This window comes from Dactylosporangium sp. NPDC050688 (assembly GCF_040654515.1).
Classification (GTDB): Bacteria; Actinomycetota; Actinomycetes; order Mycobacteriales; family Micromonosporaceae; genus Dactylosporangium.
This window is the reverse complement of the sequence record NZ_JBFAIC010000018.1, coordinates 111330-157530: the sequence shown is the minus strand read 5'-3', so window position 1 is coordinate 157530 and position 46201 is coordinate 111330. Positions and strand designations below refer to the sequence as shown.

39 protein-coding genes and 2 pseudogenes (1 of these 41 running past the window's edge) are annotated in these 46201 nt (G+C 72.8%); 25 read left to right on the top strand and 16 right to left on the bottom strand.

The window, feature by feature from the left end:
• From AB0H83_RS19910 to AB0H83_RS19885, 6 genes and pseudogenes are all read left to right on the top strand, one after another.
• Window positions 1–221, top strand: a pseudogene (locus AB0H83_RS19910) (3-hydroxyacyl-CoA dehydrogenase); the annotation flags it as partial.
• Window positions 222–424: 203 nt separating this feature from the next.
• Window positions 425–895 carry a MarR family winged helix-turn-helix transcriptional regulator gene (locus AB0H83_RS19905; protein WP_360095606.1) on the top strand — a complete coding sequence of 157 codons (471 nt, stop codon included), beginning with the start codon at window positions 425–427 and terminating at the stop codon, window positions 893–895.
• Between the two features lie 59 nt (window positions 896–954).
• Window positions 955–2379: an MFS transporter gene (locus AB0H83_RS19900; protein WP_360095603.1), complete on the top strand. Its 1425-nt coding sequence runs from the start codon at window positions 955–957 to the stop codon at window positions 2377–2379.
• A gap of 42 nt (window positions 2380–2421) precedes the next feature.
• The gene (locus AB0H83_RS19895) at window positions 2422–3303 is read left to right on the top strand and encodes an ATP-binding cassette domain-containing protein (protein ID WP_360095600.1); all 882 of its coding nucleotides are present in this window, start codon (window positions 2422–2424) and stop codon (window positions 3301–3303) included.
• Between the two features lie 85 nt (window positions 3304–3388).
• Window positions 3389–4087 carry an ABC transporter permease gene (locus AB0H83_RS19890; protein ID WP_360095597.1) on the top strand — a complete coding sequence of 233 codons (699 nt, stop codon included), beginning with the start codon at window positions 3389–3391 and terminating at the stop codon, window positions 4085–4087.
• Between the two features lie 127 nt (window positions 4088–4214).
• A complete protein-coding gene (locus AB0H83_RS19885) occupies window positions 4215–6503 on the top strand; it encodes an ATP-binding domain-containing protein (protein WP_360095594.1) in 2289 nt (762 codons plus the stop codon).
• Window positions 6504–6675: 172 nt separating this feature from the next.
• On the opposite strand, the gene AB0H83_RS19880 is transcribed toward AB0H83_RS19885, so the two are convergent.
• The 4 genes and pseudogenes from AB0H83_RS19880 to AB0H83_RS19865 all read right to left on the bottom strand — a co-directional run bounded on the left by AB0H83_RS19880 (window position 6676) and on the right by AB0H83_RS19865 (window position 9136).
• Window positions 6676–7344, bottom strand: a complete 669-nt coding sequence (locus AB0H83_RS19880) for a class I SAM-dependent methyltransferase (protein ID WP_360095591.1) — start codon at window positions 7342–7344, stop codon at window positions 6676–6678.
• A gap of 31 nt (window positions 7345–7375) precedes the next feature.
• Entirely contained in the window at window positions 7376–7729 is a 354-nt protein-coding gene (locus tag AB0H83_RS19875; RefSeq protein ID WP_360095588.1) for an ABC transporter permease, read from the bottom strand.
• 100 nt (window positions 7730–7829) lie between these two features.
• Window positions 7830–8195: pseudogene (locus AB0H83_RS19870) on the bottom strand (ABC transporter permease); the annotation flags it as partial.
• The gene (locus tag AB0H83_RS19865) at window positions 8192–9136 is read right to left on the bottom strand and encodes an ATP-binding cassette domain-containing protein (protein WP_360095627.1); all 945 of its coding nucleotides are present in this window, start codon (window positions 9134–9136) and stop codon (window positions 8192–8194) included. The pseudogene AB0H83_RS19870 and the gene AB0H83_RS19865, both read right to left, overlap by 4 nt.
• Before the next feature lie 86 nt (window positions 9137–9222).
• Between AB0H83_RS19865 and AB0H83_RS19860 the strand changes: the two genes are divergently transcribed.
• Window positions 9223–9948 carry a TetR/AcrR family transcriptional regulator gene (locus AB0H83_RS19860; RefSeq protein WP_360095585.1) on the top strand — a complete coding sequence of 242 codons (726 nt, stop codon included), beginning with the start codon at window positions 9223–9225 and terminating at the stop codon, window positions 9946–9948.
• A 301-nt stretch (window positions 9949–10249) separates the two neighbouring features.
• On the opposite strand, the gene AB0H83_RS19855 is transcribed toward AB0H83_RS19860, so the two are convergent.
• Window positions 10250–11065, bottom strand: a complete 816-nt coding sequence (locus tag AB0H83_RS19855) for a transglutaminase-like domain-containing protein (RefSeq protein ID WP_360095582.1) — start codon at window positions 11063–11065, stop codon at window positions 10250–10252.
• Between the two features lie 116 nt (window positions 11066–11181).
• On the opposite strand from AB0H83_RS19855, the gene AB0H83_RS19850 reads away from it, so the two are divergent.
• From AB0H83_RS19850 to AB0H83_RS19830, 5 genes are all read left to right on the top strand, one after another.
• On the top strand, window positions 11182–11613 hold the full coding sequence (locus AB0H83_RS19850) for a hypothetical protein (protein WP_360095579.1): 432 nt from the start codon (window positions 11182–11184) through the stop codon (window positions 11611–11613).
• 107 nt (window positions 11614–11720) lie between these two features.
• Window positions 11721–11981: a hypothetical protein gene (locus AB0H83_RS19845; RefSeq protein ID WP_360095576.1), complete on the top strand. Its 261-nt coding sequence runs from the start codon at window positions 11721–11723 to the stop codon at window positions 11979–11981.
• A gap of 5 nt (window positions 11982–11986) precedes the next feature.
• Window positions 11987–12379: a hypothetical protein gene (locus tag AB0H83_RS19840; RefSeq protein ID WP_033357454.1), complete on the top strand. Its 393-nt coding sequence runs from the start codon at window positions 11987–11989 to the stop codon at window positions 12377–12379.
• Between the two features lie 93 nt (window positions 12380–12472).
• The gene (locus AB0H83_RS19835) at window positions 12473–13324 is read left to right on the top strand and encodes a hypothetical protein (RefSeq protein ID WP_360095573.1); all 852 of its coding nucleotides are present in this window, start codon (window positions 12473–12475) and stop codon (window positions 13322–13324) included.
• A gap of 644 nt (window positions 13325–13968) precedes the next feature.
• Window positions 13969–14724, top strand: coding sequence for a lysophospholipid acyltransferase family protein (locus AB0H83_RS19830; protein WP_360095624.1), 756 nt, complete (start codon window positions 13969–13971; stop codon window positions 14722–14724).
• Window positions 14725–15230: 506 nt separating this feature from the next.
• Here AB0H83_RS19830 and AB0H83_RS19825 read toward each other — a convergent pair.
• Both AB0H83_RS19825 and AB0H83_RS19820 read right to left on the bottom strand, forming a co-directional pair.
• Window positions 15231–15782: a LuxR family transcriptional regulator gene (locus AB0H83_RS19825; RefSeq protein ID WP_360095570.1), complete on the bottom strand. Its 552-nt coding sequence runs from the start codon at window positions 15780–15782 to the stop codon at window positions 15231–15233.
• Between the two features lie 130 nt (window positions 15783–15912).
• Entirely contained in the window at window positions 15913–18441 is a 2529-nt protein-coding gene (locus tag AB0H83_RS19820) for a LuxR C-terminal-related transcriptional regulator (RefSeq protein ID WP_360095567.1), read from the bottom strand.
• 241 nt (window positions 18442–18682) lie between these two features.
• Here AB0H83_RS19820 and AB0H83_RS19815 point away from each other — a divergent pair, with 241 nt between their 5' ends.
• The 4 genes from AB0H83_RS19815 to AB0H83_RS19800 are packed head-to-tail and all read left to right on the top strand — an operon-like array spanning window position 18683 to window position 23707.
• Window positions 18683–20194, top strand: a complete 1512-nt coding sequence (locus AB0H83_RS19815; RefSeq protein ID WP_360095565.1) for a dynamin family protein — start codon at window positions 18683–18685, stop codon at window positions 20192–20194.
• A gap of 25 nt (window positions 20195–20219) precedes the next feature.
• Window positions 20220–21056 carry a nucleotide exchange factor GrpE gene (grpE, locus tag AB0H83_RS19810; protein WP_360095563.1) on the top strand — a complete coding sequence of 279 codons (837 nt, stop codon included), beginning with the start codon at window positions 20220–20222 and terminating at the stop codon, window positions 21054–21056.
• On the top strand, window positions 21053–22969 hold the full coding sequence (locus AB0H83_RS19805) for a dynamin family protein (protein ID WP_360095560.1): 1917 nt from the start codon (window positions 21053–21055) through the stop codon (window positions 22967–22969). Before grpE ends, AB0H83_RS19805 begins: the two co-directional genes overlap by 4 nt.
• Window positions 22970–22981: 12 nt before the next feature.
• Complete coding sequence (locus AB0H83_RS19800) at window positions 22982–23707, top strand: hypothetical protein (RefSeq protein ID WP_360095557.1); 726 nt, start codon at window positions 22982–22984, stop codon at window positions 23705–23707.
• Window positions 23708–23768: 61 nt separating this feature from the next.
• Here the strand turns inward: AB0H83_RS19800 and AB0H83_RS19795 are convergent, their stop codons facing one another.
• A complete protein-coding gene (locus tag AB0H83_RS19795; RefSeq protein ID WP_360095554.1) occupies window positions 23769–25346 on the bottom strand; it encodes an Hsp70 family protein in 1578 nt (525 codons plus the stop codon).
• Between the two features lie 137 nt (window positions 25347–25483).
• Between AB0H83_RS19795 and AB0H83_RS19790 the strand changes: the two genes are divergently transcribed.
• From AB0H83_RS19790 to AB0H83_RS19770, 5 genes are all read left to right on the top strand, one after another.
• Window positions 25484–26242 (top strand): glycerophosphodiester phosphodiesterase, encoded by a 759-nt coding sequence (locus AB0H83_RS19790; RefSeq protein ID WP_360095551.1) that lies wholly within the window; start codon window positions 25484–25486, stop codon window positions 26240–26242.
• 60 nt (window positions 26243–26302) lie between these two features.
• Window positions 26303–27691, top strand: a complete 1389-nt coding sequence (locus tag AB0H83_RS19785; RefSeq protein ID WP_360095548.1) for an MFS transporter — start codon at window positions 26303–26305, stop codon at window positions 27689–27691.
• Between the two features lie 39 nt (window positions 27692–27730).
• A complete protein-coding gene (locus AB0H83_RS19780) occupies window positions 27731–30712 on the top strand; it encodes a BTAD domain-containing putative transcriptional regulator (protein WP_360095545.1) in 2982 nt (993 codons plus the stop codon).
• Between the two features lie 95 nt (window positions 30713–30807).
• Complete coding sequence (locus AB0H83_RS19775) at window positions 30808–31464, top strand: thymidine kinase (RefSeq protein ID WP_360095621.1); 657 nt, start codon at window positions 30808–30810, stop codon at window positions 31462–31464.
• Window positions 31465–31579: 115 nt separating this feature from the next.
• Complete coding sequence (locus tag AB0H83_RS19770; protein WP_360095542.1) at window positions 31580–33235, top strand: acyl-CoA dehydrogenase family protein; 1656 nt, start codon at window positions 31580–31582, stop codon at window positions 33233–33235.
• A 297-nt stretch (window positions 33236–33532) separates the two neighbouring features.
• On the opposite strand, the gene AB0H83_RS19765 is transcribed toward AB0H83_RS19770, so the two are convergent.
• Both AB0H83_RS19765 and AB0H83_RS19760 read right to left on the bottom strand, forming a co-directional pair.
• Window positions 33533–34489, bottom strand: a complete 957-nt coding sequence (locus AB0H83_RS19765; RefSeq protein WP_360095539.1) for a tyrosine-type recombinase/integrase — start codon at window positions 34487–34489, stop codon at window positions 33533–33535.
• A gap of 12 nt (window positions 34490–34501) precedes the next feature.
• Window positions 34502–35146 (bottom strand): 50S ribosomal protein L11 methyltransferase, encoded by a 645-nt coding sequence (locus tag AB0H83_RS19760; protein ID WP_360095536.1) that lies wholly within the window; start codon window positions 35144–35146, stop codon window positions 34502–34504.
• 243 nt (window positions 35147–35389) lie between these two features.
• On the opposite strand from AB0H83_RS19760, the gene AB0H83_RS19755 reads away from it, so the two are divergent.
• Window positions 35390–36601: a winged helix DNA-binding domain-containing protein gene (locus AB0H83_RS19755; RefSeq protein WP_360095533.1), complete on the top strand. Its 1212-nt coding sequence runs from the start codon at window positions 35390–35392 to the stop codon at window positions 36599–36601.
• 9 nt (window positions 36602–36610) lie between these two features.
• Complete coding sequence (locus AB0H83_RS19750; protein ID WP_360095530.1) at window positions 36611–37600, top strand: endonuclease/exonuclease/phosphatase family protein; 990 nt, start codon at window positions 36611–36613, stop codon at window positions 37598–37600.
• Between the two features lie 27 nt (window positions 37601–37627).
• Here the strand turns inward: AB0H83_RS19750 and AB0H83_RS19745 are convergent, their stop codons facing one another.
• On the bottom strand, window positions 37628–37891 hold the full coding sequence (locus AB0H83_RS19745; RefSeq protein ID WP_360095527.1) for a hypothetical protein: 264 nt from the start codon (window positions 37889–37891) through the stop codon (window positions 37628–37630).
• On the opposite strand from AB0H83_RS19745, the gene AB0H83_RS19740 reads away from it, so the two are divergent.
• Window positions 37883–39832, top strand: a complete 1950-nt coding sequence (locus AB0H83_RS19740; RefSeq protein WP_360095524.1) for an ATP-binding cassette domain-containing protein — start codon at window positions 37883–37885, stop codon at window positions 39830–39832. The genes AB0H83_RS19745 and AB0H83_RS19740 overlap by 9 nt on opposite strands.
• 664 nt (window positions 39833–40496) lie before the next feature.
• On the opposite strand, the gene AB0H83_RS19735 is transcribed toward AB0H83_RS19740, so the two are convergent.
• From AB0H83_RS19735 to AB0H83_RS19720, 4 genes are all read right to left on the bottom strand, one after another.
• Window positions 40497–41708: an erythromycin esterase family protein gene (locus tag AB0H83_RS19735; RefSeq protein WP_360095521.1), complete on the bottom strand. Its 1212-nt coding sequence runs from the start codon at window positions 41706–41708 to the stop codon at window positions 40497–40499.
• Window positions 41709–41792: 84 nt separating this feature from the next.
• Window positions 41793–42164: a nuclear transport factor 2 family protein gene (locus AB0H83_RS19730; protein ID WP_360095518.1), complete on the bottom strand. Its 372-nt coding sequence runs from the start codon at window positions 42162–42164 to the stop codon at window positions 41793–41795.
• A gap of 91 nt (window positions 42165–42255) precedes the next feature.
• A complete protein-coding gene (locus AB0H83_RS19725; protein ID WP_360095618.1) occupies window positions 42256–43029 on the bottom strand; it encodes a dihydrodipicolinate synthase family protein in 774 nt (257 codons plus the stop codon).
• Window positions 43030–43257: 228 nt separating this feature from the next.
• Window positions 43258–43473: a hypothetical protein gene (locus AB0H83_RS19720; protein WP_360095515.1), complete on the bottom strand. Its 216-nt coding sequence runs from the start codon at window positions 43471–43473 to the stop codon at window positions 43258–43260.
• Window positions 43474–43824: 351 nt separating this feature from the next.
• Here AB0H83_RS19720 and AB0H83_RS19715 point away from each other — a divergent pair, with 351 nt between their 5' ends.
• Complete coding sequence (locus tag AB0H83_RS19715; protein WP_360095512.1) at window positions 43825–45291, top strand: IucA/IucC family protein; 1467 nt, start codon at window positions 43825–43827, stop codon at window positions 45289–45291.
• 469 nt (window positions 45292–45760) lie between these two features.
• Here AB0H83_RS19715 and AB0H83_RS19710 read toward each other — a convergent pair whose 3' ends face one another.
• On the bottom strand, window positions 45761–46201 hold the final stretch of the coding sequence (locus AB0H83_RS19710; protein WP_360095509.1) for a hypothetical protein. Its footprint extends 756 nt past the window's final position; 441 of the gene's 1197 nt are visible here — the last part of the coding sequence; its start codon lies off the right edge, out of view; it ends in the stop codon at window positions 45761–45763.

Here is a 46201-nt window from a genome sequence, read left to right as displayed (position 1 = left end):
AGGGCGTGCTGACCAGCGTCGCGGACGCCAACATCGGCTCCATCCTCGGCATCGGCTTCCCCGGCTGGACCGGCGGCGTGCTGCAGTACATCAACCAGTACGACGGCGGCCTGCCGGGCTTCATCGCCCGCAGCCGCGAGCTCGCCGCCCGCTACGGGTCCCGGTTCGAGCCGCCGGCACTGCTGCTGCGCAAGGCGGAGCGGGGCGAGCAGTTCGTCTGAGCCCGGGCGTCAGGAGCAGTTCTCCTGGTTCAGCGTAGTCGCGGGACAGCTCTACGTTTGCACGGTCCTGACGCTGCTCGGCCGGCGCGGCCGGTGGGCGTACCGGGCCAGGCACGCACTGGCCTGACCGTAGGCTTCCGGAGGGCCACAGACGGTTTGTTGGCAGATCATCCGCTGGCAGGTGCATTGCTACGCTCGAAGGCATGACCGCACCGACGCGGGTCGAGCCCGACCTTTCGTTCCTGCTCGACCACACCAGCCATGTCCTGCGCACGCGGATGGCCGCGGCGCTGGCCGAGATCGGCCTGACCCCGCGGATGCACTGCGTGCTCGTGCACGCGCTCGGCGCGGAGCGCACGCAGATCCAGCTGGCCGAGATCGGCGGCATGGACAAGACGACGATGGTGGTGACCGTCGACGCACTGGAGAAGGCCGGGTACGCGCAGCGCCGCCCGTCCAGCACCGACCGGCGGGCCCGGATCATCGCGGTGACGCCGGAGGGCGCGCAGGTTGCCGAGCGCAGCCAGCACATCGCCGACGGCGTGCACGCCGCGGCCCTGGCGTCGTTGCCGGAGGACGAGCGTGCGGTGCTGGTCCGGGCGCTGAACCGGCTCGCGGCCGGGCACCTGGCGACACCCGCGGAGGCGCCGGGGGTGCGGCGCGCCCGCCAGTGACGCATCACGTACGTCCGTTGGAGATGGTTCCGTAGCAGACGATCTGTTACGGTCGTGCTATGGGAACCAACCGTGGGGCGGCCCTCGCCGTCCTTGCCGCCGGCATGCTCATGACCGTCCTGGACGGCAGCATCGTGACCGTCGCCATGCCCGTCATGCAGGCCGACCTCGGCCTCAGCCCGGCCGGCCTGACCTGGGTCGTCAACGCGTACCTCATCGCGTTCGGTAGTCTGCTGCTGCTCGCCGGGCGCATCGGCGACCTGCTCGGCCGCCGCCGGATACTGCTGGCCGGCACCGCCGTGTTCGTGCTCGCCTCCGCTCTCGCCGGCCTCGCGACCGGCCCGGCGATGCTCATCGCGGCCCGCTTCCTGCAAGGCGCCGGCAGCGCCATGTCCAGCGCGGTCAGCCTCGGCATCATCGTCACCCTGTTCCCCGCCCCGGCCGAGCGAGCGAAGGCGTTCGGGGTGTTCGCCTTCACCGGCGCCGCCGGCGCCTCCATCGGCCAGGTCCTCGGCGGGGTGCTCACCGACCTGCTCAGCTGGCACTGGATCTTCCTGATCAACGTACCGATCGGGGTCGCCGCGCTCGCCCTGACCGTGCCGTTCGTGCCCGCCGACCGCGGCCTCGGCCTGCGCGCCGGCGCCGACGTCCTCGGCGCGGTCCTCGTCACCACCGGCCTGATGACCGGCATCGCCGCCGTCGTCCAGCCCGCCGGCCGGGTGCTGTTCTCGGTCGCCGCGGTGCTGCTGCTGGCCGGGTTCGTCGCCCGGCAGGCCACCGCCCGCACCCCGCTGATGCCGCTGCGGGTGCTGCGCTCCCGCCAGGTCGCCGGCGCCAACGTGCTGCAGATCCTGATGATCGGCGCGATGTTCTCCTTCCAGATCCTGGTCGCCCTGTACATGCAGCGCGTCCTGCACTACACCGCCCTGCAGACCGGCCTGGCCATGCTGCCCGCCGCCCTGGCGATCGCCGTGGTGTCGCTGCTCGTCTCGGCCCGGGTGATCGCCCGCGCCGGCGAGCGGGCCACCCTGATCATCGGCCTGGCGCTGCTGGTGCTCGCCATGGCCTGGCTCACCCGGCTGCCCGCCGACGCCCGTTTCGCCCCGGACCTGCTGCCGGTCATGCTGCTCATCGCCGGTGGCGGGCTCGCCCTGCCCGCGATCACCGGCCTGGGCATGTCCGGCGCCCGCGCCGACGACGCGGGGCTCGCCTCGGGGCTGTTCAACACCACCCAGCAGCTCGGTATGGCCCTCGGCGTGGCGGCCCTGTCCACGGTCGCGGCTTCCCGCACGGCGGGACGGCTCGCGGACGGCGCGACGGAGGCGGTGGCGCTGACGGACGGGTACCGGCTGGCGTTCACGGTGAGCGCGGCGCTACTGGCGGCGTCGATTCTGGTGGCGGCGCTGGTACTGCGCGCCCCGGTCCGCCCTGCGCGTACCGACGGCAGCCAGGTCGCGGAGCCGGAGCCGGCGGCGCGTGCGTGATCCGAATGGCGGTTCGGACCACAACTCTATACGCTGTATAGCGTGATTGACGCTCGGAACCTCCGTAAGCGGTACGGTCGCAGCGCCGCGCTCGACGGCCTCGACCTCACCGTCGCCGCCGGCACCGTGCACGGGCTGCTCGGCCCCAACGGCGCCGGCAAGACCACCCTCGTGCGCATCCTCGCCACCCTCGTCCACCTCGACGCCGGCACCGCCACGGTCGCCGGCCACGACGTCCACCGCCACCCCGAGCGGGTTCGCGCCGCGATCGGCCTCGTCGGGCAGCACGCCGCCGTCGACGAACTGCTCAGCGCCCGGCAGAACCTCGTCATGTTCGGCCGGCTCAGCCACCTCGGCCACCGCGCCGCCGGGCACCGCGCCGACGCGCTGCTCGAACAGTTCGGCCTCGCCGGCGTGGGGGAGAAGCCCGCCGGCCGGTTCTCCAGCGGGATGCGCCGCCGCCTCGACCTCGCCGCCGGGATGATCCTCACCCCGCGGGTGCTGTTCCTCGACGAACCGACCACCGGCCTCGACCCCCACGGCCGCGCCGAGGTGTGGACCGCCGTGCGCCGGCTCGCCGCCGCCGGCACCACGGTGCTGCTCACCACCCAGTACCTCGACGAAGCCGACCAGCTCGCCGACCATATCAGCGTCCTGCACCACGGCCGGGTCATCGCCGAAGGCACCCCGGCGCAGCTCAAAGGCCCCGACCGGCTCGACGTGCACACCACCGGCGACCCCACCGCCGCCGCGGAACGCCTCGCCGCCCTCGGCCCCGTCAGCGTCGACGGGCAGCGTCTCAGCGTCACCGTCCACGACCGGGTCGCCGCCCTCACCCTCGCCGCCGGCCTGCCCGGCATCGCCGACATCACCGTGCGCCGCCCCACTCTCGACGAGGCGTTCCTGCACCTGGTGCACCAATGAGCGGTCCGGAGCGCAGCGGAGGGCTGCGAATCATGGGCTCAGGGTGGAGCTCAGGCCGGTGCCGGAGCGCAGCGGAGGTGGCGGCATGAGGTGGGCGCTGCACGACGGGTGGGTCATGACCCGCCGCGAGCTGGCACACCTGCGCCGCGCCCCCGGCCAGCTCGCCCTCACCCTGCTGTTCCCGGTCCTGCTGGTGCTCATGTTCGCCTACGTCCTCGGCGGCGGGATGCGACTCGCCGGCGGCGGCGACTACCGCGAGTACCTGCTGCCCGGCATGTACGCCATGACGATGCTGTTCGGTGTCGAGTCGACGTTCGCCGCGATCGCCGCCGACACCGGCCGCGCCGTCGCCGACCTGCTCACCTCCGCGCTCGGCCTGCTCGTCATGCTCGGCTGCGGGCTCGCCGTCGGCTGGCGCTTCCACGACGGCCCCGCCGCCGCGCTGACCGCCGTCGGGCTGCTGCTGTGGCTGCGCTTCGCCGTACTGTGGGTCGGCATCTACCTCGGACTGCTCAGCGGCGACCCGCAACTGCTCGTCGCCGTGCAGATCCTCGTCTGGCCCGTCGCGTTCCTGTCCAGCGCCCTCGCCGCACCGCACGACATGCCCGCCTGGCTCGGCGCGCTGGCACACTGGAACCCGCTGTCCGCGACCGCGGACGCGACCCGCGCCCTCTTCGGCAACCCCGGCGGCGGCGCGACCTGGCCAGCCCTGCTGTGGCCGGCGGTCCTCACGGCCGTGTTCGTGCCGTTGTCCGTCAGGCAGTACCGACGGCTGTCCCGGTAGACGGTAGAGTAGAGCGTTCGGGCATCAAAAAAGGCGCCCTCGGGCGCCTGACTGATGGAAATGTTAGCCGACTGGAGACGGGTTGTCAAACGCATCCGAGCTCGCAACTGAGCAAGCGCATCTCACGATGCTGTACGGGCACCTCGACAGACTGCGGGAGGACGCCTCCGCCCAACTGCAACGGGCGCAGCGCTTCACCGGGGGCACCCCCGCCGACCGTTCCCACCGCGACTCCGAGACCACCCTCTACACCGACCGGGTCGGCCAGTACAGCGCCGTGGAGAACGGGCTGTGCTTCGGCCGGCTCGACTTCCACCACGATCACGAGGTCCGCTACATCGGCCGGATCGGCATCTTCGACGAGGACAACGACTACGAGCCGCTGCTCATCGACTGGCGGGCACCGGCCTCACGCCCGTTCTACCTGGCCACCGCCGCCGCACCCGAAGGGGTCCGGCGGCGCCGCCACATCCGCACCGACCGGCGCACCGTCACCGGCATCGACGACGAGGTCCTCGACCTCGACGAGGCCCACCACACCGGCCGTGGCGCCCACGACGGCGTCGCCGGCGAGGCCGCCCTGCTGTCCGCGCTGAACGCGTCCCGCACCGGCCGGATGAAGGACATCGTCGAGACGATCCAGGCCGAACAGGACCACGTCATCCGCGCCGACCTCAACGGCGTCCTCGTCGTGCAGGGTGGCCCCGGCACCGGCAAGACCGCCGTCGCCCTGCACCGTGCCGCGTACCTGCTGTACACCCACCGGCAGATGCTGTCCTCCCGGGTCGTGCTCATCGTCGGGCCCAACCCGACGTTCCTGCGCTACATCAGCCAGGTCCTGCCGTCCCTCGCCGAGACCGGCGTCCTGCTCGGCACCATGGGCGACCTGTTCCCCGGCGTCGTCGCCCACACCGACGAACCCGCCGAGATCGCCGAGATCAAAGGCCGCGCCGCCATGGTCGACGTCCTCGCCGCCGCCGTCCAGGACCGCCAGCGCGTCCCCGACGAACCCGTCGCCATCCACCTCGACATCCTCGACGGCGCCGCCGTCATGCTCGACCCGGAGGTCATCGCCGACGCCCGCGACCGCGCCCGCCGCTCCGGCAAGCTGCACAACCTCGCCCGCCCCGTCTTCGACACCGAGATCATCCACGCGCTGTCGCTGCTGGTCGCCGACACCATCGGCATCGACCCGTACGCCGACGACCCCCTCGGCGGCGACGACGCCCCCGGCGACCCGCAGATCCTCGAAGAGGCCGACCTCGCCGAGATCCGCCGCGAGCTGCGCGGCGAGGCCGAGGTCCTCGGCGCCCTGGACTGGCTGTGGCCCATCCTCACCCCGCAGCAGCTCGTCGCCGGCCTGTACGCGTCCCCGGCACGACTGACCGCCGCCGGCGCACCCCTGGCGTTGCAGCGCTCCGCCCGGTCCGGCTGGACCCCCGCCGACGTGCCGCTGCTCGACGAGGCCGCCGAACTGCTCGGCGAGGACGACACCATCCGCGAGATCATCGCCGAACGGCAACGCAAACGGCAGATCGCCTACGCCGAAGGCGCCCTGGAGATCGCGTTCGGCTCCCGCTCCATCGACGTCGAGGACGAGGACGACCCCGAGCTGCTGTCCGTCACCGACCTGCTCGAGGCCGACCGGCTCGCCGAACGCCACGACGAGAGCTCCGCCCTCACCCCGGCCGAACGCGCCGCCGCCGACCGCAAGTGGGCGTTCGGCCACGTCATCGTCGACGAGGCACAGGAGCTGTCACCCATGGCGTGGCGGCTGCTCATGCGCCGCTGCCCGTCCCGCTCCATGACCGTCGTCGGTGACGTCGCCCAGACCGGCGACCTCGGCGGCGCCGCCTCCTGGGCGTCCGCCCTCGACCCGTACGTCCCCGGCCGCTGGCGGCTGCGCGAGCTCACCGTCAACTACCGCACCCCGACCGAGATCATGGCCGTCGCCGCCGGCGTCCTCGCCGGCATCGATCCCGACCTGGAGCCGCCCCGCTCCGTCCGCGCCACCGGCGTCGACCCCTGGATCCGCGGCGTCATCCCGGCCCGCCTGCCCGACGCCCTGGCCGAGGCCGCCCTCGCCGAGGCCGCCGAGGCAGGCGACGGCCGGCTCGGCGTCATCCTCCCCGCCGGGTCCTTCGCGGATCTGGTACCGGCGGTGCTCAAGGTCCTCCCGGACGCCGCCGTCGGCGACGAACCGGAACTGTCCGCGAAGGTCGTCGTCCTCACCGTCAAACAGGCCAAGGGCCTCGAATTCGACGGCGTCATCGTCGTGGACCCCGACCGCATCGTGGAGGAGTCACCCCGCGGCGCGAACGACCTGTACGTCGCCCTGACCAGAGCCACCCAGCGGCTCGGTGTGCTGCACCCGGGCACGCTGCCGGAGACGCTGCTGGCGGTCGTCGGCATGTGACGGTGACGGGCCCGCTCGGGTCTCCCGGATGCTTTCGGTGTCCGGGAGACCTGGCTCCCTGCCCGGGCGCCAGGTTTTGTACCGCGCGCCGTGTGAATCCGTGGGTTTCTCGGTGGGAGCGTGATGGGTCGGACTCCAGCACGCTCACCGAACCGGCGCCGACCCGGGGAAGCTAGCCCCGTGCCGACCTGTCCGTGAGCGTAGCAACCCCTCGGATGAACCCTCCGGCGGCGGGGTCCACCTGCGCGGTCCACCCCAGTTTCCCCAGCTCAGCCGCGAGCCCATCCGCGTCGTGGAACAGTTTGACGATCTCGTGCTCGCTGCCGTCCTTCAACGTGCGCAGCACCGTCGCCCGGTCCCCGGGCACCACCCGCTCCGTGTCCCGCTCGGCTGCGTCGGTGTCCACGAACACCACCCGCCCACCCGGCCGGACCGCCTGCGCCACCATCGCCCAGAACGCCGCGAACCGCTGCGGCGGCACATGCGACAGCCAGAACGCGAAGAACACCGTGTCGTACCGCCGCCGCGGCTGCCACGCGAACAGGTCCACCTGCTCGAACGTCGCGGTCACCCCCGCCGCCTCGACCCGCCGCCGGGCGATGTCCAGCATCTCCGGCGCCCCGTCGACAGCGGTCAGGTGCGTCGCCCGCTGCGCCAGCCGCACCGTCCACTGACCGGTCCCGCACGCCAGCTCCAGCACGTCCCCGCTCACCGGCAGCTGCTCGACCAGCCCGGTCAGGGTCCGGAACCCCCGCTCGGCGTACACCTCGTCGTACTCCGGTGCCCGCGCCCTGTAGTACGCCAACTGCCCGTCCAGCAGCGCTTCCAACCCGTCCGACATGCCCGGCAGTCTATGCAGATGCCTGGAGCGTTCAGCGTCCTCTGCGTATGTAGGCGCGGAACGACAGCGGCACGAAGATCACCAGGAGCGCGGCCGACCAGAGCAGGACGGCGGTCACCGGGTGCGCGAGTGGCCAGGCCACGTCGCCGGACGGGGCGCCCGGGTTGCCGAACAGCTCCCGTGCGGCGGCGGTGAGCGCGCTCACAGGGTTCCAGTCGGCCAGGAAGCGCAGCCAGCCCGGCATGCCGTCGGTCGGGACGAACGCGTTCGACAGCATCGTGAACGGCAGGCCCAGCGGCACCATCGCGTCGGCGACCTGGTCGTTCTTCACCGCCAGGCCCACATGGACGCCCACCCAGCTCAGCGCGTACCGCAGCACGACCATCAGCAGGAACGCCTGGGCGGTGGGGATCAGGCCGCGGTGCGGGCTGCCAGCCCACCAGCAGGCCCGTGCCCACCATGATGGCCAGCATCAGCAGGCCGGTCAGCAGGTCGGCGCCGGTCTGCCCGAACGGCACCGCCAGGCGCGCCATCGGCATGGAGCGGAACCGGTCCATCACGCCGCGGGAGGCGTCGCCGGCCGTCCGCGTCATCACCCCCAACCACGCGGAGAACGTCACCATCGCGAACAGGCCGGGCATGAGGTACTCGCGGTAGTCGCCGCCGTCCGGCACCTGGATCGCGCTGCCGAAGACGTACCCGAACAGCACGACCATGATGACCGGGAAGATCAGCGCGGCGACGATCTGTCCAGGTTCTTGCCGCAGCCGTCCCAGCTCGCGGCCAATCAGGGTCAACCCGTCGGTGAACGTCCAGCGCAGGCGGCTCAGCGGTGAGGTGTGGGTGGTCATCGGACGGGCTCCTTGCGGTCGGTGAGGCGCAGGAACACCTCGTCGAGGGTGGGGCGGCGCAGCCGAACGTCGGCCGCGGCGACCCCGGCGTGGTCAAGCTCGCGCACGATGTCGGCGAGCCGGAGGCCGCCGGCAGGTAGGACGACGCGGAGTCCGGCGGCGCCCGTCGGTGTGGGATCGTTGCCGGCGAGGGTGTTCAGCACGGCCATCGCCGCAGGCATCGCGGCGGGGTCTTCGATGGTGACGTCGAGGCGATCCCCGATCGTGGCCTTCAGCTCGTCGGGCGTGCCGGCGGCGATCACCTGCCCGTGGTCGATGACGGCGATGTCGTCGGCCAGGCGGTCGGCTTCGTCCAGATACTGCGTGGTGAGCAGCACCGTGGTGCCGTCGGCCACCAGCTCGCGGATGCTGTCCCAGATCTCGCCGCGGCTGCGCGGGTCCAGGCCGGTGGTGGGCTCGTCCAGGAAGAGCACCTCGGGGCGCAGGATGAGGCTGGTGATCAGGTCGAGGCGGCGCCGCATGCCGCCGGAGTAGCCGGCGACCGGGCGGTCGGCGGCGTCCATCAGGCCGAAACGGTCGAGCAGCTCGTCGGCCCGCCGGCCCGCCTGGCGGCGGGGCAGGTGGTACAGGCGGCCGAACATGCGCAGGTTGCCACGGCCGGTGAGCTTCTCGTCCACGGCGGCGTACTGGCCCGCGAGCCCGATCCGCTCGCGCACTTTGCCGGCCTCGCGGACGACGTCGTATCCGGCGATGCGGGCGTGCCCGGCATCGGGGTCGGACAGGGTCGCCAGGATGCGCACCGCGGTCGTCTTCCCGGCGCCGTTCGGCCCGAGCACGCCGCACACCGTCCCTCTCGGGACGCTCAGGTCCAGGCCTCGGAGCGCACGGGTGTCGCCGAAGGACTTGTGCAGCCCTTCGGCCACCACGATCAGGTCCGCCATGACCCCTCCACTGGGTACGTTGTACGCGGTCACGGCGGTCAGCGTAAGAGACTGGGTACTATGTACGCAACCAGGAGGGTGGAACGGTGACCGACGCCGAGTACGTGAACATCTGGATGCGACCCGAGCGCCCGGCCTACGGGCCGAAGCCGGCCTACAGCCGCGCGCAGATCACCGAGGCAGCGATCCGGATCGCCGACGCCGAAGGGCTGGAGGCCGCCACCATGCGGCGGATCGCCGCCGAGATCGGCGCCGGCGCGATGTCCCTCTACCGGTACGTCCCGAGCCGCGACAACCTGGTCGAGCTCATGACCGACCGGGTGATGGGCGAGATCGACGTCACGGGCATGCCCTCGGGTGACTGGCGCGCCGACCTGACCCGCTACGCCGGCGGGCTACGGGCCATATGGCTGAGGCACCCGTGGATCGCCACCGTGCAGCGGTCACTGCCCAGCTTCGGCCCCAACCAACTGTCCTTGATCGAAGGGCTGATGGGAGTGCTCGACACCGTCGTCTCCATCGACGAGAACCTCGGCCTCATAGCCATGCTGAACAGCTACATCGAGGGCACCGTCCGCGAGGAGATCAGCTCGGCCAAGGAATTCCGCCGCAGCGGGCTCAGCGAGTCGGAGTGGATGGCGCGGAGCCACCCATACGTCGACCGGCTGGTGAAGAGCGGGGAGTACCCGATCTTCACCAAGATCGTGATGGAGGCGAGCCACCCGCACCTGAGCCGCGACGACCAGTTCCAGTACGGGCTCCAGCGCGTCCTGGACTGCATCGCCTCAGCCCTCCCGTCAACGGCCGAGTAAGGCTCGCCTCGTCACGGCGGCGTTGGCGAGAGCACTGTCCTTGACCTGGCAGGTGGCGCGGCGAGCCGATGACCGCCACCGCCCCTCGCGCATCGACTTCCGGCTCGCGCACTGGCCGACAGGAGCCCTGCGCTCTCCTCTGATCGCCCGCGCGCCCCATCCAAGCCCCGCAGGGAAAGGGGCCGCCTCGGGCTGAGAAAGACGCAACGCACCTCCTTGACCAGCTGCGGGCTGCGCCGGGGGAGCGGGGGAGCAGCGCACGTCCCAGGAACGCGCGACGCCGGAGCGCTCAGCGGCGAGGTCAGCGCAGCAGCGCCTCCGGCACCCGTAAGTCAGGCCCGGCGTACAGCTGCGACACCTCCGCGGGATCGTCCCGGGCGGTCACCGCCGCCACCCGGTCCATCAGCTCGTCGTAGTCGGGGCCGGTCTCACCCTTGTACGCCGCGTCCATCCGCCCCCACTCGTCCCACGGCAGCATCTCCACCTTGTTGAGCGCCGCCAGGTCACGCACCGCGTTGCCCTGGATCTCCGCCGGGCCGAAGTTGCCGGTGCCGGCCACCCCGAACCGGGTGGCGTCGACGCGGCCCTCCCGCCACGCCGTCCACGCCTCACCACCGGTCAGGAACAGCCCGCCGGCGAGGTCCTCGGGGTGCGGCACGATCGTGCCGCCGATGTACTGTGCGTCGGTGCGCACCCAGCGGCCGTCGCGGAGGTGCTCCACCACCCAGTGGTCGATGCCGTGGCCCGGTTCGAAATACGTGCCGAACCCGCACCTGGCCCTGGCCGGGATGCCGTGCAGGCGCAGCAGCGCGACGGTCAGCACCGTGAAGTGCCGGCAGGTGCCGACGACCCGCCGCACGGCCGGGCGGGGCACGTGCAGCGGCGCGCCGTCCAGCCGCAGCACCGCGGCGACGATCTGCGCGGCGTGCCGCAGCTGGTTGTCGGCGAACCGCGCCTCGGGCAGCTCGAGCCCGGGCGTGTCGAACGGGTGCACGACGAGCGTGCTCGCGAGCCGGCTGATGCCGTCGGCGTCGGTCGGCAGCCCGGCGAGGGCGGCGGGCGGCACGGTGGTCAGGTCGGTGAGTGGTCCCGGTGCGGTGTAGTCGGTCCCCGTCATGCCCAGGAACGTACCGCCCGGGTACGACACTTTCCCGCCGTTCTAGTTGACATAATGTGCATTATCGAACATCCACGGGGCGGCGGGTTGTAGGCTGCCGTCCGTGCGATACGTCGATGATCTCGACGCCCGCGCGTACCTCGCCGAACTGCCACGACTCGCCGACGCCGCTGCTGTACCTCGGCGACCGCTGGAACTGGCTCGGCCGCATCGCCGCGGACGGCGCCTGGGTCGTCGGCGTGCCGCACCGCCGGGCCGAGCCTGCCGAGGGCCGGATGGACGCGCTGATGCACGTCCTGAGCCGGCCCTGGCAGGAGGTGCTACGGCAGTGGCCCGACGGAGCGCCGCCGCTGGACGGCGTCGTCCGGCATGCGATCAGCGAGGCGTTCGGCTCGTGGGAGGGTTTGTCCGCCCTCGACTGGCTGGAGCGCGGCTATCCCCTGTCCGACGAGCTGCGGGCGGACCTGCTGGCGGTCCGGCAGGGCCGGCGCCAGGATCAGGGCCGGCGCAAGCGAGCGTTTCTGCTTTCGCGCCATCACGAACAGTGACGAGATTCCGGACGGGTATGCCAGATCTTCGCAGGTGGGCACGAATATCCCCCGCCCGGGTGACGCGACGCTAGGTGATTGGCGTATGCGGCCGTTACCCTGTGCGTATGCGTGAGGTGCGCAAGGAGCGGGTCACGGTGACGATGCCCGCCGAGGAGGCCGCTGCGGTGCGGCGGTTCGTGGACGCGGGTGGCGCGGAGTCGGTGTCGGCGTATGTCGCCGAGGCGGTGCGGGGGCGGCTGGCCAGGGATCGGGCGCTGCTGGCGTTGAACGAGCTGTACGCGCGGCGTGGCGTGCGCATGAATGCGGAGCACCACGCGTGGGCGCGTGAGGTGCTGGGGGTGGCACCCGCCGGGCCGGTGTCGTGACCGCGGTGGGCGGGCGCATCCTGGACAGTTCGGCGATCCTGGGGTTCGTGGCCGGGACGCCGTACAGTTCGGCGATCGTGTGGCACGCGGTGGACCAGGGTGTGGTGCTCGCGGTGCCGGCGGCGGCGCTGGCCGAGGCGTGGGCGCAGACCTCCCCCAAGGACTATGACGTGATCAAGGTGCTGCTCAGCCTGCCGGTGGTGGTCGTGGACGACCTGACCGCCGCGGACGCCGTGGACAGCGGCGCGCTGTTCGGCGGTGACGGCGGTCCCGCCTTGATCGCCGCAGCTCATGTGGTACGCCGGGCGCAGGCTCGACCTGGCTGGGCCATTGTCACGGACCGCCCTGAGGTGCTGCGGACCCTCGACCCGCACGCGGAGATCGACGAGCTGCCCTGAGCACTCGATCATGTCGTACGGTGTGTCGCGTTCGAAAATGTCATACCCGACTGGTAGAACGATTCCGACACATGTTCGATTGAGGAGGGTGCGATGGCAGCCGCGCGAACCGCGGCCGGGGGCTTGTCGACGGTGGAGCTGGAGCAGATCCGGGACACCCTCGCGGCCGGCCGGAAGCCGAAGGTCGTGTTCACGGAGGCTGCCGGCCAGATCGCCGGGCAGCTCGGCCAGGTCGTGCAGCTCATTGACCCTGAGCTGTCCGAGGAGTGGGTCGTCGTCCGGTTCGGCCGGGACGAGCTGCCCTTCTCCCCCGCCGACCTGAAGATCGCCCCGAAGGCGGCGCCGGCGCGTCGCACCCCGACTGTTCCAGCCCCTCGTGAGGAGACCCCCGTGGCCGCGCCGTCCACCGTCGAGCAGCCCGCCGCGTCCACGCCGGTCGGTGCCGCCGCAGAGGCCGTCCCGGCCGACCAGCCGGTCCCCGCCGCGGCGGCGGCGGACGCGGTGCAGGGCGGCAAGGACACCGGCGCGGCGGCCGGTAAGGCCGGTCAGGACGGTAAGAACACCGGCAGGGACAGTGCTCAGGACGGCAAGGAGAAGGAGCCGGTGAAGGAGTCTGCGGGAGTGCCCGCACCGAGGGCGACCCCGGCGAAGAAGGCCGCGGCGAAGCCGAAGGCGCCGGCAGGGCTGACGGTGACGCTCGCGTATGCCGACGGTGAGTGGACGGTCGCGGCCAACCAGGGCGCGAAGGCCCTGGCGAAGCCGTATGTCATCAAGGCCAGCGAGGCGCTGAAGATGGTCGGCATGCTCGACGTGCCGGGCGTGCACGAGGCGGTCGAGGAGATCGTGTCGGCCGCCCGGGCGGAGGCGGAGTCGCAGGCGGAGCGATTGCGGGCCGAGCTGGCCGAGATCGAGGCTCGCCTCGCGGAGCTGCGCGAGGCCGAGTAGCTGCCGAGTAGCTGCCGAGTAGCTGAGCGCTGCCGGCAGGTGACGGTGGTTCGATCGCTGTTTGCTGCCGAGGAGCCGCAGGGGATGCTCCCGGGAGGACGCCGAGGTGGGCCCGCGTCAAGGGCCTGCCGGAGCTTCTTCGGTGGTAGGCGCGGTCGGCGGGGCCTTCGCCGGTGGTCGCCCGGTCAGTGGGTGTGGTGCCGGGTCGTCGGTGGGTGTCGGCGGTCCGGCAGAGGGATTTGCGTTGTCGCGTGGCGGCGTTACCGTTCCATGGTCGATTTCGGACTCAACGGTGGCGGGGCATGACGGACGTGGAGCAGGGCGCGGCTGACCCCGTGGTGGACGGTGGGGCGCCGGGCGTTCGGGTGGGCGTCTCCCCCGCCGGATCCGTCGACGCCGCGGAGGACGCCACGGAGACCGAGGCGGCCGGGATTGCCGAAGCGGCGGGGGTTGCCGAGGGGGCGGAGGCTGCGGAGGCGACCAGGGTCGCCGAAGTGACGGGGACTGCCGACGCGACCGGGTCGGCCGATCCCCGTCTGCTGTCCCGGGAGCATGCCGGCGACGTCGAGGTCGAGCAGGGTGCCGGCGGCGGTTCCAGTCAGGCGCCGGCGGTCGGTCGAGCGGCGGCGGACAGCGCCGGCGGGGTGCGGTGGCGGGTGCCGCGGACGTGGCGGGTGTTGCTGTTCCTGGCCAGGATCGTGGTCATGCCGGTGGCGCGGTTGCGGGTCACCGGGGACGTGCCGGCGGTGTTGCGGGACGGGCCGGTCATCTTCGCGGCGAACCATGTGGGGCCGTTCGACCCGGTCGCGGTCACGGCGGCGTGCCGGGTGGTGCGGCTGGCGCCGCGGTTGATGGCGACGGGTGGGTTGTTCCGGGCGCCGGTGGTGGGGTCGGTGATGCGGGCCGCGGGGCACATCCGGATCAACCGGCGGCAGGCGGACGTCGGCGACGCCGTGGATGTGGTGGCTGAGGCGCTGGCGGTGGGGTCACACGTGCTGGGGTACCCGGAGGGGCGCATCACGCTGGATCCGGGGATGTGGCCGGAGCGGGGCAAGACGGGGATGGCGCGGATCGCGTTGCGCGCGCGGGTGCCGGTGGTGCCGGTCGCGCAGTGGGGGGCGCACGAGGTGGCGGCGTGGGGCGGGTTCGGGCCGACGGTGCGGACGCTGGCGCGGTCGTTGCTGCGCCGGCCGGTGGTGCGGGTGCACTTCGGGGCGCCGGTGGACCTGTCGGACCTGGACGCGGCGGTGCCGGGGGCGGCGCAGCGGGCCACGGACCGGATCATCGACGCGATCACCGCGGACCTGGCGCGGCTGCGGGTGGATGAGCCGCGGCTGCCGCGGTACGTGGACCCGGTCAGGCCGTTGTCGACGCAGCGGCGGCACCGTCCGCAGCGGTGACCGCACCGGGGTGCCGCGGCATGAACACGTCCCCCGGGTCCTCGGTCTCGACCGTGCGGCCGTGACGGGCGTACCGGCGCCGCGCTTCCCTGCCACTCCCCCGCCGGCCGGAGCGCGTGGTGGGGTTCGCGTGTCCGGGGCACCAGGGGTGTCAGCGGCCCGGGCAGCACTACCCGGTGGATCGCTGTGCGCCGGGAGACAGGGATCCACCGGGTAGCAGGGATCCACCGGGTTGTACCCGTGGAGCCATCGTTCGGGACGACGTAGGCGTCCACCGGGAGTAACGCAACGTCGCTGCGCCGGCTCGGTCTGCGCCTCAAGCCGGCCGAACCGGCCGAGCCGCTCGAGGTCGGCGCAGTTCGGCGTCGGCTGGGGTGGCGGGGCGCACCGTCCGCGGCGGGTCACGCCCGACGTACGTCAACGGCATCCTGAGCGGGCAGGCCGGCTGCGGCGCAACCGGTCTGCCCGCCGAAACCGTTCACCGAGCACCGTCCGCGAAAACGCGGTCAGCCGCCTTCACGGCGGATGCGCAGGTACGCCAGGACCGCCTCGCGGGTGGTGCGCACGCCGAGGGCCTCGCGGGCCTCGGCGATGCGCCGGTTGGCGGTGCGCAGCGACAGGAACTCCGCGGCGGCCGCGGCGGCGATGGTCTCGCCGCCGGCGAGGCGTTCCAGCAGGGCGCGTTGCTCGGGGGCGAGCTGGGGGCCGCCGCCGCTGGGTTCGGGGGTGGTGCCGAGGTCCGCGTCGGGGTCGGTGGTGACGGGGCCGATGCGGGCCAGGTCGGCGAGCAGGGCCCGGCCGATGTCGCCGCCGGCGTCGCAGATGGCGACGATCCCGGCGCCGCGGGCGGCGGCGAGCAGCGCGAGCTCGGCGGTGTCGGCCTCCGCGACCCGCCCGTACAGGGCGAGGCGTGCCTCGGACACGTCCCAGGCCTGGTCGGTGAGGGCGAACCCTTCACGGGTCGTCCAGCCGGCCCGGGCGAGTCTGCGCAGCACGGTGGTCGCGTCGCCGCCGGACGCGACCACGTAGCGGGGTGCGTGTGCGGGGTCGCCCGCCATCAGCGGCCCTGACCGTTTGCCTGACCGGTCACCTGATCGGTGGTGCTGCCGGTCGGTCGGGGCGGTTCAGCGGGTGTCATCCGCCAACGATGCGGTGTTGGGGTGCTCACGCACAAGTGGACACCGTTACTCATCCAAGTTCCTCGATTGCGAGCGCGGCGGCTTCGGTGCGGGTGCGGGCGCCGAGCTTGCGCATCCCGGAGCGGATGTGGGTTTCGACGGTTTCGCGGGAGATGCCGAGCTGCCCGGCGATGCGGCGGGTGGGTTCGCCGTTGGCGACGAGGCGCAGCACGTCACGTTCCCGGTCGGTGAGGTCGTCGCCGGCGCGCCGGCCGCGGGTGTCGCGGCGGATCGAGTGCCGGCGCAGCGCCCGCCGGGCCCGGCCGAGGAGCACGACGAGCCCAGCCTCCTCGGCGAGGCGTTCGGCCTCCAGCAGCGGCGGCACGGCCAGTTCGGCGTCGTCCTCCAGCATGCCCTGGGCGAGCAGGCAGCGGACCTCCTCGCGGCGGGCGAGGTCGCGCCAGGCGGCGGCGGCCGCGGCGAACAGGTCGGGGGCCTTCCACGCGTCGAGGGTCGCGGCGACCGCGGACAGGGGCCGGTCCCCGGCGTCGCCGGCGGCGAGCGCGGTGTCCCCGGCGTCGTAGGCGGCCCACCGGGCGGTGATCCGGCGCAGCCCGTCGACCAGTGGCGGGGCGGGCAGGTCACCGGCGCGGCCGGCGGCGTGGTCGGGCTGCCCGTCCAGCCATGCGGCCTCCCGGGTGACCCAGTCCAGGACCGGTTGGGTCGACGACGGCCGGCCGGTGAGCGCGTCGAGGCGGGCGCGGGCCGGGGCGAGCAGCCCGCCGTCGGCCTCGGCGAGGCTGGCGGCGGCGACGGCGTAGCCGCGGGCGACCGCGGGCAGGGTCCGGTCGGTGAGGTCACCGGCGCGGCGGACCACCTCGTCGATCTCTTCGCCGCGCAGCGCGTCGCACCACAGTTGCGCGGCGATGAACCGGGTCTGCCACGAGTAGGCGAGGTCTCCGGCGCAGGCGGCGGCGGCCGCGGCGGCGGCCTTGGACGCCTCGGCCAGCCGCGCGTCGGCGGTGAGGGTCTCCACCAGCAGCCACGCCGACCAGCGGGCGGCGAGCACGTCACCGGCCTGCCCGGCGGCCGACGCGGCGGACGCGAGCCCGTACTCCCAGCCGGGGCGGCGGGTGCCGGCCCGCACGGCGGCGATCGCGGCGCGCAGCCCCGGGTGGGCGGGCGCGTCGCCGTGCACGCCGAGGAGCTCCTCGGCGCGGCTGAGCGCCGCGTCGGGGTCGGTGGACAGGGTCGCGAGCAGCCGGACCCGGTCGCGGGCGCCGAGGACGTCGGCGGGCGCGTCATCGGGTACGCCGGCGACGGCGGTGGCGGCGGCTGCCGCGTTGCCCTGCTGCAGCAGCGCCTCACCGCGCAGGACCGCGCCGACGGCGCCGATCGCGGGGTCGTTGACCGCGTCGGCGTCCAGCACCCGCAGGCAGGAGCCGGGCCGGCCGGCGGCCAGGGCGGTGCGGGCCGCGTCGAGGCGCACGTCCGCGGCGGCGGTGACGCCGGGCAGGTCGCACGCGAGCAGCAGCAGTTCGGCGCGTTCGCCGGTGGATGCGGCGGTACGGGCGGCGCGGACGGCGACCTGGTATGCGTCGCCGGACGCGCCGGCGGCGGCGAGGTGCCGGGCCGCTTCCCGGGGCGGGACGAGCCCGGCGAGGCGCCGGTGCAGCGCGACCCGTTCGGCGGGTTCGAGCAGGCCGGCGGCGACCTCCGCGGTGTACGGCGACACCGGCGCGGCGATCCCGGCCTCGTCGACCTCGACCAGGCCGGTCGCGGTGAGCTCGGTGATGCCCTCACCGAGGACGGTCGCGGTGACGGGCCGGCCGAGCAGGCCCAGCGCGGCCATGGCGGTGCGGGCGGGCCGGTTGAGGTCGGCGAGGGCACCGGCGACGGTGTAGGCGAGGCCCTTGTCGGAGTCCTGCGGGGCGCCGCCCTGCGCGACGTGCTTGGCCAGGGCGGTCACGGCGAGCGGGACACCACCGGCGCGGCGCACCAGGTCGGCCACGACGGTCGTGGACGCGCCGGGCGCGATCTGCCGCACGAGCGCGGCGGCGGCGTCGGCCGGCATCGCGGGCACGTTCAGCCACGCCGCGGCGGCGGCGCGCAGGACCTGTTCGGCGTCGCCGGGCAGGCGGTGCGGCGTACGTAACGTGACGGCAATCCGACAGTGTTCCGCGATGGCGGGCAACGCGGCGATCGTGAGCGGATCCGCCCACTGCAGGTCATCCAGGAGCAGCAGACCGTGACGGACCCGGGACCTGACGGCCTCGGCGAGCAGCGGCGCCTCATGTGACGGCAGTCGCACCCGCACCGCCCGGGACAGCGGCAACGCCGGCACGCCACGCAGCATCGCCAGGGCACCACCGGCGAACACGGTGCCGCGGAACGTCTCACCGAGCCGTTTCAGCACCGTGGAGCGGCCCGTGCCGGGCGCTCCCGCGATGACCACCAGACCGGGGTTACGCAGGGCGTCGACCGCCGCGGCGACCAGGTCGGCGGGCGGCCACGCGGCCGCGCCCACCGTTGCCCGGCCGGCCGTCGCGCCGACCGGCCCGGCCCCGGCGCCTGGCTCGTCAGTCGGTGCCTCAGGCACTTCTCGCCTCCATTCGTGGCACGAACATGGGATCCTGCGCGCGCAGGATATTCGTAATGTGTGTGCCGTACGTGCGTGACATGACGGTCTGATTCCACCCGGGAGCGACAAATGAGCGAGGACCACCCCTTGGAACCCCGAGGGTACGTCGGCATTCTGGCTGAACACACCGGCCTCGCGCAGTCGGTGATCAGTCTCCCCGGGCACGTATCAGCGGCACGCACGGTGCAGGGCTGACGACGTGGCTCCAGGACCACTCAGCACCCGGGTCGCCGACCTGTGCGCCGAGGTCGGCAACCGGCTCGGCGGCGGCGCCCAGGCACAGGTCGTCGACGTGCGCCGGCGCCTCGGCGAGCCGCTGCGCGTCGCGATCGCCGGCCGGCTCAAGTCCGGCAAGTCGACCCTCGTCAACGCGCTCATCGGCCGGCGGGTCGCCCCGACCGAGGTCGGCGAGTGCACCCGCATCGTGACCCAGTTCCGGTACGGCACGTCCGACCGGGTCGACGTCGTCAAACGCAACGGCGCCCGGGTCAGCCTCCCCCTGGACGAGGCGGGCATGATCCCGCAGCGGCTCGGCGTCGCCCGTCACGACGTCGCCTACGTCGACGTGACCCTCACCAGCGACCACCTGCGGGACCTCACCGTCGTGGACACGCCCGGCCTGTCCAGCGCGAACACGTCGGTGTCGGACCAGGCCCGCCGGTTCCTGTTCTCCGAGGCGCCGATCGACGACGACCTGGACTCCGACTCCGCCGGTGCCCTGTCCGGCGCCGAGGCGATCATCTACGTGTTCACGCAGTCGGTGCGTGAGGACGACGTGCAGGCACTGGAGGCGTTCCGGTCGATCTCGGCGCGGCTGTCGAGCAACCCGATCAACTCCCTCGGCCTGTTCAACAAGGTCGACAAGCTCGCCGGCGGCGGCCAGGACCCGTGGCCGATCGTCGCGCCCCTGGCCAGTGACCAGTCGAAGGTGCTGCGCCGCGTCGTGTCCGACGTCGTGCCCGTCGTCGGGCTGCTCGCCGAGACCACCGAGGCGGGCCGGCTCACCGCCGCGGACTGCGAGGCGCTGCGGCAGCTCGCCGCGCTCCCCCAGGGGGAACGCACCGTCCTGCTCGCCTCCGTGGACCTGTTCACGACCCGTGAGTGCGGCATCACCCGTGAAGCGCGGGAGCGGCTGCTGCGCCTGCTGGACCTGTACGGCATCAGCTTCGCCATCGCCCAGCTGGTCAACAAGCCGACCCTGGCCACCGGTGAGCTGGTCCGGATGCTGTTCCAAGCCTCCGGGTTCCCGCGGCTGCGGCAGACCCTCGACCACGCGTTCCGGTGGCGCACCGACGCGATCAAGGCCGGGTGGGCGCTGTCGAGCCTGGAGAAGATCGCCAGCCACGCAGAACGCCCCCACGACCGGGAGCTGCTGCGCGACGCGATCGAACGGGTCCTGCAGCAGCCGGAGTCGCACCGGCTGCGGCTGCTGGAGGTCGCGCAGCTGGTCACGACCGGCGCCGTGGACCTGCCCGACCAGATGGAGGGCGAACTGACCCGGCTCGCGCTGTCCAACGACCCCGGCTGGATCCTCAACCTGCCGGGATCCGACCGTGACCAGATGGTCCGGGCCGCGTTGGACGCCGCGACCCGGTGGCGGGCCTACGCCGTCGCCGGTGCCAGCCCGTCCCAGTCGCGGGTCGCGCTCGTCGCGCACCGCGGCTTCTACCTGCTGTCCCAACGTATCCGTGGCCAAGCCCGTGTCAACTGAAAGCACCCACCCCCAGGAGCCGACGATGTTCTCGTCCTCCAACAGCCTGCGGCTCGTCGCCGTGGCTGTTGCTCTGATCGTCGCCGTGCTCACCGGCGTCGCGACCGGCCTGCTCAGCGGCGCCCCCGACTGCCCGGCGGTGCCGGCGGCCACCACCGCCGCGACGACCCCGCCGCCGGCCCCGGCGACCGGCAACGGCGGCGCCGGCATCGGTGACTCCCTCGGCGGTGGCGGCGCCCCCGAGCAGCCGCCGAAGCAGCAGCAGACCCAGGGCCAGCCGGCCGGGCAGGTCGTGCAGGCCGCCCAGCCGGCGTGCACCGCGAAGGAGCCGTTCGGGGTGACCGCGGCGGCGACCGCGTTCGTCGGTGCCCTGCTCGTCGGCGCGGCGCTGCTGCTGCTGTTGCTGCTGTCGGCCCGCAACGCCCCCCGCCAGGTGCAGGTGCCGGTCGCCGCGGGCCGCGGCAACGGCGCCGGCCCCGCCGACGCGGACCGCCGCGCCCTGGTCCAGGCGTGCATCTACGTGCGGGACCGGGTCACGTCCAAGGCGCTCGGTGATCGGCTCGGCATCGCCCTGGCCGAGGCCGGGGTCACGACCCTGGAGCCGACCGGGGTCCGGTTCGACCCGGCGCACCACGAGGCCGGCGGCGCCGCACCGTCCAACGACCCGGCGCTGATCGGGTCGATCGCGGCGGTGGAGGTCCCCGGGTACCTCGACCGTGACGGGCGGGTCCTGCGCGCCCCGATCGTCACCGTGTACCAGGCCGCCCGCAACCCGGGCGGGCCGACCGGCGCGCACCCGACCGTCCAGCAGCCCCAGCAGCACCCGACCAGCCAGCAACCACGCAGAGAGCAGCCCCGATGACCTCGACCGAGAATGCGGCGCCACCCGCGAACAACAAGAAGCCGCCGAGCCCCGAGGCGGCTCTGGGCAAACTGCTCAAGGCCGGCGTCGACGGGTCCCTCGCGTACCTGCGCAAGATCGACCCGGACGCGGCGGCGGACGTGGACACCGAACGCCGCCGCGACGTGCAGCGGCCACGCATCGTCGTGGTCGGTGAGACGAAGCGTGGCAAGAGCAGCCTGACGAACATGCTGATGGGCGTGCCGAACCTGTCCCCGGTCGACGCGGCGGTGGCGACCGCGTCGTACCTGGAATTCACGCACAACACGCAGCACGGCGCCCGCGCCTACGTCCCCGGCCGGGAGGACCCGATCCCGCTCGGCCTCGGTGACCTGCGCGACTGGGGCACCGTGCTGGGCCGGCTGCCCGACGGGATGCGCCCGCCCCGCCGCATCGAGGTGCACCACTCCGCGCCGCTGCTGCAGTTCCTGACGCTCACCGACACCCCCGGTACCGGCGGCCTGGACTCGATGCACGCCGAGGTCGCGATGGACGCCGTGGAGCGGGCCACGGCCCTGCTGTTCGTCGTGGACTCGTCCTCGCCGTTCTCCAAGCCGGAGATGAACTTCCTCATCGAGGCCAGCAAGAAGGTCAACTTCGTGCTGTTCGCGTTGACGAAGGTCGACGCGTACCCGGGGTGGCGCACGATCCTCGCCGACAACAAGGGCCAGCTGCAGACGCACGCGCCCCGGTTCGGCTCCGCCCCCTGGTTCCCCGTCTCCGCGCGGCTGGCGGAGCTGGCGATGACGCTGCCGAAGGAAGCCGCCGGTGAGCTGATCCGCGAGTCACGCATCGCGGAGCTGCAGCACGCCCTGATCGACCTGGCGAAGAAGGGCCACCTGCTGCAGCAGGCGAACGTGCTGCGCTCGGTGCGTTCGGAGTACATCCGCATCGACCAGGAGCTCGGCGACCGGATGAAGGCGACCGACCCGGACCCCAAGGACGCCGAACGCGCCAAGGAGGAACGCGCCCAGGTCGCCACCCGCAAACGCACCGAGTCCCGCCAGTGGTCCCTCGCGCTGTCCACCGAGACCCAGCGGGCCCGGGTCGAGGCGACGACGCGGCTGCGCTCGTACATGACGCAGCTGCAGGAACAGTTCATGGAGAAGATCGACAAGGGTGGCCGGGGCGACATCACCGACCTGCCCGCCGAGGTCGACAAGGCCCTGTACGCGCTGTCGGTGCGCCTGTCGCACGACCTGGAGTTCCGGTTCCGCAAGGTCGGTGAGCGGGTCCTGGCGCAGGTGTTCCACCCCAACGAGCTGCAGCACGTGCTGCGCGGCCTGAACGCGAAGCTGCGCCACGCGCTGGGCACGAAACCGCGCCGGGACGGCGGCAACGGCGACGGCGCGATGGTCGTCATGTCCTCGGCCGGTATGGCGATGATGGCCGGCCGTGGCGCGATGGCCGGTGCCGGCGCGATCGGTCTGGCCGGCGTCGCCGGTGCGGGCCTGGTCATCCCCGTCATCGGTATCGGCCTGGGGCTCGCCGCCGGCGCGTACATGATCTTCAAACGGAAGAGCATGACGGACAAGGTGCAGGCCCGTACGTGGCTGCGGGAGGTCCTCGGTGAGGCCCGCGCCGCGCTCGCCGACGAGATCATGCACCGGTTCACGGACCTGCAGTACGCGTTGACCCTCGCCCTGGACGAGGCGATCGAGCGGCGGCTCAAGCAGCTGGACGCGCACATCGCCAACATCGACAAGTCCCTGGCGGAGGACAAGGCGGAGCGGGCCAAGCGCAAGGCGGCGCTCAACACCGAACGGGAAGGTCTGCGCGCCCGCATCAAGCAGGTTGACGAGGTCCTCGTGCGGGTACGGGCACTGGCACCGAACGCACCCGCGGACGCGGCCGACGCGCCGGCCGAAGCGTAAGGGGGTTGGATCATGGACGGGCACTGGGAATGGTCGGACTCGGGTGAGGAGCCCGACACCGGTGACACCGCCGACCTCAGCGGTGACCATGGGTTCGAGCAGACCTTCGAGCACGGCTACGGCCAGGGTTTCGACGGTCACGGTTTCGAGCCCGGCCACGACGAGTTCGGCGGTGACCAGCTCGGCGCCGCCGCGCACGGCGGCGACGACCTGGAGGAGCCGCTCGGCACCGAACACGCCGCGGAGGCCTACGACCAGTCCGTCCATGACGGCCACACAGACGGCCACACAGACGGCGGTGGCGGGTTCGACCCCACCGCTGACGACACCGGCACCGACCCGGGTGATCCGGGTGATCTGGGTGTTCCGGGTGATCTGGGTCATGTCGACGTGGACGTGGACACGGTCGGACAGCTCGACGCGTTCGGCAGCGACCCGGACGTGCACGGCGACGACGGCTGGCCGGAGCCACAGTTCCCGGAGCAGCTGCACCTGGACGGCCCGCCGGAGCCCGTCGACGGGTTCCCGTGGACCGACGCCGGTGTCCTCGGCGGCCCCGACCCTTCGCTGTCCGCGGCGTACGACCCGGCCGGGTACACCGACGGCGCCGACCCGTCGGACCTCGCCGGCTACGCCGGCGCGGACGTGCCCGCGGGCCCGGACCCGTGGGGGCAGCTACTGAGCTCCGAGGACCCGGCGACGAGCTCCCTCGCCGGGTTCTGGGCCCCGCTCACCTGACCGCAACCGCCGAAAAGGCCCGCCACGCTGCGCGTGGCGGGCCTTTTCGCAAGCGCGACGGTCAGCCGTTGAACGCCGTCATCAGCAGGATCACGAACAGCACCGCGACCAGCACCAGCACCACGATGATGACCGCGACCCAGTTGCGTTCCCCCTCGTCGGTCTGCTGCTGCAGGGTGGGTTGCGGGGCAGGCCGGGCCGGCTGCGGCGGGAACGGGCCCGGCCGGGCCGGCTGCGCGACCGGCGCCGGCGACACCGGCGGCCGGAACGGCTGCTGCGGCGGCTGCTGCACGGGCGGCTGCTGCCGCACCAGCTGCACGGGCGGCTGCTGCACCGGTGGCTGCTGCTGCCGGACCAGCTGCACCGGCGGCTGCTGCGCCGGCGGTGGCGGCTGCCGGACGAGCTGCACGGGCGGCTGCTGCCGCACCAGCTGCACCGGCGGGCGCTGCTGCACCGGCGGCTGCCCGGGCCCGGGCCGGTTCATCGCCGGGGACACCGGCACCGCCGACACCGGCCGCTGCTGCTGCGGCTGCGGCGTGACGGTCCGGGGCGTCCCGGACGCGTGGGTCGGCGCGGACGGCGCGCCGATGCACAGGGCGCCCTCCACGACGACGGTCTCCGGCTGCTCCAGGGTCGTCGGCGCCACCCCCAGCTCCGTGTGGATCAGGTGCGCCGCGAGCGGGATCCGGGACGACCCGCCGACGAGGAAGATCCCGACGAGGTCCTTCGGCTGCAGCCGCGCGGACTCGATCGCGCGGCGCAGGCACGACACGGTCCGCTCCAGGTACGGCTTGACGAGCCCCTCGAGCTCCTCCCGGGTCAGGTGCGCGTCGACCTCGAGCGCCGGCAGGTGGATGTCGGTCGACGCGGTCCGCGACAGCATCTCCTTCGCGCCGCGCACGTCCTCGTACAGCAGGCGCCGCTGCCGGCGGGCGTTCGCGTCGGCTGGGTTCGCGATCGACGACCACTTCTCCGCGTGGCTCTGCGAGTACACCTTGCCGAGGTGCTCGACGATCGCGTGGTCGAAGTCCAGGCCACCGACGTCGGGCAGGCCGTCCTCGGCGAGGACCTCGAACCCGGACTGGGTGCGCCGCACCACGGTCGCGTCGAACGTGCCGCCGCCGAGGTCGTAGATGGCGAGGCTGCGCCCCACCGGCACGGCCGAGCCGAGGACAGCCGTGAAGTACGACGCGGCCCCGACCGGCTCCGCGATCAGCCGCGGGTTGCCCAGCCCGGAGATGCGGGCCGCCTCCACCAGCGCGGAGCGGCGCCGCTCACCCCACCGCGCGGGGTGCGTCATGCGCACCTCGTCCGGGGCGGCGCCGAGCTGCCGGCGGGCCTCGGTGTTGACCAGCGACAGCACGTGCGCGAACAGCCGCGGCACCGGCATCGGATGGTCACCGATGAACACCTCACCGTCGTCGATGCGACGTTTCGGGTTGGGTTCGAACCGGGCCGGGTCCAGCCGCGCGTTACGCTCGGCGTCCCGCCCGACGAGAACCTTCCCGTCGGTGTTGAAGTACAAAGCAGAGGGCAGCAAGGGTGAACCGTCGAACAGCAGCGGCCGCATCCGTGAGTCCGGGGTCCGGACCATCGCGACCGTGTTCGACGTGCCGAAGTCGATGCCGAGCACGCGCATGTGCGTCACCCTACCTTTGCCGATCCACACTCTGCGTCGCCCGGCAAGCCGTCTGCAAGCCCCGTGCAAGCCCGAGGACAGCAACAGGTAACCCGCCGTTACGCAAACTCCACCGAAGATCACTACATACTGTCGGCGTGGCCTATCTTGACCTGCCAGGACCGTTGGGTTTCGCCCACCGTGGCGGCGCGGCGGCCGGTGACGAGAACACGACAGCGGCGTTCGCCCGCGCGGTCGAGCTCGGCTACCGGTACATCGAAACCGACACGCACGCCACCGCCGACGGTGTCGCGGTCGTGTTCCACGATGACACGCTGCACCGCATGCTGGGGCGCCCGGGTCGGATGATCGACGTAACGTGGGCGGACCTGCGCACCGTCCGCGTCGGCGGGGCCGCCGCGGTGCCCCGCCTCGACGAGGTCCTCGACGCGTGGCCGGACGTCCGGTTCAACATCGACTGCAAGACCGACGCGGCCGTCGACCCGACCCTCGACGTGGTGCGCCGCGCCGGCGCCGGGGACCGGGTGCTGCTCGCCGCGTTCTCCTCCCGCCGCCTCACCCGCATCCGCCGGCTCGCCGGCGGGCAGTTGGCCACGTCGCTGGGCATGCGGGAGGTCGCCGTGCTGTACACGGCGTCGCTGACCGGCCGGCCCGTCAACCTGCCCGCCGGGGTCGTTGCCGTGCAGGTCCCGCCCCGGTACGGCCGCCTGACCCTCGCCTCGCCTCGGTTCATCCGGTACGCCCACCGCCTCGGCTTGCACGTGCACCTGTGGACGATCGACGACGCCGACCAGATCGGCCACTTCCTGGACCTCGGTGTTGATGGCATCATGACCGATCACATCGAGGTGCTCCGCGACGTGTACGACGCCCGTGGCATCTGGAACCCCGCATGAGCACCACCTGACCACCCGCCTGAACACCGCCGCAGGAACCGATGCAGGAGAGGCCGGCCCGTGTCCGCTGTCGAGACACCACAGACGCCTGAGACGCCTGAGACGCCGCAGCTCAGCACGAAACGGGAACGGGTCGGCTGGTACTTCTACGACTGGGCGAACTCGGCGTTCTCCACGACCGTCGTCACCGTCTTCCTCGGCCCGTACCTGACGTCGATCGCGGAGAAGGCCGCCGGCTGCGACGGCGACACCTGCGACGACGCCGTCATCCACCCCCTCGGCATCGCGATCGCGCCCGGCGCCCTGTTCCCGTACACGGTGAGCCTGTCGGTGTTCCTCACCGTGTTCGTCCTGCCGGTCGTCGGTGCCGTCGCCGACCGGTCCCCGCGCAAGAAGCAGCTGCTGGCGCTGTTCGCGTACCTCGGCGCCGCCGCGACGACCGGCATGCTGTTCCTCACCGGCGACCGGTACCTGCTCGGCGCCGGACTGTTCCTGGTCGCGAACATCGCGTTCGGCGCGTCCGTCGTGGTGTACAACTCGTTCCTGCCGCAGATCTCCTCCGAGGAGGACCGCGACCGGGTCTCCAGCTTCGGGTGGGCGTTCGGGTATCTCGGTGGTGGCCTGCTGCTGCTGCTCAACGTCGCCGCGGTGCTGATGAAGGACAGCCTCGGCATGTCCACCGGTGAGATCGCCCGGTACAGCATCGTGTCGGCGGGCCTGTGGTGGGCCGGGTTCACCACGATCCCGCTGCTGCGGCTGCGCAACCGGCCGCTGCTGGAACCGGCCGCGGCCGGCGCGAACCTGCTCACCGACGGGTTCCGGCAGCTGTGGCACACGCTGCGGTCGTTGAAGGCGTACCCGCTGACCCTGTTCTTCCTCGTCGCGTACCTCATCTACAACGACGGCATCCAGACCGTGATCGCCCTGGCCAGCCAGTACGGCACGAAGGAACTCGGCCTGTCCGACGACGTGCTCGTCCCGACGATCCTCATGGTGCAGTTCCTCGCGTTCGCCGGGGCGCTGCTGCTGGGGTGGTTCGCGAAACGGTACGGGGCGTGGAAGACACTGCTGGGCAGTCTCGTGCTGTGGACGGTGATCATCGTCATCGCGTACTTCCTGCCGGCGAAGCAGCCGCTGCTGTTCGTCGCGCTCGGCGGCGGGATCGGCCTGGTCCTCGGCGGCAGCCAGGCCCTGTCACGGTCGCTGTTCTCGCAGCTGATCCCGAAGGGCCGCGAGGGTGAGTACTTCGGCATCTACGAGATCTCCGACAAGGGCACCAGCTGGCTGGGGCCGCTGCTGTTCGGCCTCGCCTACGACACGACCCGCAGCTACCGGGTCGCGATCATCTCGCTGCTGGTGTTCTTCGTCGCCGGGTTCCTGGCGCTGCTGGCGGTGCCGATGCGCAAGGCGATCCAGCAGGCCGGCAACACACCCCCCGCCCGCCTGTGACCGCGCACGGCGCGGGCCGGTAGCCACCGCGGCGGCGCGGTGGTTAGATACGCATCCGTGCGGTACCGGCTGCTGGGCCCCCTCGCGGTCGACGTCGCCGGGCAGCCGGTGCAGATCGCCGCGGCCCGCGACCGGGTGCTGCTGGCGATGCTGCTGCTGCAACCGAACCGGGTCGTCACCGTCGACCGGCTCGTCGACGCCGTGTGGGGTGCCGCCGCCCCGGCGACCGCCCGGGCGCAGCTGCACACGTGCGTGTCGCGGCTGCGCCGGCTGCTGCCCGACCTGATCCGCACCGACACCGCCGGCTACCGCGCCGTCGTCGCCGCCGGCGACCTCGACACGCTCACGTTCGCCGCGCTCGTCACCGCCGGGCGGGCCGCGGCCGCCGCCGGTGACCTGCACACCGCCCACACCCAGCTGCGCTCGGCGTTGCGGCTGTGGCGGGGCCCGGCCCTCGCCGGGGTCGACAGCCCACCGGTGCAGGCGCACGCGGTCGCCCTGGAGGAGCACCGCGACACGGCCGTGGAGGACTGCGTCGACGTGGAGCTGCGCCTCGGCCGGCACGTGGAGCTCATCGGGCAGCTGACCGCCCTGGTCGAGCAGCACCCGCTGCGGGAACGGCTCACCGGGCAGCTGATGACGGCGCTGACCCGCGCCGGGCGCACCGCCGACGCGCTCGCCGTGTACCGGCGGCTGCGCAAGGCCCTCCACGACGACCTCGGCCTGCCACCCGGTGACGCGCTGCAACGCCTCCACCACCTCCTGCTGCAACCCGCGCCCGGACCGGCGCCGGCGCCCGCGTCGCTGGCCGTACCTGCGCGGCAGCCGCGGCCGTGGACGCTGCCACGGGACATCACCGACCACTCCGGCCGCGAACACCTCCTCGCCGAGCTCATCGCCACCACCGACGACCTCGACCCCGACGGCGGCTCCACGGCCCCGACGGTCCCGACGGTGCTCACCGTCGACGGGATGGCCGGCGTCGGCAAGACCAGCCTCGCCGTGCACCTCGCCCACCGCGTCGCCGCCCGCTACCCCGACGGGCGGCTCTTCCTCGACCTGCACGCCCACTCCGACCGGCCGCCGCTACCCCCGCACGAGGCCCTCGCCGTGCTCCTGGCGCACCTCGGCGTGCCACCCGCCCGCATCCCCGCCGACCCCGACGACCGCGTCGCCCGCTGGCGCAGCGAACTCGCCGACCGCCGCGTCCTCGTCGTGCTCGACAACGCCGCCGACGCCGCGCAGGTCCTGCCGCTGCTGCCCGGGTCGTCGCCGAGCCTCGTCATCGTCACCAGCCGCCGCCGCATCGCCGGCCTCGACGGCGCCCGGCCCGTGTCCCTCGACGTGCTGTCCGCGGTCGAGTCCCGCCGCCTCATCACCGCCGTCGTCGGCGCCCGCGCCGCCGCCGACCCGGCCGCGACCGCCGAGGTCGCCCGCCTCTGCGGCCACCTGCCGCTCGCGCTGCGGCTCGCCGCCGCCCGGCTCGCGCACCGCCCGACGTGGAGCGTCGCCGACCTCGCCGACCGGCTGCGCCGCGCCCACCCCGCCGCCGTCGACCTCGCCGTCGACGGCCGTTCCCCGCACGCGGCGTTCGAACTGTCGTACCGGCAGCTGCCACCACCGGCACAGCGGCTGTTCCGGCTCCTCGGCGTGCACCCCGCCGGGGAACTGTCCACCCAGGCCGCCGCCGCCCTCGCCGACCTGCCCGCCGCCGACACCGACACACTGCTCGGCCAGCTCGTCGACAGCCACCTGCTCAACGAACCCGTCGCCGGCCGGTTCCGCCTGCACGACCTGCTCCGCGAGTACGCCACCCACCTCGACGACCCCGACCGGGAACCCGCCACCCTGCGCCTGCTCGACTTCTACCTGCACGCCACCGCCGCCGCCACCAGACTGTGGGAAAGCAACCGCGACCGGGACCCGATCGACTTCACCGACGTCGGCCCGCACGTGCCCACGTTCACCGACATGATCAGCACCCGGCGGTGGCTGGACCTGGAATGGGCCAACGTCGTCGCCGCCGCCCACCTCGCCGACCGGCTCGGCTGGCACCGCCACACCGTGCTGCTGCCCCGCGCCCTGTGGGGGTACCTGTTCCGCAACTCGATGAACGACGTGTCCCTGGACCTGCACCGCCGCGCCCTCACCGCCGCGCACACCCTGCACGACCCGGACCTCGTCGCGATGACCCACAACTACCTCGCGTCCGCGCACGCCCGCGGCGGCGACCTCACCTCCGCCGCCGCCCACCTCGCGCTCCTCGTCACCCACCCCACCTGGGGTGTACGGGCCCGCACCAACCTCGCCTACGTGTACCTCAACGTCGGCCGCTACGACGAGGCACTGCACCTCATGGACCGGTCCCTCGTCGCCGGCGACGACGGCTGGCACGTCAGCGTCCAATGGACCGCCCTGGCCGGGATGCTCCGCGCCGTCGGCCGGCACACCGAGTCGGCGCTCATCGCGCAACGCATCCTCGGCTACGGCCGCCGCACCGGCCTCACCTGGCCCACCGCCGTCGGCGCCGTCGAACTCGGCCTGACCCGCGCCCGCCTCGGCCGGCACCGCCAGGCGGTGCTGCTGCTCACCTGGGCCCGCCGGCAGCTCGGCGGTGACGTCGGCCCCGCCACCGAACTCGAGGCCCGCTGCCACCTCGGCGCGAGCCTGCTCACCCTCGGCGCCCACGACCGCGGCCTGCACCTGCTGCGCACCGCCTACGAGGACGGTCAGCAGCTCGACCCGACCGTCGCCTGCCAGGCCGGGAACCTGTACGGCGAAGGCCTCACCGCGCTCGGCCGCACCGCCGACGCGAAACTCGTCCACGCGCAGGTCCTGGACCGGGCGATGCGCATCGGGCACCGCTACGAGCAGGCCCGCGCCTACCGCGGTCTCGGCGTCACCACCACCGACCCGCGGCTGGCCCGCGACCGGCTGCGCACCGCCCTGGAACTGTTCGACGCGATGGGCACCCCCGAGCGGCACGAGGTGCGGACGCTGCTGCAACGACTGGAACAGTAGGCTGCACGGTCGTGACGTCCTCCACCCCCGCCCTCGACGAAGACCCGTCCGCGTGCGTCGCCGCCGGTGACAGCCGGCTACGCCGCGGTGGCTCACTGAAGTTCTTCTACGGCCCGATGGACTGCGGCAAGTCGACCCTGGCGTTGCAGATGGACTACAACCACGCCCGGCAGGGCCGCCACGGCCTGGTCCTGACCACCATCGACCGGGCCGGGCCGGGCCGCCTGTCGACCCGCATCGGCCTGGGCAAGGAAGCCGTCGAGGTCGGCGCCGACCTCGACATCCGCGGCCTGGTCCGGCAGCGGTGGGCGCAGGGCATCCGCGTGGACTACCTCATCTGCGACGAGGCGAGCTTCTACACCGTCGCGCAGATCGAACAGCTCGCCGACCTCGTCGACACCTCCGACGTCGACGTGTACGCGTTCGGCCTCGCCACCGACTTCCGCACCAGCCTGTTCCCGGCGGCGCAGCGGCTGTTCGAACTCGCCGACGAGGTGACCCGCGTGCAGGTGGAGGTGCTGTGCTGGTGCGGCCGGCCCGGCCTGCTCAACGCCCGGGTCGTCAACGGCGGCATCGCCCGCGAAGGTGACCAGGTCGTCATCGGCGACACCGACGCCGACGCCGCCACCGGCAACGTCTCAGGGGACGCCGCCGCCGACGATGTCCGCTACCAGGTGCTGTGCCGCCGCCACCACCGCGTCGGTGACCTCGGCCCCGCCGCCCGCACCGAGGGGCAGCTGCGGCTCGTCTAACTGATTACCGGACGGTAACCTGGCGGGCATGACCGGTCCGGAGCGAAGCGCAGGACCGGGCATCACGGGCGCAGGTTCCGTCAGGCCGGCGCCGCAGCGTAGCGGAGGTGATGGCATGACGCGTTTCGTGCAGGACGGTCCGGCGTTGCGTGACCCGTACACCAGCGACTGGCAACTGCAGAGCTGGCTCGAGCGGCTCCTCGGCCCCGACGGGCACGCCGCCGCGAAGCGCCGCCTCGCCGCACTGTCCGCCGACGTCCTCGGACCGCTGCGCACCGCCCACCACGACGCGGAAACCCACCCGCCGACCCTCACCCGGTTCGACGCGTGGGGCGCCCGCATCGAACGCATCGACGTGTCCGCCGGCTGGCAGACGCAACGGGCCGCCGCCGCCCGCCACGCCGTCGTCGCCCTGCCCTACCAACCCGGCACCGTGTGGGGCGCCCGCACCCGCGTCGTCCAGCACGCCCTGCTGCACCTGTGGGGCCCGGAGTCCGCGACGTTCTCCTGCCCCGTCGCCATGGCCGACGGCGCCGCCGCACTCCTCACCCAGGTCGCCCCGACCTCACCGTGGCTGACCCGGCTCACCAGCACCGACCCGGCCGTCGCCGTCACCAGCGGCCAATGGATGACCGAATCGCAGGGCGGCTCCGACATCGCCCGCTCCACCACCACCGCCCGCCCCGGCCCCGACGGCACCTGGCTGCTGACCGGCGACAAATGGTTCTGCTCCGCGATCGACTCCGCGATGGCCGTCGCCCTCGCCCGCCCCGAAGGCGCCGGCCCCGGCAGCCGCAACCTCGCCCCGTTCCTCGTGCCCCGCTACACCACCGACGGCGTCACCCCCGCCCCCGGCCTGCAGGTGCTGCGCCTCAAGGACAAACTCGGCACCCGCGCCGTGCCGACCGGCGAGGTCCGCCTCGACGACGTGCCCGCCATCCCCATCGGCGACCCCGCCGTGCCCGGCCTGGCCCGCATGATGACCCTCGTCGTCGTCACCCGCCTGCACAACGCGGCCGCCGCCGCCGGCGGCATGCGCCGCGGCCTGGAATACGCCCTCAGCCACGCCACGAACCGGCAGATCGCCGGCGGCATCCTCGCCGACAACCCGCTGCACCGCGCCACCCTCGGCGGCCTCGCCGTCGACGCCGCCGGCGCGTACGCACTCGCCGCCCACGCGTTCACCCTCCTCGGCGACGACCCCACCGGCGACGAACTACGCCTCGTCGCGCCCCTGGCGAAACTCACCACCGGCCGCCTCGCCGTCGCCTCCGCCAGCGAATACCTCGAAGCGTTCGGCGGCGCCGGCTACGTCGAGGACACCGGCATCCCCCGGCTGCTCCGCGACGCGCAGGTCCTGCCGATCTGGGAAGGCACCACCAACGTCCTGTCCATCGACGTGCTGCGCGCCCTCACCACCGGCGAAGGCGCCCGCCCACTGCTGCACCGCGCCGAGATCGCCGCCGACGCCGCCGCGTCCCGCCTGCCCGGCGTCGCCGAAGCGCTCATCGCCGCGACCCGCCGCCTCGCCACCGACGTCGAAACCGCCGCCGCCGACCCCCGCAACCCCCGCGTCGTCGCCGGCGCCCGCGAACTCGCGCTGCGCCTCGGCAACACCCTCACCGCCGCGCTGCTGCTCGAACACGCCGCGTGGGCCGCCGACCGCGGCGACGACCGCCCGGCGCTGCTCGCGTCACTGTGGACGCTGCGCCGCCTCGGCGGCGCCGACGTGTCCGCCGACCTGCACACCCACTTCGACCAGCTCATCTGAGCCGCTCCCACACCATCCGCTGCTTGTCCGGCGGCTCGTCCGGGGTACCGGCGAGCCGGGCCGGGTCACCACCGACCGGGACCGTCTCCACATACCGGCCGCCACGCACCCCGGTAGAACCGCTGCGCCGCCACGTTCTGCTCCAGCACCCACAGGTACAGCCGCGGCAACCCCGCCCGCCGCACCCCGCGCCGCACCCCGGTAGAACGCCCGCCAGCTCGCCGCGTGCAACGCACCGACCGCGTCCGCGTCGCCCGCACCCGCCGCCCGCAGGATCACCACCGGATCACCGCAGGGTCACACCGGTCGCCGCCGCGCCCGCGCCGCCGCGATCGTGTACGCCGGGTCCCGGTCCAGGTTGTGCCGGTCCCGGTCGTACCGGCGGGTCGTACGCGGATCCGCGTGCCCCATCGCGTCCTGCACGTCCTCCAACGGCACCCCCTCGTCCCGCGCCGACGTCGCGAACGCGTGCCGCAGCGAATGCGGCGACAACCGCGCCCACGCCGGCACCCCCGCCTCCTTCGCCAGCCGCCGCACCAGCCGGAACACCGCGTGCCGGTCCACCCGCCCACCCGTCGCCGTGACGAACAGCGGCCCGTCACCGTCGCCCCGCACCAGCAGGTACTCCTCCAACGCCGCGACCACGTGCGCGGTCAACGCCCGCCGCCGCGGCTTGCCGCCCTTGCCCACGAACCGCACCGTGCGGTGCCCACGCTCGGTGCCGATGTCGGCGACGTCGAGCGCGACCACCTCACCGACCCGCAACCCCAGATCCGCCAGCAACGCCAGGATCGTGCGGTCCCGCGCCGCCGTCGGGCCCCGCTGCGCCGCCGCCGCGGCCAGGATCGCATCGACCTCACCCGCGCTCAACCCGACCGTCGCCGAGGAGTCCCGGTCGACCCTCGGCCGGTCCGCACCACCGACCGGGTTCGCCGGCACCGCCTGCAACCGCAGCAGAAACGCATACCAGCTCGACAACGCCGACAGTTTCCGCGCCACGCTCGCCGGCGCCAGCACCCGCCCCGTCCGCGCGTCCACCGTCGACTCCAGATCCCGCGCGTACGCATTCACATGCAGGAACGAAACCCGCAACGGATCCAGGTCCCGGCCCGAACACCACCCCAGGAACTGGTGCACGTCACGCCGGTACGCCGCACGGGTGTGCGCCGACAACCGCCGGTTCGCCAGCCACGCGTCGGTGAAGTCACCCGACGCCGGGGTCAAAGCATGCTGGACGCTCTGCAGGGGACCCATCGATGCGCCAGTCTAGAGAAGAACCGGCCGCCACACCGTGGTCCGCTTCACCGGCGTGTCCTCCAGCGTCTGCGGCACCGGCACGTCATACACGGCCACGAACTCCAGGTGCTCCTTCGGCAGATACGCCCGGCCCGGGTCACCGACGAGACAGTCCGCGCCCCGCGCCGTCACCCGCCGCAGGAACTGCAGCACCTGCCCCGTCATCTCCCGGCTGTAGAACACGTCACCGGCCAGGACCACGTCGGCGTCACCGCCGTCACCGGGCAGCACATCCTGCAACCGCACGTCGATCCGCACGTCGTTCGCCTCGGCGTTCACCGCCATCGCCGTCACCGCCAGCGGGTCGATCTCCACCGCCGTGACGTGCGCCGCGCCCGCCTTCACCGCCGCGATCGCGACCAGCCCCGACCCGGCCGCCACGTCCAGCACCCGCCGCCCCGCCACCAGCTGCGGATGATCCAGCACGTACCGGGCGAGCGCCTGACCACCCGCCCACGCGAACGCCCAGAACGGCGGCGGCAGCTGCACCCCACCGGCGAACTTCTCCGTGTACTGCCACAGCTCGATCGCCTCGTCCGCCAGCCGCAGCCGCACCTCCGGCACGAGCGGGACCGGGGCGAGACTCGTGTGCGCCATGACGAATGCGGTGGACATCGGCAGCGACCCTATGTCACTCGTGCGTGCGACGCCCCGCCGGGGTTCGCATCGGTACCGTGCAATCCATGGGGGCGGCCCTCAGCTGGATCATCCTGGGCGTCGCGGTCGTCGTGCTGGTCCTCATCACGCTCTACGTCGACTCGCTGCGCCGCTGACCCTGCTGACCTTCGCGGCCCGCCGCGGTTCGCGGCGGGCCGCTCCGGCCGTCGCCGGCGGCCGCGGTTCGCTAGGGTTCGCCGGGTGACCCTGCACATCGGCGACGCGCAGCGACGCGCCCGGCTCGCGTGGCGGCACGGCCTCGCCACCCCCACCGGCGGCGGCCCCGAACACGTCGCCGCGGACGTCGTCGCGTTGCACGCCACCGACCCCGCCACCGTGTACCTGTCCGTCGCCGCCCGCCAGCCGACCACGACCACCGCCGGCATCGACGACGCCCTCTACACCCGGCGCAGCGTCCTGCGGATGCTCGGGATGCGCCGCACCATGTTCGTCGTGCCGACCAGCACTGCCGGCAATGTCGGTACTGCCGGCACGGCCGGCACGGCCGGTCTTGTGCAGGCCGCCGCGTCCGCGGCCGTCGCCGTCGAACAACGCCGCCTGCTCGTCAAACACCTGCAGCAGTGCGGCGCCGGCGACGCCGCCTGGCTCACCGACGTGGAAACCGCCACGATCGCCGCCCTGCACGCCCGCGGCGGCGCCGCGACCGCGACCCAACTGTCCACCGACGTCCCCCGGCTGCGCACCGAACTCACATTCCCGCAGGGCAGCCAGTACATCACCAGCCGGGTCCTGCTGCTGCTCGCCGCCCAGGGCAACATCGTGCGCGGCCGCCCCAACGGCACCTGGACCAGCAGCCAGTACACCTGGCACCTGCTCGACACGTGGCTCCCGCAGCCGCTGCCCGACCTCGACCCCGCCGCCGCCAGGATCGACCTGGCCCGGCTGTGGCTGACCCGATACGGACCCGGCACCGTCAACGACCTCAAATGGTGGACCGGCTGGACCCTCACCCACACCCGCGCCGCCCTCGCCGCCCTGCCCACCGTCACCGTCACCCTCGACGACGGCAATACCGGCATCGTCCTCGCCGACGACACCGACGACGTGCCGCAACCACCACCGTGGGTGGCGCTGCTCCCCGCCCTCGACCCGACCATGATGGGCTGGGCCACCCGCGACTGGTACCTCGGCCCGCACGCACCCGCCCTGTTCGACCGCACCGGCAACCCCGGCCCCACCGTATGGGCCGACGGCCGGGTCGTCGGCGGCTGGGCCCACCTGCCCGGCCACATCACCACCGAACTCCTCGAACCCGTCGACACCACCACCCGCCGCACCGTCGACGACACCGCCGAACAGCTCACCGCCTGGATCGGCGACGTCCGGATCACCCCACGCTTCCGCACCCCCCTCGAACGGCGACTGACCGAATCTGTCACACCCCGCGGGTAGGTTCGGCGCATGGTGTTGTGGGCGGTCGCGGCGATCCTCGCCGCATACACGATCATCCGGCTCGGCGGCCTCGAACGCGGCACGCCACTGGTCCAGCTCGTCGCGTTCACCCCCTACGCGGCGCCCCTGGCCCTGCTGTGCGCCGCCTGGGCCGCGATCGCCGGCGCCACCGGCCCCTGGCTGATCTGCCTGCTCGCCTGGATCTCACTGTCCGCGACCGTCGTGCCCCGCCTCATCGCCCGGCCCGCCCCACCCACCGGCGGCACCGGGGCGAAACTGCGGGTGATGACCGCCAACGTCCTGTTCGACCACGGCGACATGCCCGCCCTGCTGCAACAGGCGAAACTCGACGACATCGACGTCCTCGCCGTGCAGGAGCTCACCCCCGCGGCCCTCGACGCCCTCGACACCGCCGGCATCGACGGGCTCCTGCCGTTCCGGGTCGCCCACCCCGGCCGCGGCGGCACCGGCTCCGCGCTGTTCAGCCGCCACCCGCTCACCCCGACCGGCGGCAGCGGCGGCACCGAAGGCCCCGCCCGCCGCCACGAATGCGGCATGCGGCAGGCCGGCGCGACCATCCACGTCCCCGGCACCGGCGACACCACCGTCGACATCCAGGTCGAATCGGTCCACCCGTGCGCACCCCGGCCACGGCAGACCCGCTGCTGGGCGCGGAACCTCGCCGCCCAGCCACCCGCCGGCAGCGACCCGCCACGGATCCTCCTCGGCGACTTCAACGCCACCCTCGACCACGCACCGCTGCGCCGGCTGCTGCGCACCGGCTACCGCGACGCCGCCGGCACCCGCGGCCGCGGCCTCGCCCCCACCTGGCCGTTCAAACGCGGCCCCGGCCTGCCCCTCGTCCCACCCGTCACCCTCGACCACGTCCTCGCCGACCAGCGCATCGGCATCGGCGACGTCGCCACCAGGACCGTCCCCGGCAGCGACCACCGGGCACTGCTCGCACAGCTGCACCTGCCCCCGGCCCACCACGCATAAGGGAGCGTTCCACTGACCCCGCAACCGTCACGGGACCGGATCACCGTCACCGGCGCCCGCGAGCACAACCTGCGAAACGTCACCGTCCAGATCCCCAAACACGCCATCACCGTCTTCACCGGCGTCTCCGGCTCCGGCAAGACATCCCTCGTCTTCGACACCATCGCCGCCGAAGCACAACGGCAGCTCAACGACACGTTCACCGCGTTCGCCCGCACCCGCCTGCCCCGCCCCGACCGGCCCGACCTCGACAGCATCGACAACCTGTCCGCCCCCGTCGTCGTGGACCACCGCCGCCTCGGCGGCGGCCCCCGCTCCACCGTCGGCACCGCCACCGACATCGGCCCCATCCTGCGCCTGCTCTACGCCCGCACCGCCCACCCGCAGCTCAGCGCCCCCAACCGATACTCGTTCAACCACCCGCACGGCCAATGCCCCACCTGCCGCGGCACCGGCCGCACCACCACCGTCGACCTCGACCGGTTCCTCGACCCGAACCGGTCACTCAACACCGGCGCCCTGCGCCACCCCGACCTGCAACCCGGCACCCGCCACTGGCACACCATCGCCAGGTCCGGCCACCTCGACCCCGACAAACCGGTCAACGCATACACCGCCGAGGAACGCCACACCCTGCTGCACCACACCGACGGCACCTCCTACGAAGGCGCCATCGCCCTGTTCACCCGCCTCCACCTGCACCGCGACCCCATCACCGCCCGCACCCGCCAATACGTCACCGACCAGACCTGCACCACCTGCCGCGGCACCCGCCTCAACGACGCCGCCCGCGACAGCCGCATCGACGGCTACGCCATCACCGACCTCACCGCCATGGAAACCGCCGAACTCGTCGCCGTGCTCCGCCTCAACACCGACCCCACCGCCGCACCCATCATCGACACCCTGCTCCGCCGCCTCGGCCACCTCATCGACATCGGCCTCGGCCACCTCACCCTCGACCGCGACACCAGCACCCTGTCCGGCGGCGAATCCCAACGCGTCAAACTCGTCCGGCACCTCGGCAGCACCCTCGTCGACCTGCTCTACATCTTCGACGAACCCAGCACCGGCCTGCACCCACACGACATCACCCGCCTCACCACCCTGCTGCGACAACTCCGCGACAACGGCAACACCGTCCTCGTCGTCGAACACGACCGCGACGTCATCGCCGCCGCCGACCACATCATCGACCTCGGCCCCCACGCCGGCACCCACGGCGGCACCATCGTCTACGAAGGCGGCCTCGAAGCCCTCCCATACGCCCGCACCACCACCGGCCGCCACTACCACCAGCGGCTCCCACTCAACACCAACCCCCGCACCCCCACCGGCACCCTCACCATCCACGACGCCCACACCCACAACCTCAAACACGTCACCGTCGACATCCCCACCGGCGTCCTCACCGCCGTCACCGGCGTCGCCGGCTCCGGCAAAACCTCCCTCATCCACCACGACCTGCTCACCCAACACCCCACCGCCATCCTCATCGACCAGACCCCACCCACCGCCTCACCCCGCGCCACCCCAGCCACCCACACCGGCATCATGACCGCGATCCGCACCCAGTTCGCCGCCGCCACCCACACCGACCCCGCCCTGTTCAGCGCCAACTCCGCCGGCGCCTGCCCCACCTGCCGCGGCCTCGGCACCATCCACACCCACCACAGCTCCATGGAAACCCTCAAAACCACCTGCCCCGACTGCAACGGCCGCCGCTACCACCCCGACGCCCTACGCCACCGGCTACACGGCAAAACCATCGCCGACGTCCTCGCCATGACCACCGAAGAAGCCACCACCTTCTTCCCCGACCCCGACATCAACACCGCCCTCACCTCACTCACCGACGTCGGCCTCGACTACCTCACCCTCGGCCAACCGCTCGACACCCTGTCCAGCGGCGAACACCAACGCCTCAAACTCGCCGCCCAACTCCACCGGGCCGGCACCGTCTACGTCATGGACGAACCCACCACCGGCCTGCACATGGCCGACATCACCCACCTGCTGCGCATCATCGACCGGCTCGTCACCACCACCAACACCGTCATCGTCATCGAACACCACCTCGACGTCATCAAGAACGCCGACTGGATCATCGACCTCGGCCCCGAAGCAGGCGCCGCCGGCGGCACCGTCGTCTTCGAAGGCACCCCCGAACAACTCACCCACGCCACCGGCTCCCACACCGCCGCCGCCCTGCGCCGCGACCTCACCCCCTGACCCGGCCCGCCCAGACACTCTGATCGGCCCTCGTGACCCAAGGCGCCATAGCGTCAGACGGTGCCGGACGGCGAGCGGAGACCACGACGACCGGCCCAGGAACAACGACAGGACACAAAGCAGGACAGACAACCTGCGAGATCAGCACGTGCAGGCAGTGACGCAGACGGTCGGAGGATGGGGACGAGCCGCCTCGACGCACAGTCGCTGTGGGCCCTGCGCGAACCATGCAAGACGCTCGCCGGCCGCGCCCGCCACCGCCGTTCGAGGCGCAATCCGAGGCAGCGCTCGGGTCCCTTTACGTCACTCACCGTGGACGTCGACCATCGTCGCGAACGACGGCTCTCCACATGCTCATGGCGCTCCGCCCGGCCCGCGGCACAACCCGGTGGATCCCTGCGCGCCGGCAAACAGGAATCCACCGAGTAGTGCTCCCAGTCGCAGGCACGCCGCAGACGACGCACCCGGCGTCCCAGCGCTCATCACCGTGCGCGACAGGAGCGCCGGTCCGGCGAGAAATCTGGCCTCGCCGCCGGCGGTGGCGCCCGAACCCGCGAACCAAACCAGCGGGGATCTCATCGCCGAGCACCTCGAAGAAGACGCCATACGGCAACAGGTTCGCCTTGGGCTACCCCCACGCGACCCGGCACTCGTCCGGCACCGGCTACGCGACCACGGCATCCTTCACGAACACGATCCCGTCGGCATCCGCCAGATACCGCGGATCCAGCGGCGCGTACCCGTACCACGCCGACACCCGCGCCGGCACGGACGCACCCAGCAACGCCGCCAACCGGCCCGCGTCCACCAGGCACGAATCGCGCGGCAACCCGTACAGCACACCCTCCACCGTGTCCGGCGGCGGCGCCTGCACACCCTGACTCAGAATCGTGCCCACCGCCGACGCCAGGAACGCATACCCGCCACCCAACCGCGACCCCACCATCGCACCGGCGCTCCACCACGACAACGGCACACCACCCAGCCGCATCCCACTGCGATGCCGCTGCAGATGAGCGTTGTGCGCACACACCAACGCCGGACCACGCTGCGCCGCCCGCTCCGCCACCGCCAGCAGGTTCGCCGCCATCATCGAATCCCGCACCGACAGCAGCCACCCCATCCGCCCCGGCGACCCGTCCGCCATCCACCGGTGGTACCGCAGCAAACCCACCGCCGTGCGACCGAACAAACACGCCCGGTCCCACTCATCCACCGACGACACCGCCGTCAGGTGCGGCGCCTGCGACTCCAGCAACGCCACCAGATCATCCGCCAGCAGCCGCAACCGCCGCACCTGCGGCGACGACCCCACCGACCGCGACGCATCCATCATCGCCGCCGGCTCCGTCCACCGCTCGTCCACGCCCAGCAACCCGTCCAGCGTCTGCGCCGAACACGGCAACAGCTCCGCATCCACCCGCGCCGCCAGGAACCCGAACAACCCCGTCAACGCCTGCCGCGGACTCGCCGCACCGGTCATCTCCAACGGGCCGTCAAACCCGACGAACCGCACCTGCTGCTCCGCCGGCCGGCCCTCGTTGTACGCCCGCATCCACACCACCAGCGCACGGTTCCCCGCGAACGCACCCCACCCGTGGCTGAACCCACCCGCCATGACCTCGTCCAGCGAACCCGCACCCGCCGTCACGTACCCGTCCACGACCAACCCCATCAGGCAGTCGCTCTCCAACGCGAACGTCCGGTACCCCTCCTGCTCCACCAACTGCCGGAACAACGCATTGCGCAACTCCAGCAGCACCTCATCACCGTGCGTCGGCTCACCCAGACCCAACAGCCGCGGCCGGCCCCGCAACAACTCCATCACCGCGGTCGCATCGACGGCCCGCACGGCCGCCTCGACATCAACAGACATGACCTCAACCATATCGTTGAAACAACAGTTGAAACTTCACGCCGCAAACGCCGGCAAAACCGCGGCAAACCCTCAAACGGCAGGTCAGATCGCCGGCCGGTAGAAGAACGAACGCCGCCGCGACACCCGACCATCACGGACCTCGAACCAGTCCGCGAAGATCTCACTCAACGGCACACCCGAATGCGACACACCATCGAACCGCCCCCAACAACACACCTGCCCACCGCCCTCAACCCACCGCTCCACCGCATGCCGCCCCGACGCCACGATGCACCGCCGCCGATAGAACGCCACGAACGCATCCACCCCCTCGATCGGCGGACACCCCGGCCGGTGATACACCACGTCCTCGGTCACCAGACCCGCCAGCTCACCCCAGTCCCGACGATCGATCACCGCCAACAACGACGAGACCAACCCGGACCGCTCCGCCACCAGCGCATCCTCAGCCATACACCCATGGAAATCCGCCCACCACCACCGGTCAACACACCGCGGCTGCTTCTTACACCCCGAAACCGGACCGTAACCCGGCCCACCCGGCTCACCCCATCCGCGCCGCCGTCGACGTGCCGTACCGCTGCGCCACCAACCGCTTCAACCCATGCGGAAACGCCGACTTCGCCGCCACATGCGGCCCCGTCAACCGCAACTGCGCCGCCGCGTCACCCTCCCACGCCGCCACACAGTCCTCCGCCGCCACGTTCGCCACCGCCAGAATCGCCCCCGCCGCACCCAGCAACCCCGCCGCCGCCACCAACGCCGACGAACCCACGTACACCGCACCGTCCCACTCCGACAACAACCGCAACAACCGCTCCGGATCCCCCGTCGAATCCTTCAACCCCGCCACCGGCAACGACGGCAACACCTCCAACGGCACCGCCCCACCAGCCACCCCCGGAAAGTGGTACGCCAGCACCGGCCGGCCGTCCGCCGCCGACACCACCCGCTCGTAGAACACCCGCAGATCCCCAGGTCGCCGCGGCGGCGCCACCAGTACCGCATCCGCACCCACCGCCACCGACGCCGCCGTCAGCTCTGCCGCCGGGCCCGCCCACGCACCACCGGCACCCGCGATCACCGGCACCCCCGGACACGCCTGCCGCACCGCCGACACCAGCGCCACCCGCTCACCGTCGCCCAGCGCGTCCGCCTCACCGGTCGACCCGGCGACGAGCACCGCCCGTACACCGGACGCCACCAACCGCGCTGCGTGCTCCGCGGTGGCCGTCACATCCACCGAACCGTCCTCCGCGAACAGCGTCACCAACGCCACCGCGACACCCCGCCACAACGGAACCTGCTCCTGAGTCATGCCTCGAACCCTAAGCTGGAACCCGGGTGCGCAGGCCGTCGGCGTGCCGGCGCACCCACCCCACCCACGGCTGCACCGCCGGCCAGGACCCTGATCGGCGGCACGCAAACGATTGAGGGGCGAGCACCCCGTCCCCAGCGCCACCCACTGCGCCTGCGACGGCACGCCCATCGCCGCCAGGTCACCTACACCCGGCACGACGGTGCGTTCAACGCCCGGCGGGCACCGCTACACCGTCACGTCGACGTGCTCCACGGTGCTCACGCCCGACGACCTGGCGCCGTCCTCGACCGGGTCGACGGCGGTCCGCGACGCCGCGAACGCCATGATGAACGACCACGGCGGCATCCCGCCGACGTTTGTCACCGCACCCGTCGGCGACAGGTGATAGCCGGTCAGGCCCGAGATCGCCGCCCGGTCTCCCGGGGTCAGCTGACTGAGCACCTGCTGCGACGCTGGCAGCCCACCTCTCGGTGGCGGTGCGACCGGCTCGACGGCCGGCGTGTTCGTTTTCACCTGCACAGCGGTGTGCGGCGTCGATGACAACTGGCGAATCTCCATGGGTGCCTCCCGAAGCGTCCGTGCTCCAAGCTGATCCTCGCGTACATCACAGCATTTCCGCAGGTGAATGGGCAGCCCGGTGACCGCGGGGACAAGTCTGGCCGGTCGGCGGACGCGAGTCCCACCGGTGCCGGAAGGGCCCAACGGCCTCGCGCTCCCCTGTCGTAGACAGGGGTTTGAAGGCGTGCCGTCAGGCACGTCGCTTAAGGCGTCCTAGGATGCTAGGATTTGAGCGTGGAACCGCTGGTGGCACCAGACGAGCAAACGACCCTGCAGGCACTCCGGGACATGGACTCCCACCTGGCCGAGGCCTACCTGCGGGCGCTGCCGCGGGCCCGTGCGGGTGTCCTGCGCCGGCTGTGGGGCGCGCTGTGGCGGGAAGGGATCGTGGACACCGACCGGCTCGGCACCCCGGCACCGGGGCTGTTCGGCGCCGCCCCGGACGCCGTCGTCGCCGACGGGGCCGCGCACACGCACCCGGCCCGGCTGGTCGAGGCGTTGCGCCCCGCCGGGCACGCCGACCGGCTGGTGCGCGAGCTGGACAACAGCGTCGCCAACCTGGCCCTGGGCTTCGCCGCCGCCACCACGGGCAGCCCGGACGAGCATGACCTCGTCGCCCTTGAGCAGTCCATTGTGGACGGGCACCCGCTGCACCCGTGCTGCCGCACCAGGATCGGGATGAGCACCGCCGACGTGCTGGCGTATTCGCCCGAGCACCACCCCGAAGTGCGGCTGCGCCTCGTCGAGGTCGACCCCGCCAGGTGGCGCACCACCGGCGCTGCCCGCCCGCCGCTGCTGCCCGTGCACCCGTGGCAGCTGCCCCGGGCCTTGGCCACCGGCCTCGTCCGCGACACCGGCCGCGACCTGCCCGCCAGGCCGCTCATGTCGCTGCGGACCCTCGCCCCGCTCGACACCCCCGACCAGCACATCAAGACCGCCGTCGAGGTCCAGATGACCAGCGCCGTGCGGACCCTGTCCGCCGCCGCCGTGCACAACGGGCCGCTCGCCTCCGACCTCGTCGCCACCCTCGCCGCCCGCACCCACGGGCTGCGGGTGCTGCGCGAGACCACCGCCGCCACCGTCCTGGACACCCACGGCGACCCGCAACGCGCCCTCGGCGCCGTCTGGCGGCAGGCACCCCCCGCCGGCACGCTCGTCGTGCCGCTCGCGCTGCTGCCGCACCGGCCCGACCTGCTCACCCCGGCCCGCTTCGCCGAGCTGGTCCGGCTGCTGCTGCCCGCCCTGTTCGACGTGCTGCGCGACGGCGTCGCCCTCGAGGCCCACGGGCAGAACACCCTCGTCGAGCTGCGCGACGGGCGGCCCGTCACCATCTGGTACCGCGATCTCGGCGGCCTGCACGTCCACCCCGGCCGGCTGCGACGCGCCGGGCTGCAGATGCCGCCGCTGATCGGGGCGCTGCCCACCGACGACGAGGACGAGCTGCGCACGAAGCTGTTCGCCGCGGCGCTGTCGACCGTGCTCACCGAGCTCGTCCACGCCCTCGGCACGCGGCACGGCGACGACGCGGCGTGGGCGGCGTGGGACGTGGTCGCGGCGACCGTCCGCGACACGGTCACCGACACCGACGACCGCAAGGCGTGCCTCGCCGACACGTGGCCGCTGAAGGCGACGACCGCGATGCGCCTCGCCGACGACCCGCTGGAGGACCGCTGGTGCCAGATCCCCAACCCGCTGCGCTAACCGTTCGATTGGGTCCGATCAGGGGAAGGGCTGCGGTTTGGACGCCGGGAGGGCGGCGGGAAGGAGAACACCTGGGGTGGCTGGGAGGAGGGCTGCGGGAAGGGCGCGCTGCTTCGCGACGCACGGAGGCGCCAGGCTGAGTGCCACCGCTGGCTGCCACGGGTCGGTGCCACCGGTCGGTGACGCGGGTGGGTGACGCGGGTGGGTGACGCGACCGCCCGGTGACCATGAGCGGGCGCATGAGCGGGCGGCGCCGCGGACCGCCGGGCGAGCGGGTCGACGACACCGACGGGACGCCGGGCGGCCCGATGCTCTGCCGCGCGATGACCGCAGGACCTCCAACGCCCCGCAGTCGGGTCCTCCGCCGGACGGGGCCAGCCCTCGCGAGCCCGCCGCCCGGCGAGGCCGCCGCACGTGACGGCGCCGCCCGGCGAGGCGGGCCGCGGGGTCGGCTTCGTCCTTCGCGGGGTCAGCGCCAGTCGGGGCGTTCGCCGGTGTCGACGAGTTTCCAGTCGTTGTTCTCGTAGAGGACGTTGTCGTAGTAGTACACCGTCGGCGGCAGCAGGTCGGGGGCGGTGAACGCGGCCCTCGCCGCCGCGTGCAGCGTGGACGGGGGCACGCCCCAGCGGGACTCGGCGAGGGCCGCCACGTAGGACAGGGCGTGGTGGCCCATGAAGCTGTCGTACGTCAGGCTGAACACCTCGCCGGCGGCCATCGGCACGTCGCGGGGGATCACGTTCGCCGGGGGCAGGGGGCCGGTGAGGCCCAGGGCGGCGCGCTGCTCCGCGTCGACGTAGATGGCGCAGTCGCGGTACAGGATGCGGCTCTCGCGGCGGTCGGCGTCGAAGGCGAACAGCGTGTTCTGCCCGTGCGTCTCCAGCGGGCAGCCGGTGCTGCGGGCGACCGACGC

Bases quoted from the DNA above. Each gene is read 5' to 3' on its own strand.
- AB0H83_RS19735 (WP_360095521.1), bottom strand. From the start codon at position 41,708: ATGTCTGTTGATGTCGAGGCGGCCGTGCGGGCCGTCGATGCGACCGCG.
- AB0H83_RS19770 (WP_360095542.1), top strand. From the start codon at position 31,580: ATGACGCGTTTCGTGCAGGACGGTCCGGCGTTGCGTGACCCGTACACC.
- AB0H83_RS19855 (WP_360095582.1), bottom strand. From the start codon at position 11,065: ATGACGGGGACCGACTACACCGCACCGGGACCACTCACCGACCTGACC.
- AB0H83_RS19875 (WP_360095588.1), bottom strand. From the start codon at position 7,729: ATGGTCGTGCTGCGGTACGCGCTGAGCTGGGTGGGCGTCCATGTGGGC.
- AB0H83_RS19835 (WP_360095573.1), top strand. From the start codon at position 12,473: ATGGCAGCCGCGCGAACCGCGGCCGGGGGCTTGTCGACGGTGGAGCTG.
- AB0H83_RS19845 (WP_360095576.1), top strand. From the start codon at position 11,721: ATGCGTGAGGTGCGCAAGGAGCGGGTCACGGTGACGATGCCCGCCGAG.
- AB0H83_RS19800 (WP_360095557.1), top strand. From the start codon at position 22,982: ATGGACGGGCACTGGGAATGGTCGGACTCGGGTGAGGAGCCCGACACC.
- AB0H83_RS19905 (WP_360095606.1), top strand. From the start codon at position 425: ATGACCGCACCGACGCGGGTCGAGCCCGACCTTTCGTTCCTGCTCGAC.
- AB0H83_RS19890 (WP_360095597.1), top strand. From the start codon at position 3,389: ATGAGGTGGGCGCTGCACGACGGGTGGGTCATGACCCGCCGCGAGCTG.
- AB0H83_RS19805 (WP_360095560.1), top strand. From the start codon at position 21,053: ATGACCTCGACCGAGAATGCGGCGCCACCCGCGAACAACAAGAAGCCG.
- AB0H83_RS19880 (WP_360095591.1), bottom strand. From the start codon at position 7,344: ATGTCGGACGGGTTGGAAGCGCTGCTGGACGGGCAGTTGGCGTACTAC.
- AB0H83_RS19765 (WP_360095539.1), bottom strand. From the start codon at position 34,489: ATGGGTCCCCTGCAGAGCGTCCAGCATGCTTTGACCCCGGCGTCGGGT.
- AB0H83_RS19760 (WP_360095536.1), bottom strand. From the start codon at position 35,146: ATGTCCACCGCATTCGTCATGGCGCACACGAGTCTCGCCCCGGTCCCG.
- AB0H83_RS19865 (WP_360095627.1), bottom strand. From the start codon at position 9,136: ATGGCGGACCTGATCGTGGTGGCCGAAGGGCTGCACAAGTCCTTCGGC.
- AB0H83_RS19885 (WP_360095594.1), top strand. From the start codon at position 4,215: ATGCTGTACGGGCACCTCGACAGACTGCGGGAGGACGCCTCCGCCCAA.
- AB0H83_RS19850 (WP_360095579.1), top strand. From the start codon at position 11,182: ATGATCTCGACGCCCGCGCGTACCTCGCCGAACTGCCACGACTCGCCG.
- AB0H83_RS19730 (WP_360095518.1), bottom strand. From the start codon at position 42,164: ATGGCTGAGGATGCGCTGGTGGCGGAGCGGTCCGGGTTGGTCTCGTCG.
- AB0H83_RS19825 (WP_360095570.1), bottom strand. From the start codon at position 15,782: ATGGCGGGCGACCCCGCACACGCACCCCGCTACGTGGTCGCGTCCGGC.
- AB0H83_RS19795 (WP_360095554.1), bottom strand. From the start codon at position 25,346: ATGCGCGTGCTCGGCATCGACTTCGGCACGTCGAACACGGTCGCGATG.
- AB0H83_RS19725 (WP_360095618.1), bottom strand. From the start codon at position 43,029: ATGACTCAGGAGCAGGTTCCGTTGTGGCGGGGTGTCGCGGTGGCGTTG.
- AB0H83_RS19900 (WP_360095603.1), top strand. From the start codon at position 955: ATGGGAACCAACCGTGGGGCGGCCCTCGCCGTCCTTGCCGCCGGCATG.
- grpE (WP_360095563.1), top strand. From the start codon at position 20,220: ATGTTCTCGTCCTCCAACAGCCTGCGGCTCGTCGCCGTGGCTGTTGCT.
- AB0H83_RS19750 (WP_360095530.1), top strand. From the start codon at position 36,611: ATGGTGTTGTGGGCGGTCGCGGCGATCCTCGCCGCATACACGATCATC.